Genomic DNA, 57,671 nt, shown 5'->3' on the forward strand with positions numbered 1-57,671 from the left:
GAGCGGATCGTCCATTCCTTATGCAGATGATTCGGAAGCGGAATATAAATAGCTTCAACCTCGGGGTCCTGAAGCAGGTCCTCATAGCTTCCGTAAAATTTTTCTATATTATACTGCTTGGACATCTCAAGCGCTTTATCGGCATCCCGGGACGCTATGGCGACGACCTCTCCCCGCTCCGATTCCTGTATCGCCGGAATCATGGCAGTTCTCGCAATATCCGCTGTACTGATAACTCCCCATTTCAATTTCCGGGCCATCTTCCTCATCCTTCCCGTATTGGTTTAGTAGTTGTCCTGTTCAGCCTTGTGCAATATACCGAGACATCTGTCCAAATCAGCCTTGATCTGCTCCTTATACAATTTAGCCTTATCGGCTCCTCCATCTGTAAAATGATAGAGGACGATCTCCTGAAAATCCACGCGTGGGTCCGAGCCCTTCAGCTTCTTCGTACGATAGAGGATTCCTTCCTGGACTAGTTCATGCAAGGCTCTGTAGACCTCACTCTGCGGAGGGACGTAGCCGTAGCTTTTAAACTCCCCCTTCATGCTCTCCAGCATTTGGTACCCGTACTCCTGATGCTTTTCTACCATTGTAATCAGATACAGCTTGATAAATGCCCGCTGAGAAATCATGAACGCCATTCTCGTCCTCCCTTCCTTGTCGTATCGAACCATTCCCTTCCTCTATTATAGAGTAATTTCCACATTGTCACTATTCTAATTTTTCATAGGTTGGGTATCTCTTTTTACAATTTTGTGGGTAAGCTTGCTTGCCGTAAAATTAAAAAAACGGCAGCCATGAACGAAAAATAAAGTTCAAGACCGCCGCTGTTTTGTTAACTATTGAGCTTTTTTGGGTTCTAGCAAATCCCACATATTCCCGTACAAATCTTTGAATACGGCAACCGTTCCATAGGGTTGTTCAATGGGCTCACGAATGAATTCGACTCCCTTTGCTCTCATATCTTCATAATCTCTCCAGAAATTATCGGTGTTTAAAAAAAGAAAAACTCTTCCACCGGTCTGGTTGCCGACAAACACCTCTTGTTCCGGCTCCGATGCTTTTTCAAGCACTAAGGCGGTGCCGGTCGATCCCGGCGGCGATACTACAACCCATCTTCGATTCAGTTCAGGTTGAAATGTATCTTCAACTAAAGTGAAGCTCAGCTTTTTTGTATAAAATTCGATTGCTTCATCATAATCCTTCACAATAAGAGCGACATGGGCGATTGATTGATTCATTTGGTGACCCCTTCCATATATAGAGAGATAGTATGCCTTCATCTTACTTACACCTTTATTAAGCATTATAGCTTAATAGCAAGCACACCTGAAAGTAATATACTTTAATAAATTCCATAAACTTACTTTAATCTCATTTCGAGTGCAGATCTGTAATTGATATAGTTACATTTTGTGAAAAATGTCAAGAGAGGCCCTGTAAAGAAGCGGTCGCGCACCGTGCGCCGGTCTATCAGGCCTAACCCGGCAAGCCTGTCTGCTTGCGGGTATTTGGGATGGGGCGCCGCGTCTGGAAGCCGACCGTCCACCGCCCCAATGGCAGCCGGGACAGCAGCCAGGCGGCTCCCGCCGAGAGCAGACTGCACACCACAAAGGACATCAGGGTTCTAACCGTGACATTCCATGCAGCAAACAGCTGCTGGTCAGGCAGGTAAGTAAACCTCAGCATGAGTGGATGCATCAAATAAGCTCCATAGGACACCATCCCCAGCCAGGAAATCCGGCGGGCTATAAGGGGAGCTGTCGCAATAATGGCCATAGCCATCCGGTATGCCGCAAAAATCAGCACGATACAGTATACAGCCATCAAAGGACGCAGCAGCGATACTGAATGGAAGCGGATAACCAAGCCTTCATCTGTCTGAAACGTTCCGACAAGTCTGAACAGCAGAATGCCTGTCAGCAGGGCAAAAAGGCTCCAGTACATCCAGCCGGCTTTACGGACCCATTCATTCCAGCGGCCTATGTTCATACCGGCCGACGCGCCAAGAATGAAATAGAACAGGAAATACAGCACGTTTCGATCCGCATAAACAGTAAACATCGGCGTCAGCACTGGGATATCCAACGCCTCGAACATACGTGAAATCGGACCAATACAGTACATCAATCCAACATACAGCAGCCCCGTAGCGGCGAGCGCCGCCGGTGCTACTTTTGCCGGAATGGCGGCTGCAATGGCCCGAACCGCTTTTCGCAGCACCGGAAACAGCAGATAGCATTGAATAATCATGACGATATACCATAAATGATAGCTTGTTTTGCCGGTCAGCAGCTTTTGTCCGTACAGCAGCAGCGTATCCCAGCTCCAAGCTCCCCCGGCGGCAAGCACATTACCGGCTTCAAAAACAGCCGACCAGATGATATAAGGCACAATAATATCTTTAAAACGCTTGCTCAGGAATGTCCCGAAGGACAGCTTGCCATCATAATTATAGAACAGCACCAGGCCGGTAATAAAAACAAACACAGGCACCGCAAATTTCGCCGCCAGCAGCAAAATCGCCAGCAGCACCCCATCCGCCAGAGTAACCCCGGGCACGATAGAATAATGTGCAATCGAATGCTGCAGCACCACGGCTGCAAATGCAAGGCCACGCAATACCCCGATCTCCGCGACTCTCTCCTTTTTGCTCATATTTCTCCCCCAACCATCTCTATCGTCTACCAGTCTATTATAATCGCTGATCGCATCCCGTAAACCGTAAGAGCATTGGAAGAGTCGCTAAACATTTTCCATGTCACAAACTTACAAGCCAATATTCACTTCCTCCCCGTGCGGGCAGGCTATCATCAATCTTGCATTCCGGCAGAAAAGAGCCATCCCATCATGGCTGTGACCATGGGGATGGCTCTCTTGGGAATCATAATCTATCCGCATGAATCGCCCTGTTAGAGCTATTGCTAGCCTACAATCTAGGCCGGTTCGTGACATCATCCCACATCGCATACCGATCCGCATTCAGCGAACGGTTCGTGCGGAAGATATCATACACCTGATTGCTGCTGTCGGAATCCACAAGCACCAGGATTTTACCCTGATCTACATAGCTCTCATATTCACGTGCTTCGTCTTCAGGAATGCCCAGTCCCACCAATCCGCCCACCAGTCCACCCGCGCCAGCGCCGACAGCCGCTCCGGTCAATGTCGCTGCAATTGGCCCTGCGGCCAAAATGGGTCCGACACCAGGGATAGCCAATGCGCCAATACCCGCCAACAGCCCGGTCACACCACCAATTACTCCGCCAGTGGCGGCCCCGGTGGCGACACCCTCCGGCGCCTTGGTACCCGTCTCCTCGTTGATGGTGTTCAGATCATCCCGGTCCTTCGTGATGACCGAAATTTCATCCGCTGGAATACCTTGACGCTGCAAGTCTTCGATCGCCCGGGAAGCCTCTCTTTCCGTATCAAAAACACCGACAATTTTCTTCGTTTCCATGACTGATACCTCCTCATTTTTTTGAAGTGGTTCGTCATCATATTACCCTGTGCGACAGACGGCGAAACGAACTCCTGCAGCCGGATTAAGCTATTTCCTTGGTCTGACCCTGCTCGTCGGAGCAGCCTGCAGGGGATCATCCGGCCAGTAATGCTTCGGATATCTGCCCTTCAGATCCTTTTTCACTTCAAAATATGCCTCTTTCCAAAAGCTTGCAAGGTCGGAAGTCACCTGCACAGGACGCTGGGCGGGTGACAACAAATGCAGAACCACGGGCACACGGCCTCGGCCGAGCCGGGGTGTGGCGCTCATGCCAAACAGCTCCTGCAGCCGGACAGACAGCACCGGGGCATCCGGGTTGCTATAATCCACCGGAATATTGGAGCCGCTTGGCACACGTATATGTGTCGGCGCTTCACGGTCAAGCTCCTGCCGCTGTTCCCAGCTAAGCATGCCAAGGAGAAGGCTTTCTACCTGCAGCTTTTTTAAATCAGACAGACTCCGGATTCCTTGGGCATACGGAAGCAGCCAATCCTCCAGATTGGCCAGGAGATCCTCATCCGCCGCCGCAGGCCAATCGTTCAGCTTCCGGTGCATGAAAACGATGCGCTTCTGCAGCTGCCGCGCCGATTTTGTCCAGGTCAACAGCTCCAGTCCACGATCCCGCAGCCCGGCCATCCACGCTTCAGCCATTTGGTCCTGTGGGGGCCGCTCGTAGGGCAGTTCCTTCATCACAATGGCGCCGAGCCGGACCATTTTGCGCGCACGGACAGCTCCTGCGGCAGAGTCCCAATATACCGCTGCCTGCTCGCTGATCAGCCCAGGCTGATGCTCCGTAAGCTCCTGTTCCTCCACAGGTGCCGCCAGCCGGATTGTGCCGTCTGCGCCCGCATCCTCTACTGAAGCGGCTACCAGATAATCTGACCTGGACAGCAATTCTTCGCCCGCAAGCCTGACCCCACGGCCGCTGCTCAGCAAGTACCTGCCTTCACCACGGGAACGCCCGATCCGGTCCGGATAGGCAAATGACAGCAGCAAACCGCAGGATGCCGATCCTCGATCCCGTCCTCCGATAACCGGCTGCAGCCCGGCCAGCAAATGACGGCTGTTCTGCGTAATCCGGCCCAGCAGTTCACCGTCAACAGGAGCTTTCGAATCCAATTTGCGGGTGCCGCCTGCAAGATTGTCCCAGACCTTCTCCAGACGGGGACGAAGATCGGCACCGTATTTAAACGGGTCTCGTTCCTGCAGCAAGGCAGCCAGGCAACTACCTTGTCCGGCATATCCCAGCTCTGCTGACTTTAACAGCATATGCCCTAGCCGGGGATGAGCGGCTAGGGACGCAACCCTTTTTCCATGCTCTGTAATTTTTCCTTCACGGAGACATTCCAGCCGTTCCAATAGCTCGCTCGCCTGTCTGAGCGCAGGCCCTGGAGGTGGATCGATCCAGGCAAGCTCGCTCGCATCCTCCGCCCCCCACAGCGCTGTTTCAAGCACGAGAGGGGCCAGGTCAGCCGACAAAATTTCCGGCCGTCCGGCCTCGGCAAGTCCACCATGCTCCTCCATGCTCCACAGTCGGTAGCATGTGCCGGGTCCCAACCGACCTGCCCTCCCCCTGCGCTGATCCGCCGCAGCCTTGGACACCTTGACCGTTTCCAGCCGATTCATGCCCGTTCGCGGAGAAAAAACCGGCTCCCGCCGCAGGCCGCTGTCCACGACCATCGTTATCCCCTCAATCGTAAGGCTGGATTCGGCAATGGAGGTGGAGAGCACGATTTTACGCTGGCCAGCCGGTGAAGGGTGAACCGCCTGATCCTGATCCTTAAGTGAAAGAGCGCCATACAGCTTACGCACATAAGCACCAGACGGCAATCCCCGTGTCATGATCTCCGCTTCGGTCCGGTGAATCTCGCGCGCCCCCGGAAGGAATACAAGCACATCACCTTCATGTCTGGAGAGCAGCCGCACTACTTGTTCTGCCACAAAGCTTTCCAGAGGGGCTGCTTTGGGCTTGGGAACATAGACCGTCTCCACCGGATAAGTGCGGCCGGAACTCTCCAGCAGAGGGGCGCCGCCCAGCAGGTGCCGAACCGGCGCCGCCTCGAGAGTAGCCGACATCACTAACAGGCGCAATTCCGGCCGGAGCAGACTTTGCGTCTGCAAGACAAGCGCGAGCCCCAGGTCGGCATGAAGGCTGCGTTCGTGGAATTCATCAAAAATGACCGCCCCCGCTTCTTCCAGTGCAGGATCTCCCTGGAGCATCCGGGTGAGAATCCCCTCCGTTACGACTTCGATCCGTGTGGACGGGCCGATCTTGGTATCCATGTGAACCCTATAGCCGACCGTTTGCCCGACTTTTTCTCCCAGGGCCTCGGCCATCCGGGCCGCAGCCGAGCGGGCCGCCAGACGGCGCGGCTCAAGCATGATGATTTTTCTGCCAGCCAGCCAAGGCTCTTCAAGCAGAGCCAGCGGAACCACGGTCGTTTTGCCAGCGCCTGGCTCAGCCACAAGCACGGCAGAGGACTGATTCCGAAATGTATCTTTAAGCTCAGACAGTATCTGGTAAATGGGCAGTTCTTTTTTTAACATCATCTTATAATACCTCTTTTATGGTCTTCTTTCTGTCTGTCTATTATAACGAAATTCATAGCATGGAACATCCGGGGGCGCTCGATTTATAATAGAGGATGTAGTTCATATCATGAAACGGGGTCATATACATGGATGATTACAAGCATAATGTCAGAGGACGCTTCGCTCCTACTCCATCGGGACTGATGCATTTAGGCAACGCGAGAACAGCGCTGCTTTCCTGGCTGCAGATTCGTGCCGCAGGAGGCACCTATGTCATGCGGATCGAAGATATAGATATGACCCGCTCACGCAGCAGACTGGTCAAAGCCATTCTTGAGGATTTGAAATGGCTGGGTATCAATTGGGATGAAGGACCTGATCAGGAGGGGCCTTATGGCCCGTATATGCAAAGCATGAAGCTGCGGCAGTATGAGTCTGCTCTGAACAAGCTTCATGAGCAAGGACTGCTTTATCCCTGCTTTTGCAGCCGCACGGACATTTTGGGAGCAGCCAGTGCACCTCATGGACTTGCCGGTGAAGGCCCTGCATATCCCGGAACCTGCCGCTGGCTTAGCGAGGAAGAAAGAAAAGAAAAAGAGCGCTATAAGACGCCCTCCCTGCGAATGAAAACTCCGGACAATCCGGAGCGTTTCATCACCTTTCACGACCAAGTAGCGGGGATCGTATCCGTACCAGCCTCCACAGGAGGTGATTTCATTGTCAAACGGGCGGACGGAATGTTCTCCTATCAGCTTGCCGTCGTGGTGGACGACGCTGAGATGAAGATGACCCATGTCCTGAGAGGCAGCGACTTGCTGGATTCCACACCGCGACAACTGCTGCTGTATGAAGCACTAGGGTACAAGCCGCCCAGCTTTGCACATGTCCCGCTGGTCTATGGCCCGGATGGCCGCCGGCTGGCTAAAAGACATGGTGGCATCGCTCTGCAAGCCATGCGCGAACGTGACGTCCGTCCTGAAACGGTGATCGGCTGGCTTGCCTTCATGAGCGGCCTTACTCCTGAACCCATTCCTGTTGCGGCAGCCGAGCTGATACCGCTCTTTGACATGAGCAAGCTGCCTGCCCACCCGGTAAGGTTGAGCGAGGAGGAGCTACGGGCTCTGCAGGCGCACACGATCTCAGGCTCGTCGAAGTTGTAGCCTTTCAGCAGCATATCAGCGTCAGAACAGCAGCGACTCTGCTCCATCGATAACGATCTGTGCACCCGTGATATGACTGGATTGCTCGGAAGCCAGGAAACGCACCAGATCGGCCACCTGCTCCGGCTGGCCCGGCCCATCGGCCAAAGGCTGTCCTCCCTCCGGAAATTCAACGGGAATGATGATTTCTTTGAGGCCTTCTGTCTTCATCGTGGAATCATCGATATTGGTAGAGACCGCCCCCGGACAAATAACATTGACCCGAATACGGAATTTCGCCAGCTCCAAAGCGGCCATCTTGGCAAAAGCGCATTGTGCTGCCTTGGATGTACTGTAGGCGGACATGCCGAAGCTTGTAAAGCGTGTATTTCCGTTAATCGAACTGGTAATGATGATGCTGCCGCCGCCCTGTTTTTTCAAATGGGGAATAGTGTATTTGACCGTCAGAAACGTCCCGTCCAGATTGGTGGCCAGCGTCTGGCGCCAATCTTCGATGCCGATCTCCTCAATAGGAGCGACTACGCCGTTAATCCCTGCATTGGCGAAGACAATATCCAGCCCTCCAAAGAGCTCGACCGATTCGAGCACCGCCTTCTCTACCCGTAACGGATTAGAAATATCCACATCAAACGCGCGTGCCGCGCCAGTGCGGACGCTATTAATCTCCTGCTCAGTCAGCTTGGTGCGTTCATGATTCAAATCAAAGAGGGCTACATTGGCCCCTTCCCTCGCAAGCTGAAGCGCAGCAGCCTTGCCAATGCCAGAACCGGCACCGGTAATGATCGCCGTCTTCCCTTCAAACGCAGCTCCAACCGCCGCAAAGTAGCTCATATGGACACGCTCCTTTATATAAATTGCCGAGAACACCGGTATTCTCAAGATTACCAAAAAAGAACCTTTATATAATCAGTGTCGAGCCTGTTTGAATGGGAAAAGGGGTTAAATGCTTTTGTCATCTGCGAATTTTCGAGGATTCATTTGCTCATACCGCATCCCCCAATCATGCATCTGCATAATAATCGGCTTCAGCGTCATTCCGAATTCAGTCAGTGAATATTCCACCTTGGGAGGAACGACCGGATAAATCTCGCGATGAACGATCCCGTCCTCCTCAAGCTCACGAAGCTGCAGTGTCAGCATCCGCTGTGTTAAGCCTGGCATCAATCGCCTGAACTCATTAAACCTCTTCGTTCCACTGAGCAGGTGGTACAAAATAATCCCCTTCCATTTACCCCCGATCACATCAAGCGTGGACTCCACCGGACAACCTGCTGGACAGGAACCATAGCCGCCTTTTCGATTTCGCATACAGTCGCGCTCCTCCTTTACAGTACTTTTTAGTTACACAGTATAATAAGTATACTACAATACGGTAGGATGCGCCAAAAAACGCCGACAGTCTAAAAGAAACTGTCGGCGTTTAAGCATAAAAAGCTATATTTCCCACTGCAGCTCCAGAAAAGCCGCATCATCATCCAGACCGTCCGTATGCCTGGAGTCCAGCAGGATTTGAATCTGGTCATCCGGAAGCTGCTCCCGAATGGGATCGAGATCGGCCAGGCCGTCCGTGTACAACTGCAGCCTCATGGGGTCCCCTCCCGTTAGCCTGCTCTCATACCAATGCGGCTGACCGCCTACAGGACCACGGGTTGTTGACCAGCGCTCCGAGGTCCGAAACGTATCCTCAAAAATCCCCTGCGCTTCTTCCGCTCCCTTCCACAGCCTGATTCGGGAATCCCCCTGCCAGGCCAGCATCATTTTCCCTTTCCTGCCACGGGATGGAAGCTCAATTCTGCCGCATATATACATCGTTTGGCTGCCCTGCCTGCGCTTCTCTTCAAGCACATTGCGGAGCAGGGCCGACATAGAGGGAATTGGCTCTTTCTCTAATGTGTCCGCAGCAGAGACAGCCCATTGCTGGAGACGCTCTTTCAGTCGTGCAGGATTTAACTCTGCATCGTCATTTAACCAGTCCAGCAGGGACTGGCCCAGGTAACGAGCCGCGAATTCCCCGCGATAACTCATGCCCACTCCGTCGCATAGAACAAAGGTGCATACGGGGCCTTCAATACGGAAGGCAGCAAAATCCTGACCACTCTCTCCGGCATGCGCAGAGTCCGAGGAACGACCATAGCCGTATCGACAGTGGAACCTGCTTTCAAAGCGGCTGAGCGGCTGTTCCGAGGTTTGGGAGCTTATATAAGTAAAGTAATCCCGCTTTGTTATGTTCCCTCTTTTTTTGACTATGGATAGCAGGGACAGCAGTGGATTCATGCCTTATCCTCCTTACCTTACAGGTGTGGCTGCCGACATCTGGAAACCGATCGACACCAGCTCGGAACATGTTCCAGGGAGCATCATCATGGCACCCTCGCCCAATTGGTAATCGGCCTCAAACAACATTTCCCGGTAGCTTCCAGGCAGCACAGAGGACATGTTTCTCAGCTTCTTCGCATGCTCGTCCTGAAGAACCGTTTCGGCTGTAATACCTTTCCAGCGGCGAGGCTCCAGAATCGGGGCATCCAGCAGCTTATCGGAAATGAATATATTTTCCACGAGCACATTCCCGTCAGGTACGCTCATGTTCATAATTCTTTTGGCTATCGGCTCCGGGTCATCACCGGTGGATACTCCATCCGTCATATGGCACACTAGCGGTGCCGGACAATCTTGCATATGAGGGATTTCAGCCTGCAAAATGCGCTCAGCCTGCAGAAAAGCCTTGGCTGAATCAGAGAAACGCTTAGGCGTCAAATCAGGCAGCGAGCCGACGGCGGCGATCTCATCAATGCCTTTAATTCCATTCAACAAATCGTAAACATCATCACTGTAGGCCAAAATCGCAATCCGGTACCTTGGAGTGAGTCTGTTGCCCTTCGTGGACCGGAAAACCATCTGACGGATGGCGAGAGAGAGGGCCTCATACACGACGTCCATACGCCGCTTTCCATCCATAAGCATATTCATGGAGGCACTGATATCTATTAAATAAATAACTAAGGCGGGAGTGCGTTGGGATGCCTGAATACTGTAGTTCATAGGTTTATTGTCACCTCGGTCAAGCGATTAAGTTCTGTTCATGTTCGATTTCAGGAGCGGCTAAATACTCGGCAGCCTGTAATCACTTTCACTTAAATATTTGTACAGCGCTGAGGCCCGATATCCCATTTCTCCAACCGAATGGAAATAAGAAGAATTCGTTTCGTACAGTTGGGTGAATTGGATGGCGAAACTGCGTGCTTTATCCTCCCTGCCGCCTTCTTGCGAGCTGTATGCTTTGTTGTACAGGGAAATGAGCTGAAGCACTTTTCCCTTCCGCTCGACCGCCGCTTTGGCAGCAGCCGCTGCCGTTTCTGCTTTTCTTTTCTCCTCAGCAGCCGCTTCAGCGGCCAGACGCTCATCGCGCTCTTTCTTCCAGGTGAGATATTCTTCGTATTTGGCCTGACGCTCGTACTTGGTCTGAAGCTCCTGCTTGGAGGCTTCCTGCTTCTGCTTCTCCTTCGATGCTAAATAAGCTTCATATTTAGCTTGCCTAGCCGCAGCGGCCGCCTGCTTCGCTTTTTCTTCTTCGGCTTTCTTCTGCGCGAGAGCAAGCTCCTCGGCTTTCCGCTCTTCCTCCGCTTTGAGCCTCGCTGCCTCCTCCATCTGCCGCTGGGCTTCCTGTTTCTTTTGTTCCTCAGCGAGCTTAACCGCTTCCAGTTGCTTCGTGTTCGCGCGGTCGGCCAAAATCTGCACCGCCGGAATCGAGCCGGCCAGCACAACGATGGCCGCTGCCGCAGAAATCATAACTTTTCTGGACCGGTACCAGGCAGGCTTCACCGGCTCTGCCGGAAGCGGCGGATGGAGCAGCTCCTCCAAGCCCTGGATGGCAGCCAGCACCTCAACCTGAAGCGGGCTCCCTTCCTCCGCAAAATGATAGAGCGAGCGGTATACCTCAAGAGCGGCGGCAGGTTTATTCGCCTCCTCCAGCTCCCGTGCCTCGCGGAACAAACGATCAATAATATCTTTGTCTCCGCGCGTGCCTTCCAACACTGGAGCCGATATTCCAATTGAAAGAGTTTCGGCTCCCGCCACGATAGCTGCTGCGCTGGTTGTCTCCTTCAGTTCCGGTTCCGCCTGCTCGGTGGATGGAATCTGCTCGTGTGAGAGAGAATTTAGAACGACAAGCCATTCGCCGAAGGTAGGGCAACTGCTTAAATCCTGGCTTTCCCACGCTCTTACGAACAGATCGGACAAGCGGGTACCCCAGCGGGATTCCAGCGATTTACGCAGGATATAATACCGCTCACACGGGGTCTGCGTTTCGAGCTGATCGAAATAGCTTTCACCCCAGGCCCTGTCCACTACGGTTGGGTCCGACCAGCCCAGCATTTCGGCAATAATGACGGCGCCTGCAAAACGGTCCGCATATGCGCTCCACAAGCCGCTATGTACCGTTCTGTGTGCGGCATAACCTGGCGATCCAGCCAGCAGCGTGTCAGGCCGGTCCATTTTCGTACTGTACATCTGCTCGACATCCACCAGTTCCACCGGGGATACTCCTTCAGGCAGTTCAACTTCAGAAAAAAACGGAATCATCACATTGGGAGCGGACAAATCACAATGAGCCAGTCCTCTCTGCTCCATGGCAGAGCCGATGGCTGCAAGAGATCTGGCCAGCACAAGACTGTCGGAGGGCTCAAGTCGGCTTTGCTCCGTCAGGCAGTCAAACCAGGTTTTCCCGTAGACCCATGGCATTAACACCGCATAAAGCAGGTCCGGCTGTTTGGTAATTAAATCTCCGTTCCTTTCTGGAGTGAGCACGTCACGTTTACAGACCTGCAAGCCTGGAATTTCACCGTAGAGTTCCATATGTTCAGATTGGTATACCATAGCGGGAATCCGGAATTTCGAAAAAAACACTTTCAAAGCTTTGGCCTTATGAGGCGCTCCGCTTTTATCCAGAAGCTGATAAACTATGCCTTGTCTGCCAGCCTGCGCATAAGCGAGACCAGGTGCCGCCGGGTGGCTGCCGACAACATAGACCTCATCATTGATGATCAGTTCATCTCCCGGATTGGGTTGAAAAGACATGCGACATCCCTCTCTTTGATCAAATCAAATTCATGCTGTGCGAGATTATTCTCTGTATGGCAAGAAAACCGGGTGTCCTAGGAGCGCCCGGTTTTCTTGCAAAATTGCATTACTGGTATTATATAACGAAACGGTAATATCTTCAAAGCTTCTCTTACAAATCGAGAAACGATATTTATTTCGCTTGGTCGACCGTACGGAATTTATTGGCGATCGCTGTCAATTCTTGGCTGATACTGTTCAGCGTTTGCACAAATGCCTGCATTTGCTTGCTGGCTTCCTGGAACTCCTGGAAGAAGCGCTGCTTCGTCATCCCTTCCCATTGGCCTTCCATGCCTTGAATGGATTGAGTCAGGCTGGAAACGATCTGCTGGCTCTGCTCACCGCTTTGTTTAAATTGGTTGGCTACCTGATCGACCTGTTCTGGAGTAATTAAAATGCGTCCTGCCATTGCAATGAGACCTCCTTAAAAAATTTAAAAAAAATTTTGGTAATGTCTGGATATCATTCTACTATAGTATCGTCTCATGTCACAAATGGCGTAGGACCTAATCCAATTTACCCCGTTTAAAAAAATATTTCCGCGACTTTTGTCGTTATTTTATCTTTTTGGTTTTCACCTTTATCTAACCGATGCCGCGGGCTCGTTTCTGTTGTAGGTTGGGTCGGCGAACCGCCAATCCTGCGGCTGCTGCAGCGAAGCCAGTTTAAGAATGCTATCACTCACCTGCGCATCCGAATCGGCTCCCCGTCCCCCGATGACGCTGATCACGGACTGAGGGTCGGAGATACGACCTATGTTTTGATCCGAATTAGACAGGATGGAAGGACTAGAGCTGATGGTTTGTTGGAAGAGAGCAGTCGGCCGCCCCAGATTCACACTATCCAAAATCGTATTATAGCTATGATCAGCCGCCTGAAACTGATCCGCCTTACTGCTCAATTGCGAACCAAGCAATCGCAGGCCAACATGAATTTGCTCGGACAAACGTTTGCCCTGTATCCACTGATCCATGACTGCCTCGCGTGCAGACACTTCCCACTCCAAGGACTGCAGCGCCTGCTCCAGTCCGCTTGTAATCTGTTGAATCTGCTCCGCCGCGCTCTGTAGCTGGCCACTCAGCGTTCGAAGCACATCCGGCTCTACTCGAATGCGCATGTGCATCACCTTTCCTCTTCCCCTGCAGACTGTCTTAACCAATTTAGAAGCAAATCCACAAATTGAGTACGTGTCGTTAAAGTAGCAACCAGCCAATCCCCGTTGCCGCCCGAACTCATCCGGAACAGCCAGCTCATGGATTCACTCACGGCAAAAGCAGCCCGTTGTGCTCGCCATTCCCGTCCGTTCCAAACCAGCAGTTGCAGCTCTCCGTCCGCAATTCTCGAATTTAACGTTTGCGCCAGTTTCATCGAGCCTTCCGGATCGCCGCTCGCTTCCGAAAAGCTTGAAGCAAGCGACTGTGTATCTGCTTTTTCAACAAGATCATAGATCTCGCGGAATTTTTTTTGAGAAAACATAAGGGCAGGCACTTCTTCTTGAGCCTGTTCACGCCATCCCATTTTATCTGTCAGTGTGTCACAAGCCGCTGTTACGTCTCCAAGATCGCTGAGCCGGTATTCGTCATCACTGTCCTCGGATGGTGACAATTCAACCACCCTTTCGTTTGTACAGTGAAGATAACCTTCAAATTGTGTACCATCCTTGGTATATCTGTACCGGCATGCTCTGCTGGACAGGCCTGCAATAGCAACTCTGGAAAAGACGGTCGGCGGAATAGCCAGCTCTCCCCCGTTCTCCACCTGACGAAGATAGCCTTTCTCCATCAATGAAACTTTGACCAAATCCCACTCAGCCGTCAATTCTTCCGCAAGAAACCCTTGAAAGGGATCTTCTACGCCAAGCAGCCTATTGGACCCCAATACACCGGCCAGGAAAAACAACTCTTTGGACTTCAGCGTAATCAGTTTCTGTTGGGAAACCTGAAACGTTAACATTATGTGCCACCTCCCTTCAAACTACAACATGCCATCGGTCACGAATTTTGACGATCCAATCCTCACAGCTATGCCCCTCATCAAAAGGAATTGCCCCTTTAATCCTGCTGAATTTGCGCCTGATGTAATACCCCTGCCCTGGAGGTAGGACTTTCAACCCTCCTGAGCCGTTATTGGACTCTGAATAAGGGATTCGGAAGAAGGATAAATCATTGGGATCAAGCGTGCCAAATAGAACACCGCTTTGGCTTGCCTTCACATCACTAAACCAATCCACACCAAACGTCGGAAAATCCTGCGGCACCCCGGAAAGCACCACGTGCACATTCCGGTCCCGTCCCAGGCGGACGATGGAGGTGAGCTGATCCTTAACCGTGAAATCAGTTAATTGCTTGCTAAGCATATCCGCATCGTCAATGACGAGCAGCAGCTCCGGATCGTTCCCGTCTTTCGTCCTCCGCTGGACTGCCTCATACAGCATCCCCACCAGCGGAGCAAGCTCCTCTTCACTTTCAGCCGCCGCCTTTACATGAGGGAGATGTCTCAGTCTGGACAGTCCCCCTCCTCCATACCTTGTGTCCACCGTATACATGACAAGCTTGTCCGGAGAATTGTAATAAGCCAGCGACAGCATCCAACTGAGCAGGAAAGACGTTTTCCCGCCTTCCATCGGACTTCCTACAATAAAGTGCGGGCCTTCCTTTAAATTAATAAGAAACGGTGCAAGATCATCTGTCTGTATCGCAACAGGGACCTGGAACGGATTTTCCCGTTCCATTTCCTCTGTACGCTTCCATGAACGAATTAGCTCTAACAATGGAACCTTGTCGGGCAAAGGAAGAATGGCAGGCGCCTTTTCTCCCTTCCATGTCTGTCCCGCGAGAGCAATGCTTCGGCGCAGCTCCGCCGAGCGCTCGGCTTCGTCCTCACCCGATGATGGCAGCGCCGTCTGGAACTCCAACGGTGGCACCTGTCCCTTAATTAGCCCTCTGCCGGGCGTAAGCGGTCCCGGAGTTTTGGCAGGCCTGCCGACGGCATAATAATAATCGCTTGGATCCGCCAGCTCGTAGCTCACCGCATTCGGAATGTTGCTGCGGAATTTCTCGAACAAGTCAGTGATGCGATTGGCCGTTATAACAAAAGTAATGCCAAGGCTGCCTCCCTCGCGAAGTATGGCTTCCAAAAGCTCGTTTTCTTCGGGATAGGCATTCCTGAAATTCAAATAGCCGTCAATGACGACCACGATTTGTGGTACAGTGCCTACAGCGGAACGCCGGTAAGCGTTTATAGTTTTGACACCGGCTTCAGCGATAAGCTCTTTGCGCTGTGCGGACAACTTGAGCAAATAACGGAACAACCTCTTGATGCGGTCATCCTCCTCGCCCATCATCACTCCACCTACCTGCGGCAAATCCGCAAAATCACGCATCATGCGGCCCATATCAATAATGTAGCCGTTCCATTGCTCTGCCGTAAAAGAGCGTGCCAAGGATACAAGCAGGGTTTGCACAAAGGTCGTTTTACCCATCCCGGGCATTCCATATACCGCCCAATGCCCCTGATCCATTGCAATATGTAGCGGCTCCTGTCGCTGGTTAGGCAGATCGTCCAAGAGCCCCACGACCGGGCGCAGCTCAGCCTGCCCGTACAGGCCAGCTTCGGCAGCCCGTGCGGGCAGCACTGTCAAGTCCAGCACCTCGGGCAGCGGGGGCAGCCATGGCCCCTGCAGCCGTCCGATTCCCGCCGCTGCGGCCTGAGCCGCGATATAGTCGATAAATACCTGCAGTTGCTTAGGCGGTTCAGCGCCCTGTAAAGCCGATGCCGCCCGATCTCCGCTTAACAGCGGTTCTCTCTTGCCGTTCAAGCGGACCTCGTTCACCGGCATGACCTTGGAACTGTCGTCATCATCTCGATAGGGGGCACCGCTCCATGCATATTGCAGCTCTTCAAACACCTCGTCACTGCCAACCTGGAAATAACCTCTGCCTGGCTTTGTAATCCAGGCGGCATTCGGAATTTTGATCATATCGCGGCTGTCGCCTTCACTTTGCACGCGCAGACAGATGCGAAACCGCGAGTTGCTCCATATTTTATCATCGACTACACCAGCCGGTTTTTGGGTTGCCAGAATGAGATGTACTCCCAAAGTCCTACCGATGGCCGCGATGCTGATTAACTCATCCATAAATTCAGGCTGATCTTTTTTGAGCTGTGCAAATTCATCAATGATAATGACCAGATGAGGAAGCGGCTGCGCATGGCGCTGGCGGAGGAGCCTGTAATACTCGTCGATGTGCTGCAGATTGCCCGCTTCATTGAGTATCTTTTGTCTGCGTACCAGCTCAGCCTTCAGAGAAATTTTGGCCCGCTCGATCAAGCTGCTGTCCAGATTTGTGATCGTCCCGACAACATGCGGCAGCTCAACGAATGTGTTGGACATCCCGCCACCCTTATAGTCGATAAGCATAAAGGCAAGATCATGCGGATGAAACTCGGCCGCAAGAGATGCAACGATGGACTGAAGCACTTCACTTTTGCCTGAGCCGGTAGTCCCAGCAAGAAGGCCGTGCGGTCCGTGCCCCTGCCTCTCAATCTTATCATGCAGATTAATCATAATCTTCTTGCCACCTGCACGAACCCCCATAGGAACCGGAAGGGTGTCCGGATGCCTTGCTTCCTGCCATCTCGACAGTACGTTCAGCTCTTCTACGCGGTCCACACCCATCATGCCGAACAACGGAAGGACCGCAGGGATATCAGAAGCGGAAGAACGCTTAAGCCGGATCGGAGCCATATATCGGGCCAGAGCATCAGCTTCCTCCACAGTAAGCCTGTCCATACGGAAGCTCTTCTGTATAATATTCGACGACTCTGATTTAAGGGTGTATACTCCGTTCTCCGGCCCTGCTTCGACTATCAGTTGACACTGCATTGGAAGTGCTTCCTTGCGTGAGGCAAGCACGATGGTGCAGGCGTCAATGTACGATCCGTCTTCCAGCAGCAAAGGGAGCAGCGGCTCCTCCTCGATCAACTGTGCTTCCGAGAGCACGACGATATAACATGGAAGCTCCATATGTCTGCCCCCGCGCTCCTTGCGGCTGTTCCGGCGGCGGTTCAAACGTGAGAACAGATAATCGGCCAACTGATGAGCGCTGCTGTTCCGGTCTGACATCATACGCTGTGAGCGGTCATCATCCCACACATGGGGCAGCCATCTCATCCAGCTCCAATCATGCTGTTCGCGCTCATTATAAAAAGCCGCCACCTTCACCTCATCGGGCGAGTGTCTGACAGCAACCTGGGACATTATGACCCGCAGCGCAGCCAGCGTATTCTGACGCTCACCAACAACACCTATGACCTTGGATTGAAATAATGGAAGCGCAATCGAGGCATCTCCCACCGTCTGATAATCTTCAGCAAGCTCATGGGCTGCTTCCAGCAACGGCTCTCTTTCATAGCCATCCGCACGGGGAACCTGCACCTTGATGTGAAAAGGAACTTCCCCCGTACCGATTCGCACCTGCAAAAAATCATCATCTTCCGGAGATCGCTCCCATAATGAGCTGCTGTGGCTTTTGACAATCTGGGAGCAAATCTGCGGATCACCATGAATTTCATATAAAATGCGAACTTGCTCCTGCTTCTTCTCCTGCAGCTCCTCCCGGTGCTTCTGCAGTTGCTGCCTGTACATACGGTCCCGTTCCTCCAGCTTGAGCCGGTATTCTTTCTTGTTGTGCAGGTATACGAAAAATGGAATGGTGTAGGAGGTAACCATCATGAAGAGTGTAAGGATCTGGAACATGAAATAGTTGCTGTTTCCCATTTTCCCTGTTCTGCTCATGTAGATATAGAAACCGACTGTAACCAGGGTCATTATTAATGGAATAATAAGGGATACCATAGAAAACGTAGGCTTGCCCGGTTCAGCCGGGGGCCGCAAAATTTCCAGCTTTTCGTCGTGCAGGACGGGGCGGATTCGCGGGGATCGTTGATACAAAGCATTCACGTCAAAAGTCCCCCTTTTTACTCATTTTGCGTATTCTGAAACAGGGACCTGCGGCCAAACACAGGCGCCTCCTCTTCGGTAGTAGAAAAAGCCCTCTGTATCCGGATTATGCAGCCCTCCCTAAGGCCTGCTCCAGTTAGTTGCTGACAGTCTTCAACCGGAAACCATAGCCCTTCCGGGAATTTGGCTTCCATAATATATTGTACGCCGTCTCCAGGCGCTTCTCTAAATATGCGTAAACCGAGCATCAGCTTTAAATGCTGTACGGAATAATCATCATCCACTTCTATATCGAACCATTCGGTTTCCTGTCGTCCCGCAAGTACGGTCAGGATCATAAGCTCCCCTCCCGTTCAAAAAAATGTCGTTTCTCCGTTTATTCCTGACCAGAAACAACCATGATTAAAACTATTAATGTAACTTTACATGAGCCCTTTCATTCTGTCAATTTGTTACAAACTACCCATAAAAGCATGCTGCATAAGACTTAAGATGTATATTTTTATATAAGTAGAGTCAATAGTTTCATTTTTTATCTATTCAAAAAAATGTTCTTTATCCCAACAAAATGTGAACACTTTGTAAATTTTTCTGACCTTTATGTTTTTATAAGGTTTTTTTAAGGTAATTTTAAGATACAGAAACTACAATCAGTATCAGGAATAACTCTAGTGAGGTGATTTCTATGAGAACACTAATAATCTTTCAAAACAAACGAATTCCTGTGTATATTAATCATGAAAACAAACAGCCTGTCCAGAAGACTTTAAGATTGCTATCCAGCACACTGGAGAATAAAATTGCGACAGGCAAGCGTGCACTGCAAAAATGCTTAAACTCTCTGATCAGCATTGAAATCATTGGCTGCGAGGCCATCCTGCACAGTGTTAGCGAGAACGATTCGCTGGCTCTGTCCCTCTATTAATATAGAGATTTTCTTCTATAAAGTAAAAAAAGCAAAATAGGGAGAGTCCGAGCGGATTCTCCCTTGCCTTTGTGTTGCAATACCTGCTTTCATCAAGTGAAGCTTATAATAGACAGAGCATCTATCCTTATGTGTTAAGGACGGATTTTCACGGGAGTGCCTACGCCCACCATCCCGGCCAGCTCCAACACGTCTTGGTTATACATGCGAATGCAGCCTTGGGATACCGATTTCCCGATGCTCCATGGTGCATTCGTGCCATGTATGCCATAATGCGGCTCTGAAAGTCCAAGCCAGAAAGCACCGTAGGGGCCTCCCGGATTATTCTGTTTGTTTACAATAATGAACTCCCCGTGAGGTGTCTGGGTTGCCAGCTTACCTATCCCAACCGGATAACTTTTGACGACCAGGTCTCCATCTATCAGATACAAGCGGTGATCCGACAGATCTACAGTAATGCTGTAATTCGGCATAACCTTCCCTCCTGCATTATCCTATGCAGGAGCACCGCAAATGTCATACATTACCATTCCATATCATGCCGCCAGCCCGTTGAATCTAGGGAACGGGAGGCTTTCCCTGCCTTGACTTTGCGGGCCTTCTCGTTTTCTTTGCGGCTCTGATACTCCAGCTCCCGCTTCATCTTTCTATAGCTATCCAGTCGCGGGGCAGATAGTGCTCCACTGCTTACCGCTTCCTTCACAGCGCACCCTTCCTCCCGCATATGCCGGCAGTCCGTGAACCTGCATCGAGCCGCCAGGCTTTCAATATCAGCAAACGTCGTTTCCGTTCCGCTCTCATCACTCCACAGGCTAAGCTCCCGCATCCCTGGCGTATCGATGAGAACAGCATCATGCAGCAACGGAAATAGTTGCCGATGTGTCGTTGTATGCCGGCCTCTGCTGTCAGCCTCCCGTATGCCCTGGGTATCCTGGAGCTCCTCTCCTGAAAGCCAGTTTACGAGGGTTGATTTTCCACAACCCGACGAGCCGGTCAAAGCGACGGTCCGCCCCTTCCGCAGATACGATTCGAGCTGCTCTTTTCCCGCGTCATCCCAAGCTGAAACCAGCAGCACCGGAACTCCTGGCGCTGTCATTTCCATCTGCGCCACATAGACAGACGGGTCAGGACAAAGATCGCTTTTGCTCAGCACGATGACCGGATCAACCCCGCTGTTCCACGCCATAATGAGATAACGCTCCATTCTCCGCACATTAAAGTCACCATTCAGCGCCTGGACCAAAAACAGCGTATCCACGTTGGCGGCAATGATCTGTTCTCTGGTCTCCACTCCTGCAGCCTGTCTCGATATCCTGCTCTTCCGCGGCAGAACAGCATGGATAACCGCATCGTCTTCCGATGCTGAATAAGCGACTGCCACCCAATCCCCGACAGCCGGCTGCTCGGCGGCTCCCAACGTTTCATGACGCAGTTTTCCGGAAGGCACAGCCCACCGTTCACCATCATTCGTCATAATTTTCATTTTTTGTCCAAAGTCGGCTGTTACTCTGGCAGGTTTTATCGCAGAGTCGTTATAACCTGCAATCGCAAGCTGCTCCCACAACTGCAGCCATTGTTCCGACCAGCCGTATTTCTCTATACTCATGTTTATACCCATTCCTTCCGCTTCCATTTTCATTTTGCAATTCCCTTTCCACGTCCTTAACTACCATCTCCCTAACCTTGCGGACAGCACAAAAAAACCGCAGGTTTACTCCTGCGGCTGCATAAAAGGCATGGTAAGCCCGTAAACAGGCATAGGGATGCCTGAAAAATGCAAAAATCCGCAGGATATAACTCCCTGCGGATGCCCGGTCCATTCTGACCGGCGGGTAGACCGCTACTGCGGTCTTATCCGATTGTGTCCGTTAGGGAGACGACATTACGACACAGAACCCAGCTCATCATGTTCTTGCTCATACATATCGCCTCCTTCAAAATTTCCTTGATTATACGTCTCTAGGACTTTTCTTGTCAATCCTCATTTCGTTTACCTAACACTTTCCCAGCGTGTCCACATCGCACGTGGGTTCAGCTCATAAATATCATGCTCCCTATACATGAATTGGTGCATGATGAGCTCACGGCGCAGAGTTGCAAAGTCATCATAATATGTTTTAATCCATTCGTTCAATTCCCGTTCACTGTATTTCCGTCCCGGTTCAAGCTGCTCCGCCAGATGCTGCAGGACGATCAGCTTCTTCTTGTACTGGGCTGGCATTTGACGCAACCTTCCGTCCTTGGCGAAAAAATTCCGCATGACAGAAGCCGCCAAGGGCTCGTGTACTTCTTCCTCCTCCACCTCTCTGCCTCCTTTATCAAATATGAATTTTACGGAAGCCTCCGCATTCTGTCTGATAAAATCCTCGTTCAGAGTAAAATATACGGTATTTTTGTCTCTGCGCTCCTTAATCAGCGCAGCTTCGCGAAGCTTGGCCGCATGATGCGTAACCGTCGGCTGGGACAGATTCAATTTCTCCGCGAGGGCCTGTCCGTTCATCTCTCCTCCGGCGAGCAGAAGCAGAACGCGCATCCTTGTCGGATCAGCCAGCGCCTTATGATAATTCACGATTTTATCCAGTTGCATGGTTTCACAACCCTTTAATTAGATGTATATCTAATTTTATGATATCATTCTCCTCTTGTCAATCCCCTTCTGCCCCCTGTATGTGGCCTACTGGCATTTGCGCTATGAATGCGGTAGGATAAATACAGCTTTAAAGGCAGGAGGTAATACTGTGGAAGACATTATTATTATCGGCGGCGGCCCCTGTGGCCTCTCGGCAGCCATTGAATGCGGGCAGCGAGGATTAAAGCCGCTCATCATTGAGAAGCACAATATCGTACAGTCAATTTTTCTGTACCCGACCAATATGCAGTTTTTCAGCACAGCCGAGCTGCTCGAAATTGGAGACATCCCTTTCAGTTCCCCCAATGATAAACCCTTCCGTCACGAAGCCCTCACCTACTACCGCAAGGTAGCTGCGCATTATGGGCTCGACATTCGTCCTTATGAGGAAGCAGGCTCCATCGTCAAAGAGGCGGACGGAACCTTCACGGTCCATACAGCGGACAAACGCGGGCAGGCCCACCAATACCAGTCTCGTCATGTCGTAGTGGCCACCGGATATTTTGATCATCCGAATGTTCTCGGCATTCCAGGGGAAGAAATGGATAAGGTCACCCACTATTTCCGAGAGGCCCACCCTTATACAGGAACGCGTGTCGCTGTGATCGGCGGCAGCAATTCCGCGGTGGATGCCGCCATGGAGCTGGCCAAAGTAGGCGCGTACATAGATATGGTATACCGGGGTTCCGTAATATCAGAACATATCAAGCCTTGGGTAAGACCGCTGTTCGAAGGCCTCGTCAATAAAGGGAAAATCACCCTTCATCTCGGTTCACGCGTGACAGAAATCCGGCAGCATGATATTACCGTCACAACCCATGACGACGGCGAATTCAAGCTCGACAACGACTTCGTGCTTGCCATGACAGGCTTTCGTCCGGACCGCAAGCTGCTTGAATCCGTCGGGGTGCAGCTTGCAGAGGATCTGGATAAACCCGTCTTTAATCCCGAAACGATGGAAACGAACGTACCGGGTGTCTATGTGGCCGGCGTTATCGCATCCGGGCGCAACGCCAATGAAGTGTTCATTGAATCCGGACGCTGGCACGGCAGGCTGATTGCCGAGCATATTACGCAGGCACCAAGCCGGTCATGAGCGCCGGGAAGCAGGCTGGAAAAGGAGTTACTACCATGGATTACAGTTCCCTGTTGCTGCTCGTGCTCGCAGGTCTCGGCATTTTCAGCGGCAACTCAAGTGTGACGATCGCTATGGTCGTCCTGCTGCTGCTGCGAGTGATGAATTTGCATCAAGCCTTCCCCTGGCTGGAGAAATACGGCTTGACGATCGGCATCGTTCTGCTGACAATCGGCGTCATGACCCCTTTGGCGAGCGGGCGGATATCCGTCGGAGAGGTACTCTCTTCCTTTGTGCATTGGAAATCACTGCTGGCCATAGGCGTTGGCGTCCTGGTTGCCTATCTGGGAGGACGTGGAGTAACGCTGATGTCCACTCAGCCTGCCATTGTCAACGGACTGCTTATTGGAACCGTGCTCGGCGTTGCCTTTTTCAAAGGGGTTCCGGTCGGACCTTTGATTGCTGCCGGCATCCTGTCCCTTCTGATTGGCAAATCATAGACGGCTCTGTAAAAGGAATAGCCTGCTGCCATGCTGTTTTTGGGACAGCAATATGGTATACTCAATTCGATTTCTAGCCGCATATTTGCACATCGCAGGAGGAAAGCCGATGTCCCGACAGTTTGTAACCGAAGGCGTCATGGTAGCGATTTACGGCCAACTGCTGGCTCCCGCGGCAGAGGTTGAATACATCGTTCCTTATACGACCCTATTGGAATTGTACGAGTTTCGTTCCAGTGATGAGCCTCTTATAGACAATCCGGCCGACGATAAACATGTGAAACAGAAGGTAGTCGAGCTGATTGAATATCTGGAGGAGCCCTTAAACAAGAAAAAAATAAACCGGGCGCTTCAGGTTCCATGGGGCAAAAGCCTGCCGATTTTATTCGGTGATTCTGTAGCCTTCACAGTCATCAATGCAGTGGACACCGCTCAATACGGCGAATATTTCGATCCAATTGAAACTGAGCTTTTATTGACGGCACAACGGGAAAATCTACCCATTCTGACCGATCAAACGGACTGGATCGAACGGATTCTCGAAGCTTCCGTGCCTGTACAGGTCTTTGATATCGAGGACTTTGATTTTGCCGTGGAAGGCATCTATTTACCATGACGCACAAAACGGCGGTGCCGCCGGTCATAGCGGTTAAAATCCGCCTGTGGCCCGCAGCACCGCCGTTTTGAATTTCACTGTAACTCACACTCGGTTATTCAGCGCTATACTCATAAATAATATCGTCATGCTCCGGCAGGTACTTCACCTCGATTTTATGCCCTTTTAAATACCATTCATCCTGTTCTTCCATGTAAAAGATAACCCCGCCGGACTCCGTACGGAGTGCCGGATGCTGAGGAGGCTCAACCGTTATACCGAGTGAAAAACCGGGATGCAGTCCTCCGCCCGAGCTATAACGCGCAAAAAAACGGACGAAATCCCCGGACTTTAAACCGAGCTCTTTTTTATACCATTCGGCAGCGGGTTCTGATACGTATATACTCATGGGTCCTGCTCAACTCCTTAATCAAGTGCTTATTTTGCTGCTATAAGCATATCCTATCACAGCACTTCAGCAAAGAACACCAAGCCCACCCGATTTGCCCGCTGCAGTATTAAAATTCGAAAAAGGTTTGACATTTCGCAAAAGCTGGTGGTAAGATGCAACCATACGAGATCAAAATTTGAAAATACTTACAATGATCAAGAAAGGGTGATTCCGGTGTTGGATAAAGTATATGTATTGAAGCAAACTGAATATTCAACCTCATACCGGAGGAGCCACATCTGTCGCGTACCGGCCGGTCAGTTATTCTGACCCCCCTATAGCCGTGTACCTTGCTTGAATGCAGCAGGACTGGTGCGATTTCCGCCGAGGTTACCTGCGCATGCCATATGATATTGAACACAGGACATATCGTTTGCGGACGGTATGTCCTTTTTGCTGTCTTCAGCCTTGTTCATACCATGCGGCAGAGCCTTGATTACGAGAGGAAGGGATACTTTGTTTACAGTTTTAAAAGATTTAGGCTGGTTCTTTCACCGCGAACGGAAACGCTACACCATCGGGCTCGCGCTGCTGATCCTAGTAGGCTTCGTTGAGCTTGTGCCCCCCCGCCTGCTGGGTGACTCGATTGACCAAATCGTCAGCGGCTCCGTGACCTGGGACTCACTGATGCGGACAATCCTGTACATGCTGGGCATGCTCGCACTCATTTACTATGTCACTTATGTATGGATGCACCGGCTGTTCGGTGGTGCCAACCTTGTGGAACGACTGCTGCGCTCCCGTTTCATGAGACACCTTCTGAGCATGACGCCGCCTTTCTTCGAGCGTAACCGCACAGGCGATCTGATGGCGCGTGCCACGAATGATCTCCGTTCGGTTGCAGCCACCGCAGGCTTCGGCATGCTTACCCTTACGGACTCGACGATCTATCTTGCCGTAGTGCTCGGGGCCATGGGTTTTCTGATCAGTTGGAAATTAACGCTTGCAGCTATCATTCCGCTGCCTTTTATTGCACTGGCCATGAGCATTTACGGCAGGGCCGTGCATCAGCGCTATACGCTTGCACAGGACGCCTTCGGGGACATGAACGATCAGGTATTGGAATCGATCGCCGGCATCAGAGTCATCCGTGCTTATGTGCAGGAACGTCTGGATGAAAAACGATTCGCGGATATTACGGATGACGTATACCGCAAAAATCTGGCGGTCGCACGTATGGACGCTCTCTTTGAGCCTACGATCCGCCTGTGTGTCGGCTTAAGCTATGTGATTGGTCTCGGTTATGGCATGATTCTCGTGTTCCGCAATGAAATCACCCTGGGAGATCTCGTATCGTTCAATATGTATCTGGGGATGATGATTTGGCCGATGTTTGCCATTGGCGAGTTGATCAACATTATGCAGCGCGGCAGCGCCTCGCTTGACCGTGTTAATGAAACGCTATCCTCTCCGCAGGATGTTCAGGATATTGAGCATCCCGAAGCGATAGCGGCGGCCGATTCAATTGTCATGCAAGACGTAACCTTCAGATATCCCTCCTCACAGGTGGATAATCTGCAGTATATCAACCTCAGCCTGCGGCGCGGCGAGACCTTAGGTGTTGTTGGCCGTACCGGCAGCGGCAAGTCAACACTACTAAAGCAGTTGCTGCGCGAATATCCGCCAGGCAGCGGCGACATTCTGATCTCGGGTACACCGATTGCGCATATTGCGGCCGAACGGCTGCACGGCTGGATCGGATATGTGCCACAGGAGCAGATTCTGTTCTCCAAATCGGTGCGGGAAAATATCCGCTTTGGCCAACCCGATGCCAGTGATGACAAAATTATGGAAGCCATTCGCACGGCCGCATTCGATAACGACTTGGGCACGCTTTCCGACGGTCTGGATACCATCGTCGGCGAAAAGGGCATTGCGCTGTCAGGTGGACAAAAGCAGCGGGTGTCCCTTGCCCGCGCGTTCATTAGCGATCCTGACATTCTCATTCTGGACGATGCGCTCTCCGCCGTGGACGCCAGAACGGAAGCACGTATTATTGACAACATTCGGAGCCAACGCTCCGGCAAAACAACCCTGATCTCTACTCACCGTCTCTCCGCCGTCGAACATGCGGACCGGATTATTGTGCTGGAGCAGGGAAGGATTATCGAGGAGGGCACGCACAACGAGCTGTTGCAGAAGGACGGGTGGTACCGTCAGCAGTATGAGCGGCAGCAGTTGGAATCGGGACTCTCCTCCGGGGAGGTAAGCTGAGTTGAAACCGAACATAGGCAAACGGCTGTTTCAATATGCCATGACAGCCAAATATACATTTATCGTTGCGCTGATTGCTCTCGCCGTCGGCGTAGCGGCTGAGCTGGCAGGTCCCTTCATCGCCAAGCAGATGATCGACGGACACATGCTGGCCATTGAAAAGCCTTATTACCAAACGAATGATCCGGCGGGTGCCGCCAGATACAACAACGAGCTTTTTAAACGTGGAGACCGCTATGCGGACGGGGAAACACGCGGCCGCGAGATACGTATTCTGCAGGCAGGAACGTCGTTTTATTTCGTGGACGCTCCCGTGGCTGAGCCGGATGGCGAACGCCGGTATCAAGACGGCCTGCTGACGATTACACGCGGCGGCGAAACCGCCTCTTATCCCGCACAGCCGTTAAGCTCGGATGAGCTGTACGGGTTTTACAAACCCGAACTGCCCGGTATAACACAACTGATCGGCTGGTATTTTGTCTTTCTGTTCATTTCGATCATTGCGGAATTCGGCAAAACCTACTGGCTGCAATCGTCAGCCAATCGTGTAATTCAGCGGCTGCGGCTCGATCTTTATGCCCAGATTCAACGACTGCCGGTTTATTTTTTCGATAATTTACCTGCAGGCAAGGTCGTCTCCCGGGTAACGAATGACACGGAGGCGGTAAAGGATCTGTTTGTCGCTGTATTGTCCAATTTCTGTTCAGGCATTGTAACCATTACCGGGGTTTATGTCGCCTTGTTCCTGCTGGATGTCCGGCTTGGGCTGATCTGTCTTTTCCTGGTCCCTGTCCTGATCCTGTGGATCATTTTGTACCGCAAGGTGGCGACCCGCTATAATACGATCATCCGTTCACGTCTGAGCGAGATTAACGCTATTATCAACGAGTCGATCCAGGGCATGTCCATCATTCGTATTTTCCGCCGTCAGAAGAAGACGCTGCAGGAATTTGAAGACCTGAACGATGACTATATGAAGCATCAGAATAAAATGCTGAACCTGAATGCACTGACCTCACACAACCTGGTCAATGTGCTGAGAAACCTGTCCTTTGCCGTGGTGCTCTGGTATTTCGGCGCAGGCTCCATAACCGGCTCCACCGCCATTTCGCTTGGTGTGCTGTATGCGTTTGTCGATGTGCTGAGCAGGCTCTTTCAGCCGGTCACCGGCATGGTCAACCAGCTTGCGGCGCTGGATACGTCCATCGTATCCGCCGGACGTGTCTTTGAATTGATGGATGAAACCGGCGAGCCGGTTACGGACGGTGAAATGCCCCGCTATAATGGCAATGTTGAATTTAAGAACGTATCTTTTGCATACAAGAAGGATTTGGTGCTGAAGGACATCTCCTTCTCTGCCAAGCAGGGGCAGACTGTTGCGCTCGTCGGCCATACCGGTTCCGGCAAAAGCTCGATTATTAACCTGCTGTTCCGCTTCTATGATCCACAGCAGGGAACGATTACGATTGACGGCAAGAATGTGAGAGAGCTTCCGAAGCAGTGGATCCGCCGCCATATGGGCATCGTGCTGCAGGACCCGTATCTCTTTACAGGCACAATCGCGAGTAATGTCAGTCTGGGGGACAGCCGGATTTCACGGGAGCAGGTTGAAAAGGCTTTGCGCGACGTTGGGGCTGAACGGCTGCTTTCCCATCTTCCGCAAGGATTTGATGAGCCGGTCATCGAGAAAGGCAGTACATTGTCCGCCGGACAACGACAGCTTATTTCCTTTGCCCGCGCCCTGGCGTTTGATCCGGCCATCCTCATTTTGGATGAAGCGACCGCCAACATCGATACCGAAACCGAGGCCTTGATTCAGTCTGCGCTGGAGGTGCTTAAGAAAGGACGCACCACCTTCATTATTGCCCACCGTCTCTCCACGATTCGCAGCGCCGATCAGATTCTGGTCCTGCACCGTGGACAGATCGTAGAAAAAGGCAATCACGAGCAGCTCATGCAGCAACGCGGACGTTACTACCAAATGTATCAGCTTCAGCAAGGCTCAGCAGCCAGTGTTGAGCAGACGGAAAGCGCCGACAAGGAGCTTCAGGTGACAGCAGGAGCCGCAGGCAGCGGTGGAAAACTGTCCCTGCCAGGGAATCAGGCCTAGCTTCAGCAAAAAAAAGGTCAAGAACAATGGGAGAGTCTCCCTTGTCCTTGACCTTTTATGCTCGTATCTCGTATAAAAAAGAACTATTTATGGCTGCAGATGAACAGAGGATGTATCCGCGCTGCTGTCCGCAGGCTTGATGCTGACCTTCTCATACTTGCTGTCCAGTTCAACGCTTGTTGTCGTATCCGTAATCACCTGGATGTTCATTTCCCCAGGAGCCGGGCTAAGCAGCTTGTAGTAAATGACAGCTTCTGTATCACTTACATAATCTACGCGGTCTACAGCAATGCCATAACCCGGATTAGGTGCTTCATTACGTGTCAAGGTCACTTTGTTCTTCGTGCTGCTGACCGGTTCGATGGACATGGTCACTTGATCCTGTCCGCTCTCCGGTTGCTCTGGCTGCGGTTGCGGCTCTGTCGGCTGAGTTTCTTGCATTTTTCCCACATATTCAACGGCATTATACACCATTTCCGCCGCCTCAATACGTGTGATTCCCCGGTCAGGATAGAAATTCTGCTTCTCATCCAGACTGGCGATTTTCGTCAGCAGCAGAAACTGAACGGCATCAAGCGAATCCGCATCAATGTCCTTATCATCAGCGGTTTCGATATACATCTTGATTACAGGGTATTCCCCTGTTGTCTGGATCGCCGCATAGAGCATGTCCGCGAATTGCTCTCTTGTCATTGCCGAAGCAGGGTTCATATCTCCAGAAACCGGCAGCCCGTTCTGAGCAGCGATTTGGAAGGCTTGCGCATACCATGCATCAGCGGGAATGTTGCCGTAAGACGCTTCCGACACATCCGGTTTTGCCTCCAAGCCCATAGCTTTTACCGCCAGTTGTACTCCTTCCGCGACCTTCAGCGTGCGTGAAGGGACAAACGTATCCTTTGTCACTCCGTTCACGATGCCTTTGGATTTGAGAGCTTCCACCACCTGCTGTTGTGTACCGGACAAGTCATTAAAGGCAAAAGCAGAAGAAGCCGCTGCGAGCGAGCAAACCACTGCAATAAAGCTGATTACTTTCTTTTTATGATTTTTCATAACTGCACCTCCAAATTTACTGAACTTCTGTACTCCAGACGACCTGTGATGTGAAAATGTTTCACTGTATGCAAAAAAACATTTTTTTGCATGAGCCGTCTTACATCTAAATGAGGAGCATGAAGATCCGTTCATGGTGGATGCGTGACCCAACTGACGCAACATGTTTGTTTTTGCATCTGTTGTTATTCTAAAAAAAGAATGACAGCAGTCTGTTATACTTCCTCGTAAAGCTTGAGTGTATTTTGAAGCTGTTTTTTTAAGATGCCTCGCAGTGCAGGTGGTTCGAGCACTTCGGCGCCGCTGCCAAAGCTCAGAAGAATGGACCAAAGCCAACGTGCTTCCAGTGGCTTATACACAGGAATTCGCATCATCATACTTCCATCACCATGAAATTGCTTATCAACCTGATGAAACTGATCCATCGCTTCGGCCAAGGCCTCAGGCCCCACCCGAACCACTACTTCCTGCACTGGATCTTGCCATGCCCTGTTTACAAAACCAGCCTCTTGCGGTGCCTCGGGATGTGGCTGAAAGACTTCCTGCAGCAGGTGCAAATTCATCATCCGGGATAGTCGAAACACGCGATACTCCCGCCGGGTTTGGCAATAACCATAGACGTACCAAATGCCATATTTAAAATACAGCCTCACTGGTTCCATATCACGGGTTGTACGTTCATTCTTTCCATTGATGTAATCAAAACGAACGACATTTCGCTCCGTAATGGCCGTGCGCAAACGAGGAAGCGCGTCGGGATCTGCACGGCGGGTTTCCAGGTCCACCGCCAGACTAGGAGTCTGATGCTCCGTTCCAATCGTTTGCAATCGTTCGATGGTTCCTTGCGCACGCTCGTCTTCAAACACGGTGGAGAGGCTGCTGAGCACGGTAATCAGGGAATTGACATCATACGAACCGAGCAGGCTTTTATCCATTTTGTATCCGTCCATCATGCCATATCCGCCATTAGTTCCCTGATACGATACGACTGGAAAGCCAGCGGCACAGATCACGTCGATATCCCGATAGATGGTTCTTGGGGAAACTTGAAACTCTTCAGCCAGCATGGAGGCAGACAAAACTTCGTGATTCAGCAGCTTGTAGATTATGGAGATCAATCGCTCCAATTTCATGTGTATCCCCGCCCGTTCGTCCATTTCGCATTACTGCTCATTAGTATATCATAGATTTTTTCTTATTCATCTTGGGGTTGGCCTTCCTCTTTCTTACATCTGATGAGGAGCATGAAGACCCAGTAGGTGCAGCGAGCGTGCCAGAAGCTCCGCCGTCAGTTCGGTCAGCCGCAGCCGCCACGGACCGCCGTTTTCAATCCTTTCATGATGATAAAAACGGTTAAAGGATTGGGCCGTATCCAGTGCAAAACGCGCCATAACCGACGGCTCAAGCCGTTTAACTGAGCGTTCAAGAGCCTCCGGGTATCGGCTGAGCTGCTGGAGCAGCGACCATCCAGCGTCTCCGAGCAAGCCCGTGTTCAAATCAGCTACGGTGACTGCCTCATGATTCTTCAGCTTGTTTAGTGCACTGTTTATCCGGGCATGTGTGTATTGAACATAGGGTCCCGTCTCTCCGTCAAACCGCAGCACATCCTCGAGTGAAAAATCCACCTCGTTGATGCGGTTATTTTTCAAATCGCCAAAAATGACTGCTCCAATGCCAACCTGCTCGGCGACCGTTTGTTTGTCAGGCAGGTCGGGGTTCTTCTCTTGCATAACGGACATGGCCCGGGACACCGCTTCATCCAGCACTTCATTGAGCATCACGACCTTCCCCCGCCGGGTGGACATCTTTTTCCCTTCAAACCGCATCAGCCCGAAAGGAATATGCTCGCATTGCGTCGCCCAATCGGCCCCCATTTTGTCCAGGACTGCGAACACCTGCCGAAAATGCAGCTTCTGCTCAGCCCCCACGACATACAGCAGACGCTCGGCCCTCATTTTCTCCCGGCGGTAAATCGCGGTTGCCAGGTCCCGTGTCGGGTAGATGGTCGTACCGTCCGTTTTCAAGATCAGGCAAGGCGGCAGATCCTGCTCATCCAGCCTTACCACCATCGCCCCTTCACTCTCCTCCAGCAGACCTTGGTTACGCAGTTCTTCGACGACCGGCTTCATTTTATCGTTATAAAAGCTTTCGCCCAGCACATGGTCGAAGGTAACACCCAATCGCTTATACATCCGGTCGAATTCCTGCAGGCTAATGTCCACGAAATAACGCCACAACCGCTGGGCCTCGGGATCCCCCTCTTCCAGTCTGCGGAACCAGTCGCGCGCTTCTGTCTCAAGGGAAGCATCCTGCTCCATTTCATCGTGGAAGCGCACATATAATTTCAGCGATTCGCCGATCGGGTCCCTGGCCAACGTCTCGTCGTTTCCCCAGCGCTTGTAGGCCGTAATTTGCTTGCCAAATTGTGTGCCCCAATCGCCCAGATGATTGACACTTACCGTCTCATAACCCGCTTCGGCCAGCAGGCGGTATAAGGCAGCGCCAATCACGGTGGAACGCAGATGGCCGATTCCAAACGGCTTGGCGATGTTAGGTGAAGACATATCAATCACCACCCGCTGGCCCTGTCCCAGGTCCAGCCTTCCAAAGTCGGCTGCTCCTATCTTCTCCAGTAGAACCGACGCAAATACGGCAGGATCGAGCTTCAAATTCACATACGGTCCGGCTGCTTCCGCACAAATCCCCTGTTCTTGGCCGAGAGTCTCAGCAAGGCTGGCAGCTATATTTTGCGGGGATATGCGGCGTGCTTTAGCAAGCACAAAACACGGCAGAGCGGCATCTCCCCACTCGGGATTCGGGGGCTGTTCCAGCAATTGCAGCAGTTCATTTTCAGATAAACCGGTAGGTCCGCTCAGCACTTGGGCAGCAATGTTCATGATCATGGGCGCACACTTCCTTTTCTATTAATGAAAGAAAACAAAAAAAGCCCTCGCCTCATAAAGAGACGAAAGCTTCACTTCCGCGGTACCACTCTTCGTGAAGAACCTTAACCCTGGCTCTTCCCCTCGCAACTGATAACGGCAGTCGGCCGGACAAGGTCTGCCTACGGTCTCCCGCACTGGACCTGCCGTCTCCAGGGTGCGTTTCACCGTATGCCTCATGCCGACTCCCACCATCCCGGCTCGCTGTTATGAGATTGTACGGCTACTCTCCCGTTCACGGACTTTAAATTTACATTATTATACTTATTTTGTGTTTGCAGCACAAGCTGTATTTTCTGCGTCCCATACGGGGAGTAACGTCATGTCGAAGTACTCGTTCATCACATTCCTGGATTTTCAATCCATACTCCCGCACGGAGAGTAACAAATTAAACATCTCCATGTACGCCAAATGCGGGAACAAGATCGGATTATTGATCAACACCAGCAACTCATTAGCCAAACGTAAGACCTAAAATACAAGATAAAAGGCAGCTTGAGTCGTAAAGGAGGAGCCACTCTTCCATCCGTCATAATTTTTGATTAAAAGACCTGAACATTAAGAACACGAAATAAGGTGCCCCAATCAATGCTATTAACATGCCGGATGGTAACTCAACTGGAGCGAGCACCGTTCGCCCAATCGTATCCGTCAAGACTAATAACAAAGCCCCGAACAAACTGGACAGAATAATGGACTTCCGCGTATTATGCCCTACGATCACTCGCACCGCATGCGGCACAATCAGGCCAAGGAAACCGACCGTTCCGACCACTGCTACAGCCCCGGCCGCCAGCAGCACGCCAACCACCATAGAAGCCAGCCTCGTGTTACGAACCGACAACCCCATCCCGGTAGCACTCTCATCGCTAAACGCAAGCAGATCAAATCTGCGGCCCAGATACCAGGCGATGGGCAGCAATATGATTAAAAATAAAGAGATTAGCTTGAAATGCTCCCATGTGCGGGCATACGTAGAACCAGTTAACCATATGTAACCTGAACTGCCCCATAATGAACCCCGGATAATCAAAGCTTGAATGCCTGCAGATCCAAAAGCAGATACCGCAATTCCAAGCAAAATCAGCACAGAAGGATTCAGCCCTTTATGCCAAGCGAAAATGAAGACAATCGCTGCAGCGGCCAATCCCCCCGCTATAGCAGCTACAGGCATGAAGCTAATAGGCACTTGCGGCCAAGCAATTAAAATGAGCATAGCTCCGAAGCCTGCCCCCGAGGTGATGCCAATAATCGATGTATCAGCCAGTGGATTTCGTACTGCAGCTTGGATAAGCACTCCGCTTACAGCCAAAGCTATCCCTGCTCCGGCAGCCACGAACGTCCGAGGCAATCGTAAATTCAAGAGCACAGAGTAAGAAGACGCATCATCTGCTCCAAAGAGGCCGCGGAACAATTGTCCGAGCGGAATCGTTGTGCCTCCCATTGTCATGCTGACTAAAATCAAACCAACGACAAGAACGGATGATAGAGCAACCAGAGGTGGGAAACCTATCTTTATCGGCCTTGCACCTGCCCCTAGTGAATGCTGCCCTCCGGAACCGCTTACCCCTTTCATCTTCTTTAACACAAGCCATACTAAACATGGGGCTCCGATCAGTGCCATTACCGCTCCAATGGGCATCTCCCCGACGCTGCTTTTGACAACCCGGGATAATACATCCGCTGTTGTAATTAAAACCGCTCCCCACAAAGCCGAGCCTGGAAGCAGCCAGCTATGTTTCCGAAATCCGACCAATCGAATCAGATGCGGAGCAACCAAGCCAACGAAACCAATCGGTCCGACCACACTTACAACAACAGCGGCAACAAGCACTGCCAAGGCAAGACCTATAAATCTCGTCAGATCCACCTTATGGCCTAACGAACGCGCTGTCGCTTCATCCAAATCAAGTACATCAAAGAATCTGCCAAACACGGATGCCACAAGCAAAATACCTACCACCCATGGCCATACATAATAAACGCCATCCATATCCATCTGCACTAAACTGCCCGCGCCCCACAAGAACAAATTCTGTGTTTCCGTCGCTTTGAAAATATGTATGGCTCTCGTAACCGACTCAATGACCAATGAAACAATCATGCCTGCCAGGACTAGACGGATCGGAGTCGCTTTTCTGCCCCCACCGAGAACATAGGCGATAGAAGCAGCTAACATTCCCCCTGCCGCCGCAAACAGAAGAGGTGAAGTGGAAAGGATGGAAGGAAAAAATGCCGTTCCCAGCACAACTACAAAATAAGCTCCGGAATTAATACCAAGCGTATCTGTAGAGGCAAGCGGGTTCTTTGTAACCGTCTGCAGCAGCGTTCCTGCAACAGCAAGCCCTGCTCCGGTCAAAAAACCAAGTATCGTTCTAGGGATTCGCAAATCCCAGATCATGTTGTGACTAGGCACATCTTGCCGATTGAGCAGCGCATCAACGACAGACTTGACAGAAATTTCTGCTTCTCCAAAGCATAAACTAACAAAAAACAGAATAAAAAGGGCGGCGATGCCGCCCCCAAATACGCCGATGATTTTCCATGCGATGTGGTCGTGAAATGGTTTGTTCTCATTCATTATTGTGCACCGTTATTTCGTCAAAGAATCAACAACACGTTCTACAAGTACTTTGGATGAAAGCGGTCCGCCAAAAGTCCAGGTGCTGCCATCGATCTGATAAGTGCGCTTCTCTTTTACGAAATTCAGCCCGTTCCAAACAGAGTTATCTTTGACCGGTTCACCGAACACATTGTCATCGTCTTGCACGATATAAATAAAATTCGAGTCTGTTACTGAAGGCAGTGCCTCAATCGTTGAATCCGTAAATCCGTATTTCTCGAATTTTTCCGATTTCCAATCGTTTTTAAGTCCAATTCGATCCAATGTTTGAGACACCGTAGATGTATCGGTAAACAAACGTACAGTTGCGGCCTCCTGACTGCTGAATGCTTGGGCAATGACATAATTCAAGTCTGCTTTGCCTGCAGCGGCAAGCTTTTCCTTAGCTTCGGCATAATACTGATCAAGATCTGCCCACACCTTTTCTGCTTCAGCAGTCTTACCTACAGCAAGTGCGGTTTTGTTAAAGATATTTTCCATTTCGGTATAGGCATCGCCCTCATTCGGATAAGGATCAAATTCAATCGTTGGAGCGATCGCATTTAACTGGTCATAAATCGCAGCATTATTGTCCGTATTCGAAATAATTAAATCAGGCTTTAAAGCCGCAATCGTCTCCAAATTGGGCTCCCAGCGCAATCCAACATCTTGAACATCAGAAGCTAAGGCCGCCTCCGAAGTGACCCATTTTGTGTATTCTACATTATCGGCATTTCCGACAGGCTGCACACCTAACGCAATAAGGTTCTCTGCAAAAATCCATTCCAACACAACGACACGTTGGGCCGGTTTTTCCAATACCGTCTCGCCTTTGTTATGTTTAATTGTAATAGGCCCTGTCGAAGCAGCATCACCAGACGTTTCTGCATTTGCAGATGATGTTGTATTATTTGTATCCTTCGCTGTGTTCGTATTTCCGGCACTTGAATTGCCACATGCGGCCATAACTAGCATGACTACTAGAGTGAGCATCACTACGCTAAAACGTTTTTTCATCTCTGTCATTTCCCCCAATTTCATTAAGTAACTATCATCTGTTTTCTTTATGGCGTTACAATGACTGTTGCCCGAACCACGACTCACCTACCTGCTGATAATGATTATCATTTCTCTTTATATTAATTGATAATGATTGTCAAAATCAACTAAAATCTTTCACTCATAGAGTGATCTATTTATTTGTAAGCAAGGACCTCATTCAAGCAACTGAAGATAAAAAGAGCCCTCACCTCATACAAAAGGCGAAGGCTGCGCTCTACAGTACCACTCATCATGAAGAATTCTTACCCTAGCTCTCACTAATGGACTCATCACTGGATCTGAATATCGCCCAAAGCTGCCCGTACTTTGATAACGTCCGTCGTCTCTTGCGGGGACTCGGGCGCCTTGATGTGTCCGGATGTGGTCTTCAGGTCAAAGAATCCTTTGAACTCCGGATCAGGCGACACAATCACGTCACCAGTACGGACGGAGATATCCAGGCTGTCCGAACGCTGCCCCGTCAAAGTAATGTTGCCAGAGGTCGATTTAAATACACCATTTCCGGTAAACCGGTCAAACTTGATATTGCCCGAATGCAGTGAGGTATCGGACGAGCCGTCGACGTCCACGGCGGTAATACTGCCGGAAGTCGATTGCACCTTCAGGGCTCCCTTCAGCCCGTCCACATTGATATCGCCGGAGTGCAGCTGAATTTCCGTATCCCCCTGGATCCGCTCCGCCGTAATATCCCCGGATTTTGAGGTCAAGCTCAACCGTCCGGCGGTGATCGCTTCCGCACGCAGAGTGCCGGAAGAAACGGACAAGTCGATCTTTTCCGCCTTCAAGCCGGTAAAACTGGTCTTGCCGGAGCCCGATTTATAGCTAATCTGCTGCAGTCGGGCGTCATCCGCCAGCGCTACAATCATCCGCAGCTTGATGGACTTGTAGTTGGGGGCGACTAATTTCACATCCCTCTGCAGTTGCAGCTCCAGCTCATTGCCTGTGATCTCTGTAGCTTTCAACTGATCGATCGTGTTTTGCTGCATATTGCCGCTGACTTCCACGTAGTTAGTGCCGTCGGGGCTGGCGATGAACTCCATGTCCACGTCATACTCGCTGTCGATGACGAGCGTACTCAGCTTGTCCTGCGCAAACGTCCATTTCTGCTCGTGCGCGGGCAACTTGTCGACAAGATCGAGCGGCTGACAAGCCGTTCCGGCGAAGCTCAAGACGATCAGCGCGATTCCTAGGAAATACCACTTTTTATTGTTCATGATTAATTCTCTCCTCAATGTTCGGATGTCCGAGCACAGGCAGACGGCGCTTAGCCGAAGCAGACCCGTAAACAAATTCATTAAGTCTGTTTGCCATATTCGTAATATTACGAATGTCATGTTTGCTCCGAATATGTCTCTATATAACTTTCTAAGAGCTACCGTCTAGCAACGCGTTCCAGCGCAATCGCGTTGCACGCTCCATACTGGCCGCGGCGGCGCAGAGCCCAAGTGTGATGTTAAGCCAGATCGGCAGAGTAATAGGCGAAGTGAAGGTCCCGAAGCGCTGAGCTATCGGGGGCATCTGAGAGACCGGTTCGATGACCTGAGGGATGGCAAGAACGATAGGGATGATGAGCATGATCAGCGACAAAAATCCGATCCAGCGGCTCAACGCCGGGTGCTCGCGGTCAAGACGAGCGCGCCGTCCTTCGGCGGAACGCTCGTCCGGGATGAGCTGCTGCATGCTTCCCTCGACGGTAACATAGTCGCAACGCTTAAGACCGAAAACTGAGCCCTCTACGATAATCATTCCTCCCGGCACGGGGAAGGCCGCGGGGAGTTTGGACTCGGCGTGATGTCTGCCATCGAGATACAGGTGGGCTTTGCCCTTACCGTCGTCCGTCTGAAGCTGTTGCCAATACGGGACGTCAACGGCGAAGACCGCTTGTCGGTCATCATCGTTTGTCAACGGGAGGTAAAACAGGGCACGGTTGAGCGGTTGCCACCATCGGAAAGACTTTAGTGAACGCCCGTTCCCTGCCTTGACTCGTTGCGCAGCTTTGCGCCACTTACGGTTCTTGATCATTTTAGGCTCCTTTTCAACTGAAAGATTTTGAAGAACAGTGATAAAAGCAACGTTGCCCCGTCAAAGGTAATGTTGCCGGAGCCCAATTTATAGCTGACCTGCTGCAGCCGAGCCGTCATCCGCCAGCAAAATGCCCGAACCGACGCTCACGACGGCCGCAAAACTTTGGTTAACTGCAGCTACTCCCGACGTTGTGTTCACAACGCCGTTCGTTTTTTTATTTAAGCATTTTTAAAATGCTCTTTATTAATTTTTCACTGTAATCTTCAAGACTTAACTCATTTTGAGGTAATGACATCGACCCTGCTGTAGCACCCCGAATGACAATTGCAATCACTTGAGGATCGAAGTCATTAAATTCTTTAGATTCTTGTCCTTTGTAAAGAATCTCTTTCAACAAAACATTTAATTCATCTTCCTCATGAATTTCTGCCCGATAATAAGGGACGTTGTCTGGTGTGCGACCATTAAAAATAATTTCAAGTAACGCATTGTTATATCCACGGTTTGTACCCTGGTATGCCAAACTTGCTTCTATAAAAGTCATTAATTTCTCCATATACGTTTGTTTCTGTTCTACTTTTCCCTTAATAAAGGCTCGCTCTTGCTCAACCAAATACATCAAAGTATTTCTCATCAAATCTTCCTTACCAGAGAAATGATAAGATATAAGTCCTGTACTTATATTTGCTTTATTTGCTATTTTGGAAAGACTTGTGCTGTTATATCCAATTTCCGTCAAAACCTCTATAGCAGCTTTAATGATTTGCTCTCTCCGTGCATCAGCTATCAAAGATTGTTTGTTTTCCATTTATTTATCTCCCTTTATATTGTTTGATTGTTCATTTTTTATTTTGGTCAATCAATCAATTTTTATTCTAAATACTTTTCTATGTCCTGTCAATGTTCTGTAAGGAGATCTACTGTTGAACAGAAGTCAAAGGGCGGTCTGCGTAATCAAAATCAAAAAAACGGACCAGGCAGAGGACTCATCCTTGCCGATCCGTTTATTTTCCCATCCACTTCTGCTTCTTCATCAGATTATATGGGCAAACGAAAGCCAGCCGACCTATAAACTTACTTTTTGTAATCATAGAAGCAGGAAGCTCCAGAATCCCCGGTTATGTTTAATTGCCCAAATCCCCTTTCCAGCTCGTGCATCCGCTGGACACTCAAGAAGCAGCCCTCTTCACTGGATAAGTTCCTCCCGCATGTTCTTCTGCTGCTGCCGGTATCGTAGACTGACCTGAATGTTACGGTTTCCGGCCGCTTTTGATGCGTTCGTAATCCTTCTGGGCGAACACATTCAAATCGGTTTGCACGATCACATGCTGCACACCATGCTTTTTTACAACATCCCGAAATGCATCTGTCCGCTTATTGGACAGCATATTTAGCTCCAGATTTCCGCATATATGCGCAATTTTCCGGCAGCCCTTATGAATAAGCAGCTCCGTGGCCAGCTCACCACCCCGGTAATTGTCCGAGGATATGTAGGGGATACCCGGGTCAATCTGCCTGTCAAACGTCACAATTGGCAAGCTCAGATGACGGTACTCATCCACTTCCAGCGTATGGCTGCCCATAATGATGCCGTCGACCCGGTTGCGCTTCAGCATGTCGATATATACTTTTTCCTTAACGGGGTCCATATGCGAATTACACAGCAAAACCTTGCAATCCTGCTGATAGGCATAATATTCCATCTCATTGGCAAGTTCACTGAAGAACGGATGCGCGACATTCGGAATAATCAGGCCGATAATATTGAACTGCTTGCGGAGCAGGGAACGTGCGATTTCATTCGGTTGATAATTAAGCTCATCCATTGCGTCGAACACTTTTTTGCGGGTCGCTTCGCTGATATATCCCCGGTTGTTCATAACACGAGATACGGTCGTGACGGATACCCCCGCTTTTAAAGCCACATCGTGAATTGTCGCCATATTAACCTCTTTCACACAAAATAAAATACATACAAAACTATACCTCTCCCCTCAGCTTATACAACCTTACTTAACCGGAAGGCTTCTGGAGTGCATCCTTGCAGAAAATAAAGATTCTAAAGCACATCATGACTTGGGAGCGCTTGGCTTTTTATTAAAGCCTGGAGAACGAATATTTATATGACAATAGGTGACATATTTGAGGTCTACTATAGGAGATAGATCAACGAAAGGAGCAACAGATGATGAAACCTCTAGCGGGAAAAGTAGCTTTGGTGGCAGGTGCAACACGCGGTGCAGGTCGAGGAATCGCCATCGAATTGGGAGCAGCCGGTGCCACGGTATATGTGACAGGACGCACGACTCGAACACAGCGCTCCGAATATAATCGCCCGGAAACGATTGAAGAAACGGCTGAATTGGTCACCCATGCAGGCGGCCGAGGCATAGCGGTTCAAGTGGACCACCTGGAGCCTGATCAGGTTCAGGCTCTAATAGCGCAAATTGAAGATGAACAAGGTAAACTGGACATCCTGGTTAACGATGTGTGGGGAGCCGAATATTTGACACAATGGAACGTGCCTGTGTGGGAACACTCTCTTGATCGCGGGCTGCGCATGCTTCGGCTTGCGATGGATACGCATATTATTACAAGTCACTTTGCCCTGCCCCTGTTAATCCGCAACAAAAATGGGCTGGTCGTTGAAATCACGGACGGCACGGCAGAATACAACGATCATAATTACCGCTTATCTTTTTTCTACGATCTGGCCAAGGCATCTGTCATTCGTATGGCCCGGGCTTTAGCCCATGAGCTTGCGCCATTTAGCTGCACTGCCGTAGCATTGACCCCGGGTTGGATGCGTTCTGAAATTATGCTGGATCACTTTGGAGTTACAGAGGAAAACTGGCGTGATGCGGCGGCGAAAGAACCTCATTTTATCATCTCGGAAACACCCCGTTATGTAGGACGTGCCGTGGCCGCACTAGCCGCAGATCCGGAAGTGGCACGCTGGAACGGTCATTCGGTTTCAAGTGGTCAGCTCGCACAGGTGTATGATTTTTATGATCTGGATGGCTCACAGCCAGACTGCTGGCGCTATCTTGTAGAAGTGCAAGATGCAGGAAAACCAGCGAATACTGCGGGTTACCGCTAAGTTCTGTATGAATACTAATGGCGGCCTGATGGCCGCCACTTTTCACCTGCAAGAAGTGGAAGAGAACTTTTTGGGGGAAGTGATGCTTGGAGCCTTTCATTCATTTCACTCGTTTGGGATTTCGATTTTGATTTCGTAAGGGGTAACATCCGAACACCACATCGTCCGGACGGTTCCTTGTGTTTCAGCCATACTCCCGTGTAGGGAAGTAACGCTATCGAAACGTTATCGATCCGATTTATCTGATGGGCTACGAGGCGTTTCAATCCATACTCCCGCAGGGGGAGTAACAGCGGGCGTTTTCAGCCCTTGTCACGTAAGGGCTCGCGGGTCTAAAAGTGCGAACCCTTAAATCAGGTATCATTTTAAGGCAGGCCATTTTTCAAAAAAAACGTGAAAAGCCGCGTGAAATCTGGTGGTGCGAATCTCCCAGGGATTTCATGTGCGCTTGGGGTTCGCACTCACGGCTGTACAGCTCAAGTTGCCTTTCTATTTCGAGTCCTGATCAAACTCAGATTCTAATGGCTCAGATTGAAAATGGACGAAAAAGGTTGGACAACGGCACGGCACCCCTTTTTACTTCACATCATGACCATGCTTTGCCGGATCAGCAGCGGTTAAGGTGTAAACGGGACTGCATATAGCTCATGCTCCATAAGCTTGGAAACGCTACGTAAGGAGTATTTACATGCCCAATGTAGCACGCCATAAGCTGCAGCGTCCAATTGAATTTTGCAATAAAACCAACAATCGGCGGTACTATTACAAGATCAATTGATATAAAACGCGTCGAGATCCTCCAATCCCTCCTGCTGTATCATCTTTAATATTATTGAATTAAATTCCTTTACTGGTACAAAATAAGACTCCACTACTTCCCTAGTTATGTTAACCGTAGGTTTATAGTCAGCATCCTGCCTGTCATCCATCAGACGATTATACATCTTAGCTAAATCAGAGCTAATCAAACCTTGCTTAAAAAGCTCCCTGCCTACCCACGCCCTAACTTGAGTGTGCTTATTTTCCGGGACATCTCTATGTATCATTAAAGCTGAGACGGACTGGAAGGCAGAATAATAAAGGGAAGCTACGGCTGCCGGATAATCTTCATTCTCAAAAGAATACACAGCAGCTGAATACTTCCCTTTAGCTCTTTTTAGGAACGACTTGACTGCATCACCTTTAAAAGACAACCTGAACACCATCCTTCAAAATATTACTTTTAAAAGTAGGTAATACCTTCCCGGAATCCCAGTCATCTTTGTTAAAATACGTTACGCTGATAGGTGGCTCGTAGTACGGATTCACATCAAAAAGCATATCCGACAAATAGTGTCTATTCTCAGGTCGATCCTCCAATTCTGTCAAAACCAGCAAGTCTATGTCACTTTCCGATTCAAAGTCCCCCCGAGCTTTTGATCCAAAAAGGATGACCTGTCTTACTTTAAAAGGGACTTCGATTTTGTGTAATACTTCTGCCAAAGCTAGTTTCTCTTTCTCCACAAGGAAATTCAGGTTAGATATCTCTGAACTGCGCATAAACCTCACACCACCTTAACATGCTCCCGTGTAGGGAGTAACCCTTAGTACATTCGATCTTGACCATGTTAGTCGTAATCTTTCAACCCATACTCCCGCAAGGGGAGTAACAGCAGCCGTTTCGGCCCTTGTCCCGTAAAGGCTCGTGGGCCTAAAAGTGCGAACCCCTAAATCAGGTATCATTTAAAGCAGGCCATTTTTCAAAAAAACTGTGAAAAGCAGCATGAAATCTGGTGGTGCGAATCTCCCAGGGATTTCATGTGCGCTTGGGGTGCACTCACGGCTGCCTATAGCCCGAGTTGCCTTCCACCACCCTATAGTAGCATAAGTTCATCCTGAAAATAAGCAGCAGCAAACGTATATTTCCCTCTTTCAAACCCGCCCCAGGGCCCTAATGATAACGGCGTTCTCTGTTGGCAGGCATATGTCCGCAATTATGCGACCGCCATAAAACGACAGGCTTCGGCGCAGCGGCGGCATGCTTCAACACACTGCTGGCAGTGGTCGTGCTTATGCTTGCTGCACTCGGTGGCGCACGCTTCGCAGATCCGGGCACACAGGTTACAAATTTCCGCCGCAAATTCCGTTCCCCGTCCAAGTGCTTGCGCTGTGTAGGAGCAGATCTCCGCGCATTCCCGGTCCAAACGGATGCATTCCCGCAGTGTTTCCAAATCATATTCCTTCAAATTGGCGACATAACATACATTGCACGCATTCATGCATTCAAGGCATGCTTCGATACATTTCTGAATGGAATTACTCATGCTTTGGTACCTCCTGCTGGTTATTGACCTTGTTTTTTCTTACCCGTTCGGGCAGTCAATTAATCAGTGCAAATACAGGCGTACACTCGGCCTGGACCTACCACAGCTCAGCTTGCGGACGAGTGAACCAAGGCCAACAATTTCCGTTTGATTTCTTCCTTATCAAAATGCTCACCAATGAACACGGCTACATCCTGCACCTCGCCCTGTGGATCGATTTTCATAAAATCCGATTCCCTGTAAGCATACTGAAACAAAAATCTGCCGCTCGTATCACTAAACGCCAGAATGCCTTTGGCCCGATAAATATCACGGGGCAGCTCCTGCAGCAGCTTTTCAAATTCCACACTGTTCACTGGCCCATCAAAATAATGGGTGTACGCCATCACATGCGAATGTGAATGATGCAGCTCATGGGCTGCATGTTCCTGGTTGCCATTGCAGCCACAGAACTGCCCGTGGTCATGGCCGCAGGATTTGGTATCGCTGCCAGGGTGCGGCATGCCCTCCCCAACGCTTTCCTGCTCTTTCCGTTCAAAACCGGCGATACCCATGTCCAACAAAGTCTCTATAGGAACATCACATTGGACAGTCTGCAGCACGGGGGCATAAGCGTTCCATTTACGCAGCAGTTCGTTCAGCTTGTCGCGGGCTTCCTCATCGACCCGGTCTGTTTTATTCAAAATCAAAAGCGACGCACACCGGATTTGCTCCTGCATCAGCCGATACGTTCTGCCCCGCTGCTCCTGGTACAAATCATACAAATGAGCCGCATCCACTACGGTAATCAACTGCCGCAGTTCAAGCCGCGCATACAGCGAGGTCTCGGACACACCGTCCAAAATATCCATCGGATTGGCCGCGCCGGTTGCTTCGATGATGATCACGTCGGGAGCCTCCTTCTGTACCAGCTCCACCAGTTGCAGACTAAGATCCCCCCGGATGGAACAGCAAATGCAGCCTCCGAGCAACTCCGCTGTCGGGATCTGGTCGTCAACCAATTGGCCGTCCAGATTCACATCCCCCAGCTCATTCATCACAACTGCAGGACGTTTGCCCTGGGCACGAAAAGCAGCAAGCATGTTTTGCAGCAATGTCGTTTTGCCGCTTCCCAAAAAGCCTGATAATATGTAGACGGGTACTGCCTGTTCCATAACAACCTCCTGTGAAGCTACATCTGTGTTATTGAGTCTTCATGTAAGTAGTCAACAACTCATGACTCAAGTCACGAACTTGTCTCTGCCTACTTCGTAGACAGTGCTTGCGCTTCGCACAAGCCTTTTAGACTTATTCCTAACCGGTAGTGCGAACGCACCTTGTCGTGCTCCTACCTTAGCGTGTTGGAACATCAGGACGGTCGACCTCGCCCCTACAACAAGAGCTATACTCCTGCTGTACCTGTACCGATGTACTCGATTCCTTTGCGGTACAGATTCATAGCTCCAATTCGGTCATCGTTAGAGCGATAGTGACAGGCTTGGCATTCAAAGGTGTGCATTTTTTTGTTTCGATTCGCTCGTTCAATATGTCCGCATTTCGGGCAGGTTTGGGAAGTATATTTAGGATCTACTGCGATGACGCCCTGTCCGTTCAGTTGAGCCTTGTACTCCAACATCTCACGGAATTGATGAAATGCCCAGGAAACCGACACATACCGATGGCGAACACATACTTTTTCCGTGGCGGAACGAACACCTTTTAAATTTTCGATCACAAACAGCGTGCCTTTCGGATACGTTTCAACGAGTGCCTTGGTTACTTGATGGTTGACATCGGTAACATAACGGTTTTCTCTTGAACCAATTTCCTTGAGTCGTTTGCGAGCGGAGGGGGTTTGTCTCATCTGAAGTTGTTTACGTAAGACTTTATACTGGCCTCGTTTGTGTTTCACGGTTCGTCCAGGATAAAACGTCGTCTGGCTTTGAGTGTCGTAGGTGGTGGCGAGAAAGTTGATTCCCAGGTCAATGCCAACAATATGGTTGACCTTTGTAAGATCCAATTCAGGGAACTCTTTGGTCATGGAAATATGCAAGAACCATTTCCTGTGTTTATACACGAGTTTGGCCGTGCCCCACTTCCATGTGCCATCAAAGAAGTGCTGCATGCCTCGCTTTTTGTAACGAAGCTTCACTCGTCCGTCCAGTGTATTTACGCTAAACCGATCATCGTTCAAAGAGTAATCTCGATTCCATACCAGATCATACTCAGGGCGTTTGAATTGGACCAAGCTCCAATCGTGTCCGTTAGATCGGGCAGATGTATAGCGGGCGATGACGGTTTTAATCACCGATTGCGCCATTTGGCTTTTCAAACCAAAACGACTTCGCAGCTCTCGATAATACAAGTCATGGAGTGTGCGATAACGTAATTCTTTGGTTTGAAAGACAATAACTGAAAGATAATTACATGCTTCACGATAGGTTTGGATGGTCTTGGTGAGCATTTCTGTATGCTCATGCGGGACATTAATTTGGATTTTTGCTGTAATGGTAGACATTCGATTCACCTCTTCTCACTGCATTAAATATACCATAGGATTCAGTGGGAAATGGTTAAATCTTCATGGCGGAAGGAGAAAGCATGGAACTTTCGGCTTTCGAGCTACCGAAGGAAGCCCTTATGCCGAGCGCAATTTGTCACACGACTAAAGTCGCGTGTGTCCATGCGCGGTTATGAAACGAGTGTACTATAACTGGAAGCAAGGAACAAGCGACTCTTCAGCTCTGCTACAAATTGATAGGAGTCACGGCAGCTTCTTGATTTATCAGCGTTTTATGTAATTTAAAAATTTACAAGGAGGCATGTTCATGGGTTCAACCGTCGAGGAACACCGCCGTGAAGCACCACGCGAGGTGGCATGCATGGTTATTACCGTATCGGATACCCGAACGGAAGCTACGGATACAGGAGGACAGCTCCTGAAGCAGCTATTGCAGGATAACGGATACACCGTAGCAAGGCACGTCATTGTCAAGGATGATTACGAAGGAATCCGCCAATTGGTCTTTGAAGCGGCTGCCTCCAGGGAAGTAGAAGCGGTGCTGCTGACGGGCGGAACAGGAATCTCACCACGGGATACAACCTACGAGGCCGTTGCTTCGCTGCTGCATAAGGAGCTGCCGGGCTTCGGAGAGATTTTTCGCTATTTAAGCTTCACAGAAGATATCGGTTCGGCAGCGATTTTGAGCAGGGCGATTGCAGGCACGGTTGGACGCACAGCCGTCTTCTCTATGCCGGGATCACCTAAGGCCATCAAGCTGGCGATGGAACGCATTATTATACCGGAGCTTCGTCATGTCATGCGGGAAATCTATAAAACATAGCTCTTTGCAAAACCGGACGCTGTTGGACAAACTTACAGCGTTCGTCTTTTCGTTCCCTTATGTAATATTTCATTACATATTTAAGCGTGGATCTGCATAAAATACAAACTTTAATTTATGATTTTTCACAAATGTTAAGATTACTACTCCAGAAAAGCTCACTTCTCCTTTTATCATTGCTATAATTCAAGCAACCGATAGGAGAGTGAAGGATGGAGAGCAACATAAGTTTAAGCGGCGGAAGTAAAATAGTTTCACTGGGATTGCAGCACGTGCTGGCCATGTATGCCGGGGCGATTCTGGTACCACTACTAGTCGGGCGTGCCCTAAATCTGACAGGAGCGCAGTTGTCCTATCTCGTCGCCATTGACCTGCTCACCTGCGGCATCGCCACCCTACTGCAGGTGTGGAAGAACAAGTACCTGGGCATTGGCCTGCCAGTCATGCTGGGCAGCTCATTCGTCGCAATCACCCCCATGATCGGCATTGGCAGTCAATACGGGCTGAACGCCATCTATGGTGCGATCATCGCGGCAGGCCTGTTTGTACTCGTGTTCGCAGCCTTCTTCGGGAAAATCATCAGGCTGTTTCCGCCCGTTGTGACCGGGACGGTCGTAACCGTGATCGGTCTGTCGCTGATTCCGACCGGGATCAGAAACATGGCGGGAGGCGCAGCTAACCCCGACTTTGGCAGCCTACCCAACTTTCTGCTGTCCTTCGGTGTGCTGGCGCTTATTCTCGTGATCAACCGTTTCCTAGCCGGATTCATGCGCTCCCTTGCCGTGTTGATTGGTATCATCACAGGCACGACTGTGGCAGCGTTGATGGGCAAGGTCAGCTTCGCACCGGTCGCGGAGGCTTCCTGGTTCCATTTGCCGCAATTTTTCGCATTCGGCCTGCCTGAATTCAGGATCGCCCCTATTCTTACCATGATCATCGTCTGTGTCGTTATTATTGTGGAGTCGACAGGCGTTTTTCTGGCACTGGGCAAAGTATGCGATCAGAAGCTGTCTCCTCATGATTTGACGCGCGGCTACCGTTCCGAGGGGACTGCTATCGTGCTGGGCGGATTATTCAATGCTTTCCCATATAATACATTCGCTCAAAATGTCGGACTGGTTGAGCTGTCACGGGTTAAAACTCGTAACGTAATTGCGGTTGCGGCCTGCATTCTTATTGTACTCGGGCTTGTTCCTAAAATAGCGGCGCTAGCGACAATTATTCCCCTTGCCGTGCTGGGCGGAGCTACGGTAGTGCTGTTCGGCATGGTTGTAGCTTCCGGTATCCGGATGATGACCGAGGTCGATTTCAAGGACCAGCGCAACCTGATGATCGTTGCCTGTTCCATTTCCTTAGGAGTCGGCGCCACGGTCGTACCCGAGCTGTTCTCAGGACTCCCGTCATCACTGCGTATTATTGTGAGTGACGGCACGATCACAGGCAGTCTCTCCGCTATACTCCTCAACCTGTTTTTCCATGTGTCGCCCCGTTTCAGAAGCGTTGATAATAGTACCGTTTCCAGCGCCAAGCCGGAAGAGATGGCCGTTCCGGCCGGGGAACAGGTGTAGCTGACTCAGCTATATGTGAAAAGAAATCAGCGGCAGCTATGGACAAGAAAATATTTGTCCGGCTGCCGCGCTTCGATTGCTGTCCAAATTCATTACTCCCAAATGGATAGGAGTGCCGTTATTTCGGCGAAATCAAACGTTTGTGGGGTGCGAAATCCCGTCTTTTAAGGCAAATAAAGGCGCGCCTGTCCGGTAACGTAAAAGGCATCTGGTCCCCTGCCGGGCAGATGCCTTTTAATATAATCACGTATTACTCGTCATGCTCTGGTTCTGGGGCCATATGGCTGTCAATCAGCTTTTGTTTGAGCTCCCATACCTTCTGGCTAATATTTACACGGTAAATCTCCGGATTCAGCTTGCGCAAATATTGCGGCCAGAACAGATCAAGCTGCTCGCGATGGTAGCTGCGGATTTCCTCAAGAGACGGCAGCTCGTAGACCTGTTCCCCGTCCACGAAGATCGGTTCAAGCATCGGGATGGCGTCATAATTGACGACATACTTCTTCAGGTACGGATGCACGGGATTGAATAGCTTCAGCTTCTTCCCGTTGCGTGGCCGGTCCTCATCCGGGAATGCGATGTAATCGGCCACCGCTTTTTTGGTCTTCTGATCCACGATCCGGTAGACGTCCTTCTTGCCAGGGGTGGATACCTTCTCCGGATTGGCGGAAATTTTGATCGTTGGCAGCATCTCTCCGTCCTCTTCACGCTCCACCAGCTTGTACACGCCGCCGAGGGAAGGCTGGTCCGAAGCGGTAATCAGTTGGGTGCCGACTCCCCAGGTGTTGATGCGCGCGCCCTCCGCTTTCAGGTTAAAAATCGTATTCTCGTCCAGATCGTTAGAAGCAACAATTTGCACGTAATCCAGTCCCGCCTCATCCAGCATCTGGCGTGCCTGAATAGACAGGTAGGCCAAATCCCCGCTGTCCAGGCGGATGGCTCTCATGCGTTTTCCCTGCGCCTCCAGCATTTTGGCTGTTTTAATGGCATGTGGCACACCGCTTTCCAGCGTATCAAACGTATCCACCAGCAGCGTAACCTGGTCTGGCAGCACCTTCGCATATGCGTCAAACGCCTCCTGCTCACTCATAAAGCTCTGCACCCAAGAATGGGCGTGCGTGCCCGCCGTCGGAATCCCGAACCGTTCTCCAGCCAGCATGTTGGAGGTGGCATGGAAACCTGCCACATATGCCGCACGCGCGCCCCATACGGCAGCGTCCGCTTCCTGAGCACGCCGCGTGCCAAACTCTAGCAGCGTATCCCCATCGGACACCTGCTTGATGCGTGAGGCCTTGGTCGCGATCAGCGTCTGATAGTTCATGAAATTAAGCAGCGCGGTTTCGACCAACTGTGCCTCCATAATCGTCCCTTCCACTCTCACCAGAGGCTCATTCGGAAATACGAGTGCCCCCTCCTTCATGGAGTGGACGTTTCCCCGGAATTTGAACTGACGCAGCTCCTCCAGAAAGCGGGGATCATACTGCTCCTCCTGCTTCGCCAGAAAGCGAATGTCCTCTTCCGTAAATTTAAGGGCGGAAATATAGTTTACAATTCGTTCGAGACCAGCGAATACCGCATAACCGTTCCCAAAGGGAAGCTTGCGGAAATAGGCCTCAAACACGGCCTGACGCTTGTGCGTGCCGTTCGCCCAATGGGCGTACATCATGTTAATCTGATATTTATCCGTATGTAAAGCAAGACTGGTCTGCATTGTTCTTCATCCTTTCTTACGCTCCCGGCTGCTGTGTCTCTTCCACTGCGTGTAACGCTTAACGCTTCAAGATTTCTTCTTCCGCCGAAGCTACACGCGCGCCAAGGCTGCCGCTGAAGTGTCCCAAGGCCCAGTCATGACCTGCCTGATTAAAGCTGGCCACCGCATCCTTGTAGACGACTATTTCAAAGCCTTTATTATAAGCATCCACTGCCGTATGCAGCACACATATATCCGTGCATACCCCGATCAGATGAACCTCCGTAATTCCCCGTTCCCGCAGCTTTTGCTCCAGTGGTGTTCCACAAAAAGCGCTGTAGCGGGTTTTGTCCATCCAATAGACCGATTCCTTATTACGCTTATAGACCTGTTCCAGCTTGCCATACAGCTCACGCCCGGAAGTTCCCCGAATATTGTGGGGCGGAAAAAGCTTCGTTTCAGGATGGTACGGATCATCCTGTTCATGAAGGTCAACAGCCATTACAACGAAATTGCCCTGATCAAGAAAGCTCTCTGTAATGTCTGCGATTCGCTCGTCCAAATCTATGGCCGACTGCCCGACAGGCAGACTTCCATCCACAAAATCACGGGTATAATCAATGACAATCAATGCTTTCATAGCTCCACTCCTATGATTGATTTCATGTGTATATAGATAATCGGGGGATGATTCTGTCGCTGAATCGGTACAACTGGGCAGGCCGCTGTGAATACTGATTGGAGCTTAGCGGATTGCCCTGCTCATCCCTTACTTCTTCAATAATTCCCTGCCGACTGCGGGTAGATGTAATTTTGCGGATGAAATTAGGCTCCTCAAAATCCGGTACGACACTCTGAATCACCTGGTACAGCTCCCCCAGCGTAAAATGAGGCGGCAAAAACTGCTTCGCAATCGTCGTTTGCAGCATTTGCAGTTGGATCTGGCGGTAAGCATCCTGAATGATTTCCTTATGATCAAAAGCCAGATCCAGTTCCTCCAGCGCTTCCTGGATCGTGAACAGACCAACCTCAGAGGCATCGTCCGCCGCCTGCCGTTCCTCCAGCATCCACTCTTCCACCAGAGCGAAGAAGGCGTGAGATATAATCCAGCCGCGTGGATCACGGCCCGGCTTGCTGTATACACCCAAATATTCCAGGTGCCCCCCGTCGACGCCCGTTTCCTCCATCAGCTCCCGCTTGGCCGCTCCTTCGATAGATTCATTCTCCCGGCAGAATCCGCCCGGCAGTGCCCAAAGCCCTTCAAACGGCCAACGGCGGCGCTTAATCAGCATGACCTTCAATTCACGGATCGGCAGCGTTTTAGTTACAGTCTTCCGTTCCCGCTTCGTTAGAGTAAACATAACGATATCTGCGGGGGCGCCGTCCGGAGTTCTGTATTTTCTTACATCATAACCGGCTTGTTGCCCCAAATCCTGATCGTTATTTGAACTCATTGTCATCACCATATTATTCGTTTTGATATTTTCATTATGAAGTCATAATATGAAATGTCAAGCTTGTTATTTCGCGGGAGTGCTGCGCAGCACACGAAAGGTGGCTGTCGCCATGCAGCCGAGTGTGCCCTTTTCGTCACGGAGTTCCGCTTCCGTCGTAATCGTGCGGCCCGCTTCGTGGATGACCCGGGCTCTTACCTCCAGCTTGCCTTTATGCATGGCGGACAGAAAGTGTACATTCAAATTCGTCGTCACACACGCATCCTGCTGGCGCGATGAGGTTGCAGCCATTCCCATCGCCTGATCCATAAGAGCGGTTAGCACTCCGCCATGAATAATGCCCATGGAATTCGTGTGGTGCTCCTCCGCCTGCAGACCGATCCGGATTTCCCCATTCTCGGCACCAAGAAAAGTGCAGCCCAGATAACCCCAAAATTTATTGTCCCCTTCTTCGATCATCTTACGCAATACTTCCATGCTACTCTCTCCTTGTATAGAAAATGTGGATGTCAAAAAAGGCACGGAAGCTCATGCTTCCGCACCTGATATCATGTTAGTCACTGCAGCTAGAGGAGGGCGCATCTTTGCCTGTCTCCACACTCACTTTTTCCGATACGGTGTCGCGGATGGCACCCATAATCATCTGAAGCAGCTCATTGATTTCTACCTGACTCTGCTGAAATTCGCTCACGACAGGTATACCGTCAAGCTCTGTCTGAAGCTGTTCAATCTCGTGTTCAATTTTCGCCACCATCGCTGTATTTTTAAGCGATTCGAAGGCTACTATTTCTTTTTGCTTTTTCTTCATGACAGCAATCAATTGCTGTATGCGCTGATGATTCTTAATCTTATCCTCCGCCTTGCGGAAAAGCTGCACTTCCTCACTGTTCTGAAGCAACTTAGCCAGCTCTTGTGTTTTTTGTAAAATATCCTGGCGAAAGAGCGGATTTTTCTGATCGTTTTTCGCCGGATTCAGCGCATCTTCCTGCATCCGATCTTCTCCCACGGTCTATCGCTCCAATCTGTTATCTATATGATTCCACAGCCATTGGCTCAGTCACCAGATCACCTTTAATATACCATGTCATCACATCTGTTATTTTAACATGGACGAACTGACCCACCAGTTCCGGGGAACCTGTAAAATGGACCAGCTTGTTGGTACGCGTACGCCCTGCAAGCACCTTGTCGTTGTTTTTGCTCTCGCCTTCGACCAGCACTTCAACGATTTGCCCGCGCAGCTTCTCATTGCCGCCCCGGCTGTACTCGGAAATGGTATCATTCAGACGCTGTAGGCGCCGCTTTTTAACCTCCATGGGCACATTGTCTTCCATGACGGCAGCAGGAGTTCCCTCACGCGGAGAATAGATGAACGTATAGGCTGAATCGAAACCCACCTCACGCACAAGCGACAACGTATCTTCAAACTGTTCATCCGTCTCACCCGGGAAGCCGACAATAATGTCTGTTGTAAGCACGACATCCGGAATGGCTTTTTTGATTTTCGCCACCAGCTCCAGATACTGCTCACGGGTGTATTTACGGCTCATTTTTTTCAACACCGCACTGTTCCCGGACTGCACCGGCAGATGAATATGCTCCACCAGGTTGCCGCGCTTCGCCAGCACCTCAATCAGACGGTCGTCAAAATCACGCGGATGCGACGTGGTGAATCGGATGCGGGGAATGTCGATCTTGTTCACATCGTCCATCAAATCCCCGAACCCGTAATGGATATCGGTAAAATCTTTACCGTATGCGTTAACGTTCTGCCCCAGCAGCGTAATTTCCTTAAAGCCTTGACGGGCTAGCTCCCGCACTTCAGCAATTACGTCCTCCGGACGGCGGCTCCGCTCCTTGCCACGGGTAAACGGCACGATGCAATAGGTGCAGAATTTGTCACAGCCGTACATGATATTAACCCATGCTCGCATGCCTTCACGCTTCTTGGGCAGATTTTCGATAATGTCGCCTTCCTTGGACCATACCTCAACAACCATCTCTTTACTGAACAGCGACTCCTTGATCAACTGAGGCAGACGATGGATGTTATGGGTACCGAAAATCATATCCACAAAGCCGTGCTTTTGCAGAATCCGGTTGACGACCCCTTCCTCCTGCGACATGCAGCCGCAAACGCCAAGCAGCATATCCGGCTTTTCGGTTTTCAGATGCTTCAGATGTCCAAGCTCGCCGAATACTTTGTCTTCCGCATTCTCACGGATTGCGCATGTATTCAGCAAAATCAGGTCCGCCTCTTTCCGGTCTTCGGTCGAACTATAGCCCATCTGTTCAAGCAGGCCCTTGATCGTCTCCGTGTCATGCTCATTCATTTGGCAGCCATAAGTGTAGACGATATATTTCTTCCCTTCGCCAAGATGCTTGAGCTCGTCAGGTACGGCATCTTCATAGAGCACGTTAATGCTTTCTTTGCCACGCTGCTTTTCTTGACGATGGTTCGGCTCGGATATGATATTGATCTCCCGGCCGCGAATTCGTATTTTTTTGCCGTATTCATCCTGTGAAATGATTTTGGCGTCTGAAAAATCAAAGTATTTCGAGTAGTCTTTCGTTTCCTTTGCCATACGGCGGATCACTCCTAATCCGATCTATTTCACGCTGCTGCGTTCATATGCTATAAAAAGGCATTACACACTATTATAACATGAGTTGACCAGGTTAGCCATGATGCCAGGGGCAGCGGGTATACGTTCATCCTTCATAAGCTTACAAATGTCCGGAAAATCGAAAAAAGATCCAGCCCGAGGGCTGGATCTTGTCGAAAGCAAGCTATTTATTCAACGATTTCCGCAGAATCGCCGTTCTTCACGCCAGCAGCATTCGCTTCATCTGTATCGATGTGCATGTCCAACGCAAAAGATTCGGATACGCGGGCCAGCACGTTTTCGAACACAACGCCGCGTTCGCCGCCTACACGGACCTTCAACATTTGCTTGTCCTGAATGCCCCATTTCTCGGCGTCCGACGTATGGAGGTGAATATGGCGGGCAGCCACGATCACACCCTTGGCCAGTTCAACCTCACCTGCCGGTCCTTTCACCGTAATGCCAGGCGTTCCGTCAATTTTACCGGATTCGCGCACAGGCGCTTTCACACCGAGAGAGAAAGAATCGGTACGGGAAATTTCAAGCTGGGATGCAGGACGTGCAGGTCCCAAAATACGAACCGTTTCAAACTTGCCTTTAGCACCAATGACCGCAACGGTTTCATTGGCAGCGAACTGTCCCGGCTGGGACAGGGGCTTGAATTCAGTCAATTGGTAGCCGACTCCGAAGAGAGCCTCAATATGCTCCTGTGTCAGATGAATGTGGCGTCCTGATACGCCTACGGTTACGATTTTACTCATTCGTGTGTCACTCCTTTTTCTCTATAACAATCCAGTACAGACCTATGCCATTATACTCCTTTTCGCAAAAGAAAGAAAACAGGATTGCACAATGTTACTGAATCTGTCGCTTTTGCAGCCTGAACCGATCATCTAATTGTTATTTCGGCTGTTTCGGGAGGTTTTCACCCAAGTACGACAGAGCATTGCCGGACAACCACCTGTCCACCAGGCCTTCCGGAAAATATTTCAGCAAGAGCTCCACCAAAGCCGGATAACAGCCGGGGTGCTCCAGCCCAATGACATGGTCTTTGATGCCATCAAAATCGGAACCAAACATAATATGCTCTGACCCGCCCAATGCGCAAATATGCTCCAAATGGCCAAGCAGGCGTTCCATGGGCGGATTTCCTTTCTCCTGCAGAAACATCGGGACAAAGGTAAGGCCAATGCGTCCGTTTCGGATAATGAGCGCCTTGATTTGTTCATCGTTTAAATTCCTCGGATGCGGAAATACCGCGCTGGCGTTGGAATGGGACGCAATCGGCGGCTGTGCGCTCTGCTCTATCACTTCCCAAAAACCATTCTCGCTTAAATGCGAGACATCCAGCAGCAATCCCAGCTCATTGCAGCGCTGAACCAACTCTCTCCCCTTGTTCGTCAGCGCTGCATTTCTCTGCTCCAATACACCATCGGCAGCCCAATTGGCAAAGTTCCAGGTTAGACCGATCACACGAATCCCCATCGCAAAACACAAATCGGCATAGAACGGATTACCTTCCAGTCCGTCTACGCCTTCCAGAGAAAGCAGCCCCCATACATCCCGGCTGTCAGACTGTGCAATGCCCTCCGCCTGCTCACGCCAAAGCAATGTTTTCAGCATCCCCTTGGGTCCGCATATGCTTTCTTTGAATATCTGAGCCTGCCTGGCGATATGATCTATGCCCGGGTTCCCTACCTCAGCGGGTATGTATATCGCAAAGGTCTGCAGCTTTACTCCCCCTGCCTCCAGCCTGTTGCGTGTCACATCCAGGTTCGGATGATTGAAATCCATTTCGGGGTTTAGCATCATTTTACTCAGCACATCACAATGAAAATCGGCGATTGGCCAAGGTGCCTTATAGGTTGACATCATTCAAGAAACTCCTTTCATAAGCGCAAAAAGGCCTGTTTACAGATCAAAGATCGTAAACAGGCCTAAACAATCCCTCGTTATCTTGGCTCCACAATAAGCTTTATTGCGGTACGGTCTTCTCCATCGATCACTATATCCGTGAATGCAGGAATACAAATCAAATCCACCCCGCTAGGCGCTACAAATCCCCGGGCAATGGCTACTGCTTTAATTGCTTGATTGAGTGCACCTGCTCCAATCGCCTGCAATTCGGCATTTCCGCGCTCACGCAAGACACCAGCCAATGCGCCGGCAACGGAGTTGGGATTGGACTTTGCTGATACTTTTAATACTTCCATAGTAAGTACCTCCCCTGGGAATATGTTGATGGTTTGATTCCACTAGTAGATGATATTCGAGGGGCTACAAAAAATTCCTGCTTTCTGGAAAATATATTTTGACGGCGGCGCGTTCTGGATCAATCCATGCGCCATTCATCCTCTTTCAACCGTATTTTCTCCATTTTCCGGGCCTTGCCTTCATCATTCAATTCCACAAACAAGGCATGAAAATGCCATTTGCCATTATCCACCTGAAAGCGGACAGGCAGTTGCGTTTTAAACTTGCGCAAAACGGCCTCTCTTTCCATGCCGAGGATGCCTTCGCGCGGCCCCACCATCCCGACATCCGTCTGATAAGCGGTTCCTTGCGGCAAAATCGTATCATCATTGCTCTGCACATGTGTATGCGTGCCCACCACGATCGATGCCCGTCCATCGAGATGCCAGCCCATGGCGATTTTCTCCGATGTCGCTTCTGCGTGGAAATCGACAAGGATATGCTTGTGCTTCCGCCGCAGCTCGTCTACAATCTCATCCGCGACACGGAACGGACAATCGATGGCTGGCAGGAAGGTCCTTCCTTGCAGGTTGACAATGGCCAGCTCTTTGCCACCTGAACGCACGATCGTATATCCGAGGCCAGGTGTTCCCGGTGGAAAGTTGGCTGGTCTAATCAGCCTCGGTTCATCATCGATGAACTCAAAGATCTCCTTGTTATCCCAGGTGTGATTCCCCATGGTAATGCCATGAACACCCCAGTCGAAAAACTCCCTCGCGATGGATGCCGTAATTCCCCGGCCCGAGGCGGCATTTTCTCCATTAACAATAATAAAGTGGGGCTTGAATTTTTCCTTCAGAAAGGGAAGATTCTCCCTCAGAGCCTTTCTGCCTACGCTCCCTACAATATCTCCTATAAATAAAACGTTGATTTCAATTCCTCCTAACCAGCTCCGCTGAAAATGTATACATTGCTTTAA

At 50.4% G+C, this 57,671-nt stretch carries 53 protein-coding genes, 1 pseudogene and 1 other annotated feature (1 of these 55 running past the window's edge); of the genes and pseudogenes, 10 read left to right on the forward strand and 44 right to left on the reverse strand.

Features of this window, described 5'->3' with window-relative positions; genetic code table 11:
* From OIN60_RS11590 to hrpB, 6 genes are all read right to left on the reverse strand, one after another.
* Positions 1 to 260, reverse strand: partial view of a Gfo/Idh/MocA family protein gene (locus tag OIN60_RS11590; protein WP_305755022.1) — the 5' end (the start) only. The gene continues 745 nt to the left of window position 1, outside the view; 260 of the gene's 1,005 nt are visible here — the first part of the coding sequence; the start codon lies at positions 258 to 260; the stop codon falls past the left edge of the window.
* A 24-nt stretch (positions 261 to 284) separates the two neighbouring features.
* Positions 285 to 644, reverse strand: coding sequence for a replication termination protein (locus OIN60_RS11595; protein ID WP_305755023.1), 360 nt, complete (start codon positions 642 to 644; stop codon positions 285 to 287).
* Between the two features lie 198 nt (positions 645 to 842).
* Positions 843 to 1,244, reverse strand: a complete 402-nt coding sequence (locus OIN60_RS11600) for a VOC family protein (RefSeq protein ID WP_305755024.1) — start codon at positions 1,242 to 1,244, stop codon at positions 843 to 845.
* 238 nt (positions 1,245 to 1,482) lie between these two features.
* Positions 1,483 to 2,661: an acyltransferase gene (locus OIN60_RS11605; RefSeq protein WP_305755025.1), complete on the reverse strand. Its 1,179-nt coding sequence runs from the start codon at positions 2,659 to 2,661 to the stop codon at positions 1,483 to 1,485.
* Positions 2,662 to 2,932: 271 nt separating this feature from the next.
* Positions 2,933 to 3,463 (reverse strand): general stress protein, encoded by a 531-nt coding sequence (locus OIN60_RS11610; protein ID WP_305755026.1) that lies wholly within the window; start codon positions 3,461 to 3,463, stop codon positions 2,933 to 2,935.
* Between the two features lie 90 nt (positions 3,464 to 3,553).
* Positions 3,554 to 6,052, reverse strand: coding sequence for an ATP-dependent helicase HrpB (gene hrpB, locus OIN60_RS11615; RefSeq protein ID WP_305755530.1), 2,499 nt, complete (start codon positions 6,050 to 6,052; stop codon positions 3,554 to 3,556).
* 131 nt (positions 6,053 to 6,183) lie between these two features.
* On the opposite strand from hrpB, the gene gluQRS reads away from it, so the two are divergent.
* Positions 6,184 to 7,197, forward strand: coding sequence for a tRNA glutamyl-Q(34) synthetase GluQRS (gene gluQRS, locus OIN60_RS11620; RefSeq protein ID WP_305755027.1), 1,014 nt, complete (start codon positions 6,184 to 6,186; stop codon positions 7,195 to 7,197).
* A gap of 21 nt (positions 7,198 to 7,218) precedes the next feature.
* On the opposite strand, the gene OIN60_RS11625 is transcribed toward gluQRS, so the two are convergent.
* The 10 genes from OIN60_RS11625 to OIN60_RS11670 all read right to left on the reverse strand — a co-directional run bounded on the left by OIN60_RS11625 (position 7,219) and on the right by OIN60_RS11670 (position 18,612).
* Complete coding sequence (locus OIN60_RS11625) at positions 7,219 to 8,028, reverse strand: SDR family oxidoreductase (protein ID WP_305755028.1); 810 nt, start codon at positions 8,026 to 8,028, stop codon at positions 7,219 to 7,221.
* Between the two features lie 108 nt (positions 8,029 to 8,136).
* Positions 8,137 to 8,505 (reverse strand): winged helix-turn-helix transcriptional regulator, encoded by a 369-nt coding sequence (locus tag OIN60_RS11630; protein ID WP_305755029.1) that lies wholly within the window; start codon positions 8,503 to 8,505, stop codon positions 8,137 to 8,139.
* A 126-nt stretch (positions 8,506 to 8,631) separates the two neighbouring features.
* Positions 8,632 to 9,471, reverse strand: a complete 840-nt coding sequence (locus tag OIN60_RS11635) for a protein phosphatase 2C domain-containing protein (protein ID WP_305755030.1) — start codon at positions 9,469 to 9,471, stop codon at positions 8,632 to 8,634.
* Positions 9,472 to 9,483: 12 nt separating this feature from the next.
* Positions 9,484 to 10,236, reverse strand: coding sequence for a vWA domain-containing protein (locus tag OIN60_RS11640; RefSeq protein WP_305755031.1), 753 nt, complete (start codon positions 10,234 to 10,236; stop codon positions 9,484 to 9,486).
* A 60-nt stretch (positions 10,237 to 10,296) separates the two neighbouring features.
* Positions 10,297 to 12,270: a serine/threonine-protein kinase gene (locus tag OIN60_RS11645; RefSeq protein ID WP_305755032.1), complete on the reverse strand. Its 1,974-nt coding sequence runs from the start codon at positions 12,268 to 12,270 to the stop codon at positions 10,297 to 10,299.
* 175 nt (positions 12,271 to 12,445) lie between these two features.
* Entirely contained in the window at positions 12,446 to 12,721 is a 276-nt protein-coding gene (locus OIN60_RS11650) for a WXG100 family type VII secretion target (protein WP_305755033.1), read from the reverse strand.
* Positions 12,722 to 12,892: 171 nt separating this feature from the next.
* Positions 12,893 to 13,435: a WXG100 family type VII secretion target gene (locus tag OIN60_RS11655; RefSeq protein ID WP_305755034.1), complete on the reverse strand. Its 543-nt coding sequence runs from the start codon at positions 13,433 to 13,435 to the stop codon at positions 12,893 to 12,895.
* Positions 13,435 to 14,265, reverse strand: coding sequence for a hypothetical protein (locus OIN60_RS11660; RefSeq protein WP_305755035.1), 831 nt, complete (start codon positions 14,263 to 14,265; stop codon positions 13,435 to 13,437). Before OIN60_RS11660 ends, OIN60_RS11655 begins: the two co-directional genes overlap by 1 nt.
* 16 nt (positions 14,266 to 14,281) lie before the next feature.
* The gene (gene essC / locus OIN60_RS11665; protein WP_305755036.1) at positions 14,282 to 18,274 is read right to left on the reverse strand and encodes a type VII secretion protein EssC; all 3,993 of its coding nucleotides are present in this window, start codon (positions 18,272 to 18,274) and stop codon (positions 14,282 to 14,284) included.
* 17 nt (positions 18,275 to 18,291) lie between these two features.
* A complete protein-coding gene (locus OIN60_RS11670) occupies positions 18,292 to 18,612 on the reverse strand; it encodes a hypothetical protein (RefSeq protein ID WP_305755037.1) in 321 nt (106 codons plus the stop codon).
* A 347-nt stretch (positions 18,613 to 18,959) separates the two neighbouring features.
* Between OIN60_RS11670 and OIN60_RS11675 the strand changes: the two genes are divergently transcribed.
* On the forward strand, positions 18,960 to 19,199 hold the full coding sequence (locus OIN60_RS11675) for a hypothetical protein (RefSeq protein WP_305755038.1): 240 nt from the start codon (positions 18,960 to 18,962) through the stop codon (positions 19,197 to 19,199).
* 134 nt (positions 19,200 to 19,333) lie between these two features.
* Here OIN60_RS11675 and OIN60_RS11680 read toward each other — a convergent pair whose 3' ends face one another.
* The 3 genes from OIN60_RS11680 to OIN60_RS11690 all read right to left on the reverse strand — a co-directional run bounded on the left by OIN60_RS11680 (position 19,334) and on the right by OIN60_RS11690 (position 21,786).
* Positions 19,334 to 19,672 carry a L,D-transpeptidase gene (locus tag OIN60_RS11680; protein ID WP_305755039.1) on the reverse strand — a complete coding sequence of 113 codons (339 nt, stop codon included), beginning with the start codon at positions 19,670 to 19,672 and terminating at the stop codon, positions 19,334 to 19,336.
* Between the two features lie 50 nt (positions 19,673 to 19,722).
* Positions 19,723 to 20,805 carry a ribosome small subunit-dependent GTPase A gene (gene rsgA, locus OIN60_RS11685; protein ID WP_305755040.1) on the reverse strand — a complete coding sequence of 361 codons (1,083 nt, stop codon included), beginning with the start codon at positions 20,803 to 20,805 and terminating at the stop codon, positions 19,723 to 19,725.
* Positions 20,806 to 21,189: 384 nt separating this feature from the next.
* On the reverse strand, positions 21,190 to 21,786 hold the full coding sequence (locus OIN60_RS11690) for a DUF2087 domain-containing protein (protein WP_305755041.1): 597 nt from the start codon (positions 21,784 to 21,786) through the stop codon (positions 21,190 to 21,192).
* A gap of 151 nt (positions 21,787 to 21,937) precedes the next feature.
* Here OIN60_RS11690 and OIN60_RS11695 point away from each other — a divergent pair, with 151 nt between their 5' ends.
* The 3 genes from OIN60_RS11695 (at position 21,938) to OIN60_RS11705 (ending at position 24,019) form a co-directional block, all read left to right on the forward strand.
* Entirely contained in the window at positions 21,938 to 22,924 is a 987-nt protein-coding gene (locus OIN60_RS11695; RefSeq protein WP_305755042.1) for a YpdA family putative bacillithiol disulfide reductase, read from the forward strand.
* Between the two features lie 35 nt (positions 22,925 to 22,959).
* Positions 22,960 to 23,403: a DUF441 domain-containing protein gene (locus tag OIN60_RS11700; RefSeq protein WP_305755043.1), complete on the forward strand. Its 444-nt coding sequence runs from the start codon at positions 22,960 to 22,962 to the stop codon at positions 23,401 to 23,403.
* A gap of 109 nt (positions 23,404 to 23,512) precedes the next feature.
* Positions 23,513 to 24,019: an ADP-heptose synthase gene (locus OIN60_RS11705; RefSeq protein WP_305755044.1), complete on the forward strand. Its 507-nt coding sequence runs from the start codon at positions 23,513 to 23,515 to the stop codon at positions 24,017 to 24,019.
* Positions 24,020 to 24,113: 94 nt separating this feature from the next.
* Here the strand turns inward: OIN60_RS11705 and OIN60_RS11710 are convergent, their stop codons facing one another.
* A complete protein-coding gene (locus OIN60_RS11710; RefSeq protein WP_305755045.1) occupies positions 24,114 to 24,407 on the reverse strand; it encodes a HesB/YadR/YfhF family protein in 294 nt (97 codons plus the stop codon).
* A 498-nt stretch (positions 24,408 to 24,905) separates the two neighbouring features.
* Here OIN60_RS11710 and OIN60_RS11715 point away from each other — a divergent pair, with 498 nt between their 5' ends.
* Both OIN60_RS11715 and OIN60_RS11720 read left to right on the forward strand, forming a co-directional pair.
* A complete protein-coding gene (locus OIN60_RS11715; RefSeq protein WP_305755046.1) occupies positions 24,906 to 26,663 on the forward strand; it encodes an ABC transporter ATP-binding protein in 1,758 nt (585 codons plus the stop codon).
* A gap of 1 nt (position 26,664) precedes the next feature.
* The gene (locus OIN60_RS11720) at positions 26,665 to 28,773 is read left to right on the forward strand and encodes an ABC transporter ATP-binding protein (protein WP_305755047.1); all 2,109 of its coding nucleotides are present in this window, start codon (positions 26,665 to 26,667) and stop codon (positions 28,771 to 28,773) included.
* Positions 28,774 to 28,860: 87 nt separating this feature from the next.
* Here OIN60_RS11720 and OIN60_RS11725 read toward each other — a convergent pair whose 3' ends face one another.
* The 9 genes and pseudogenes from OIN60_RS11725 to OIN60_RS11765 form a co-directional block, all read right to left on the reverse strand.
* Positions 28,861 to 29,823 (reverse strand): protease complex subunit PrcB family protein, encoded by a 963-nt coding sequence (locus OIN60_RS11725; protein ID WP_305755048.1) that lies wholly within the window; start codon positions 29,821 to 29,823, stop codon positions 28,861 to 28,863.
* Positions 29,824 to 30,038: 215 nt separating this feature from the next.
* The gene (locus OIN60_RS11730; RefSeq protein ID WP_305755049.1) at positions 30,039 to 30,956 is read right to left on the reverse strand and encodes a helix-turn-helix transcriptional regulator; all 918 of its coding nucleotides are present in this window, start codon (positions 30,954 to 30,956) and stop codon (positions 30,039 to 30,041) included.
* A gap of 93 nt (positions 30,957 to 31,049) precedes the next feature.
* Entirely contained in the window at positions 31,050 to 32,726 is a 1,677-nt protein-coding gene (gene argS / locus OIN60_RS11735; RefSeq protein WP_305755050.1) for an arginine--tRNA ligase, read from the reverse strand.
* A 55-nt stretch (positions 32,727 to 32,781) separates the two neighbouring features.
* Positions 32,782 to 33,013: a binding site (T-box leader), on the reverse strand.
* Positions 33,014 to 33,295: 282 nt separating this feature from the next.
* Positions 33,296 to 35,347, reverse strand: a complete 2,052-nt coding sequence (locus OIN60_RS11740; protein ID WP_305755051.1) for an iron ABC transporter permease — start codon at positions 35,345 to 35,347, stop codon at positions 33,296 to 33,298.
* 12 nt (positions 35,348 to 35,359) lie between these two features.
* Positions 35,360 to 36,385 (reverse strand): ABC transporter substrate-binding protein, encoded by a 1,026-nt coding sequence (locus OIN60_RS11745; protein ID WP_305755052.1) that lies wholly within the window; start codon positions 36,383 to 36,385, stop codon positions 35,360 to 35,362.
* A 314-nt stretch (positions 36,386 to 36,699) separates the two neighbouring features.
* Positions 36,700 to 37,644 carry a DUF4097 family beta strand repeat-containing protein gene (locus OIN60_RS11750; protein WP_305755053.1) on the reverse strand — a complete coding sequence of 315 codons (945 nt, stop codon included), beginning with the start codon at positions 37,642 to 37,644 and terminating at the stop codon, positions 36,700 to 36,702.
* 151 nt (positions 37,645 to 37,795) lie between these two features.
* Positions 37,796 to 38,452: a hypothetical protein gene (locus OIN60_RS11755; RefSeq protein WP_305755054.1), complete on the reverse strand. Its 657-nt coding sequence runs from the start codon at positions 38,450 to 38,452 to the stop codon at positions 37,796 to 37,798.
* A gap of 217 nt (positions 38,453 to 38,669) precedes the next feature.
* Positions 38,670 to 39,263: a TetR/AcrR family transcriptional regulator gene (locus tag OIN60_RS11760; protein WP_305755055.1), complete on the reverse strand. Its 594-nt coding sequence runs from the start codon at positions 39,261 to 39,263 to the stop codon at positions 38,670 to 38,672.
* 457 nt (positions 39,264 to 39,720) lie between these two features.
* Positions 39,721 to 40,398, reverse strand: a pseudogene (locus OIN60_RS11765) (LacI family DNA-binding transcriptional regulator); the annotation flags it as partial.
* Between the two features lie 245 nt (positions 40,399 to 40,643).
* Between OIN60_RS11765 and OIN60_RS11770 the strand changes: the two are divergent.
* Positions 40,644 to 41,555 (forward strand): SDR family oxidoreductase, encoded by a 912-nt coding sequence (locus OIN60_RS11770; protein ID WP_305755531.1) that lies wholly within the window; start codon positions 40,644 to 40,646, stop codon positions 41,553 to 41,555.
* A 770-nt stretch (positions 41,556 to 42,325) separates the two neighbouring features.
* Here the strand turns inward: OIN60_RS11770 and OIN60_RS11775 are convergent.
* The 5 genes from OIN60_RS11775 to OIN60_RS11795 all read right to left on the reverse strand — a co-directional run bounded on the left by OIN60_RS11775 (position 42,326) and on the right by OIN60_RS11795 (position 46,355).
* Positions 42,326 to 42,748, reverse strand: a complete 423-nt coding sequence (locus OIN60_RS11775) for a HEPN domain-containing protein (protein WP_305755056.1) — start codon at positions 42,746 to 42,748, stop codon at positions 42,326 to 42,328.
* On the reverse strand, positions 42,738 to 43,094 hold the full coding sequence (locus OIN60_RS11780; RefSeq protein WP_305755057.1) for a nucleotidyltransferase domain-containing protein: 357 nt from the start codon (positions 43,092 to 43,094) through the stop codon (positions 42,738 to 42,740). Before OIN60_RS11780 ends, OIN60_RS11775 begins: the two co-directional genes overlap by 11 nt.
* 434 nt (positions 43,095 to 43,528) lie before the next feature.
* Positions 43,529 to 43,858 (reverse strand): four-helix bundle copper-binding protein, encoded by a 330-nt coding sequence (locus OIN60_RS11785; protein WP_305755058.1) that lies wholly within the window; start codon positions 43,856 to 43,858, stop codon positions 43,529 to 43,531.
* 107 nt (positions 43,859 to 43,965) lie between these two features.
* On the reverse strand, positions 43,966 to 45,012 hold the full coding sequence (locus OIN60_RS11790; protein ID WP_305755059.1) for a CobW family GTP-binding protein: 1,047 nt from the start codon (positions 45,010 to 45,012) through the stop codon (positions 43,966 to 43,968).
* Positions 45,013 to 45,239: 227 nt separating this feature from the next.
* The gene (locus tag OIN60_RS11795) at positions 45,240 to 46,355 is read right to left on the reverse strand and encodes an RNA-guided endonuclease InsQ/TnpB family protein (RefSeq protein WP_305755060.1); all 1,116 of its coding nucleotides are present in this window, start codon (positions 46,353 to 46,355) and stop codon (positions 45,240 to 45,242) included.
* A 310-nt stretch (positions 46,356 to 46,665) separates the two neighbouring features.
* Here OIN60_RS11795 and OIN60_RS11800 point away from each other — a divergent pair, with 310 nt between their 5' ends.
* Both OIN60_RS11800 and OIN60_RS11805 read left to right on the forward strand, forming a co-directional pair.
* Positions 46,666 to 47,181: a MogA/MoaB family molybdenum cofactor biosynthesis protein gene (locus OIN60_RS11800; protein WP_305755061.1), complete on the forward strand. Its 516-nt coding sequence runs from the start codon at positions 46,666 to 46,668 to the stop codon at positions 47,179 to 47,181.
* Between the two features lie 212 nt (positions 47,182 to 47,393).
* Positions 47,394 to 48,749, forward strand: a complete 1,356-nt coding sequence (locus OIN60_RS11805; protein ID WP_305755062.1) for a nucleobase:cation symporter-2 family protein — start codon at positions 47,394 to 47,396, stop codon at positions 48,747 to 48,749.
* Positions 48,750 to 48,999: 250 nt separating this feature from the next.
* Here OIN60_RS11805 and OIN60_RS11810 read toward each other — a convergent pair whose 3' ends face one another.
* The 10 genes from OIN60_RS11810 to OIN60_RS11855 all read right to left on the reverse strand — a co-directional run bounded on the left by OIN60_RS11810 (position 49,000) and on the right by OIN60_RS11855 (position 57,623).
* On the reverse strand, positions 49,000 to 50,460 hold the full coding sequence (locus OIN60_RS11810; protein ID WP_305755063.1) for a nicotinate phosphoribosyltransferase: 1,461 nt from the start codon (positions 50,458 to 50,460) through the stop codon (positions 49,000 to 49,002).
* Between the two features lie 58 nt (positions 50,461 to 50,518).
* Positions 50,519 to 51,079, reverse strand: coding sequence for a cysteine hydrolase family protein (locus OIN60_RS11815; protein ID WP_305755064.1), 561 nt, complete (start codon positions 51,077 to 51,079; stop codon positions 50,519 to 50,521).
* Between the two features lie 22 nt (positions 51,080 to 51,101).
* Entirely contained in the window at positions 51,102 to 51,893 is a 792-nt protein-coding gene (locus OIN60_RS11820; RefSeq protein WP_305755065.1) for an NUDIX domain-containing protein, read from the reverse strand.
* 66 nt (positions 51,894 to 51,959) lie between these two features.
* Entirely contained in the window at positions 51,960 to 52,370 is a 411-nt protein-coding gene (locus OIN60_RS11825; RefSeq protein ID WP_305755066.1) for a PaaI family thioesterase, read from the reverse strand.
* A gap of 76 nt (positions 52,371 to 52,446) precedes the next feature.
* Positions 52,447 to 52,899, reverse strand: coding sequence for a YlbF/YmcA family competence regulator (locus tag OIN60_RS11830; protein ID WP_370872471.1), 453 nt, complete (start codon positions 52,897 to 52,899; stop codon positions 52,447 to 52,449).
* A gap of 19 nt (positions 52,900 to 52,918) precedes the next feature.
* The gene (gene miaB / locus OIN60_RS11835) at positions 52,919 to 54,478 is read right to left on the reverse strand and encodes a tRNA (N6-isopentenyl adenosine(37)-C2)-methylthiotransferase MiaB (RefSeq protein ID WP_305755067.1); all 1,560 of its coding nucleotides are present in this window, start codon (positions 54,476 to 54,478) and stop codon (positions 52,919 to 52,921) included.
* Between the two features lie 209 nt (positions 54,479 to 54,687).
* Complete coding sequence (gene pduL, locus OIN60_RS11840; protein ID WP_305755068.1) at positions 54,688 to 55,260, reverse strand: phosphate propanoyltransferase; 573 nt, start codon at positions 55,258 to 55,260, stop codon at positions 54,688 to 54,690.
* A gap of 139 nt (positions 55,261 to 55,399) precedes the next feature.
* Positions 55,400 to 56,374 carry a dipeptidase gene (locus tag OIN60_RS11845; RefSeq protein WP_305755069.1) on the reverse strand — a complete coding sequence of 325 codons (975 nt, stop codon included), beginning with the start codon at positions 56,372 to 56,374 and terminating at the stop codon, positions 55,400 to 55,402.
* A 77-nt stretch (positions 56,375 to 56,451) separates the two neighbouring features.
* Positions 56,452 to 56,712, reverse strand: a complete 261-nt coding sequence (locus OIN60_RS11850; protein WP_019005392.1) for a stage V sporulation protein S — start codon at positions 56,710 to 56,712, stop codon at positions 56,452 to 56,454.
* A 119-nt stretch (positions 56,713 to 56,831) separates the two neighbouring features.
* A complete protein-coding gene (locus tag OIN60_RS11855; RefSeq protein WP_305755533.1) occupies positions 56,832 to 57,623 on the reverse strand; it encodes a TIGR00282 family metallophosphoesterase in 792 nt (263 codons plus the stop codon).
* Between the last annotated feature and the right edge of the window lie 48 nt (positions 57,624 to 57,671).

This window comes from Paenibacillus zeirhizosphaerae (assembly GCF_030705605.1).
Classification (GTDB): Bacteria; Bacillota; Bacilli; order Paenibacillales; family Paenibacillaceae; genus Paenibacillus; species Paenibacillus zeirhizosphaerae.

Excerpts from the sequence above, each read along its gene's own strand:
- OIN60_RS11795 (WP_305755060.1), bottom strand. The coding sequence starts at position 46,355 with ATGTCTACCATTACAGCAAAAATCCAAATTAATGTCCCGCATGAGCAT.
- OIN60_RS11745 (WP_305755052.1), bottom strand. The coding sequence starts at position 36,385 with ATGAAAAAACGTTTTAGCGTAGTGATGCTCACTCTAGTAGTCATGCTA.
- OIN60_RS11645 (WP_305755032.1), bottom strand. The coding sequence starts at position 12,270 with ATGTCTTTTCAACCCAATCCGGGAGATGAACTGATCATCAATGATGAG.
- OIN60_RS11790 (WP_305755059.1), bottom strand. The coding sequence starts at position 45,012 with ATGGAACAGGCAGTACCCGTCTACATATTATCAGGCTTTTTGGGAAGC.
- OIN60_RS11670 (WP_305755037.1), bottom strand. The coding sequence starts at position 18,612 with ATGATCCTGACCGTACTTGCGGGACGACAGGAAACCGAATGGTTCGAT.
- OIN60_RS11800 (WP_305755061.1), top strand. The coding sequence starts at position 46,666 with ATGGGTTCAACCGTCGAGGAACACCGCCGTGAAGCACCACGCGAGGTG.
- pduL (WP_305755068.1), bottom strand. The coding sequence starts at position 55,260 with ATGAGTAAAATCGTAACCGTAGGCGTATCAGGACGCCACATTCATCTG.
- OIN60_RS11660 (WP_305755035.1), bottom strand. The coding sequence starts at position 14,265 with ATGTTAACGTTTCAGGTTTCCCAACAGAAACTGATTACGCTGAAGTCC.
- OIN60_RS11690 (WP_305755041.1), bottom strand. The coding sequence starts at position 21,786 with ATGCAACTGGATAAAATCGTGAATTATCATAAGGCGCTGGCTGATCCG.
- OIN60_RS11850 (WP_019005392.1), bottom strand. The coding sequence starts at position 56,712 with ATGGAAGTATTAAAAGTATCAGCAAAGTCCAATCCCAACTCCGTTGCC.
- OIN60_RS11820 (WP_305755065.1), bottom strand. The coding sequence starts at position 51,893 with ATGAGTTCAAATAACGATCAGGATTTGGGGCAACAAGCCGGTTATGAT.
- OIN60_RS11640 (WP_305755031.1), bottom strand. The coding sequence starts at position 10,236 with ATGAACTACAGTATTCAGGCATCCCAACGCACTCCCGCCTTAGTTATT.
- OIN60_RS11600 (WP_305755024.1), bottom strand. The coding sequence starts at position 1,244 with ATGAATCAATCAATCGCCCATGTCGCTCTTATTGTGAAGGATTATGAT.
- OIN60_RS11780 (WP_305755057.1), bottom strand. The coding sequence starts at position 43,094 with ATGCGCAGTTCAGAGATATCTAACCTGAATTTCCTTGTGGAGAAAGAG.
- OIN60_RS11610 (WP_305755026.1), bottom strand. The coding sequence starts at position 3,463 with ATGGAAACGAAGAAAATTGTCGGTGTTTTTGATACGGAAAGAGAGGCT.
- OIN60_RS11630 (WP_305755029.1), bottom strand. The coding sequence starts at position 8,505 with ATGCGAAATCGAAAAGGCGGCTATGGTTCCTGTCCAGCAGGTTGTCCG.
- gluQRS (WP_305755027.1), top strand. The coding sequence starts at position 6,184 with ATGGATGATTACAAGCATAATGTCAGAGGACGCTTCGCTCCTACTCCA.
- OIN60_RS11700 (WP_305755043.1), top strand. The coding sequence starts at position 22,960 with ATGGATTACAGTTCCCTGTTGCTGCTCGTGCTCGCAGGTCTCGGCATT.
- OIN60_RS11810 (WP_305755063.1), bottom strand. The coding sequence starts at position 50,460 with ATGCAGACCAGTCTTGCTTTACATACGGATAAATATCAGATTAACATG.
- OIN60_RS11805 (WP_305755062.1), top strand. The coding sequence starts at position 47,394 with ATGGAGAGCAACATAAGTTTAAGCGGCGGAAGTAAAATAGTTTCACTG.
- OIN60_RS11730 (WP_305755049.1), bottom strand. The coding sequence starts at position 30,956 with ATGAAATTGGAGCGATTGATCTCCATAATCTACAAGCTGCTGAATCAC.
- OIN60_RS11595 (WP_305755023.1), bottom strand. The coding sequence starts at position 644 with ATGGCGTTCATGATTTCTCAGCGGGCATTTATCAAGCTGTATCTGATT.
- OIN60_RS11710 (WP_305755045.1), bottom strand. The coding sequence starts at position 24,407 with ATGAGTATATACGTATCAGAACCCGCTGCCGAATGGTATAAAAAAGAG.
- OIN60_RS11705 (WP_305755044.1), top strand. The coding sequence starts at position 23,513 with ATGTCCCGACAGTTTGTAACCGAAGGCGTCATGGTAGCGATTTACGGC.
- OIN60_RS11825 (WP_305755066.1), bottom strand. The coding sequence starts at position 52,370 with ATGGAAGTATTGCGTAAGATGATCGAAGAAGGGGACAATAAATTTTGG.
- rsgA (WP_305755040.1), bottom strand. The coding sequence starts at position 20,805 with ATGAGTATAGAGAAATACGGCTGGTCGGAACAATGGCTGCAGTTGTGG.
- OIN60_RS11680 (WP_305755039.1), bottom strand. The coding sequence starts at position 19,672 with ATGCCGAATTACAGCATTACTGTAGATCTGTCGGATCACCGCTTGTAT.
- hrpB (WP_305755530.1), bottom strand. The coding sequence starts at position 6,052 with ATGTTAAAAAAAGAACTGCCCATTTACCAGATACTGTCTGAGCTTAAA.
- OIN60_RS11650 (WP_305755033.1), bottom strand. The coding sequence starts at position 12,721 with ATGGCAGGACGCATTTTAATTACTCCAGAACAGGTCGATCAGGTAGCC.
- OIN60_RS11675 (WP_305755038.1), top strand. The coding sequence starts at position 18,960 with ATGAGAACACTAATAATCTTTCAAAACAAACGAATTCCTGTGTATATT.
- OIN60_RS11635 (WP_305755030.1), bottom strand. The coding sequence starts at position 9,471 with ATGAATCCACTGCTGTCCCTGCTATCCATAGTCAAAAAAAGAGGGAAC.
- OIN60_RS11740 (WP_305755051.1), bottom strand. The coding sequence starts at position 35,347 with ATGAATGAGAACAAACCATTTCACGACCACATCGCATGGAAAATCATC.
- OIN60_RS11625 (WP_305755028.1), bottom strand. The coding sequence starts at position 8,028 with ATGAGCTACTTTGCGGCGGTTGGAGCTGCGTTTGAAGGGAAGACGGCG.
- OIN60_RS11770 (WP_305755531.1), top strand. The coding sequence starts at position 40,644 with ATGAAACCTCTAGCGGGAAAAGTAGCTTTGGTGGCAGGTGCAACACGC.
- OIN60_RS11760 (WP_305755055.1), bottom strand. The coding sequence starts at position 39,263 with ATGGAAAACAAACAATCTTTGATAGCTGATGCACGGAGAGAGCAAATC.
- OIN60_RS11725 (WP_305755048.1), bottom strand. The coding sequence starts at position 29,823 with ATGAAAAATCATAAAAAGAAAGTAATCAGCTTTATTGCAGTGGTTTGC.
- OIN60_RS11605 (WP_305755025.1), bottom strand. The coding sequence starts at position 2,661 with ATGAGCAAAAAGGAGAGAGTCGCGGAGATCGGGGTATTGCGTGGCCTT.
- OIN60_RS11785 (WP_305755058.1), bottom strand. The coding sequence starts at position 43,858 with ATGAGTAATTCCATTCAGAAATGTATCGAAGCATGCCTTGAATGCATG.
- OIN60_RS11815 (WP_305755064.1), bottom strand. The coding sequence starts at position 51,079 with ATGAAAGCATTGATTGTCATTGATTATACCCGTGATTTTGTGGATGGA.
- argS (WP_305755050.1), bottom strand. The coding sequence starts at position 32,726 with ATGATCATGAACATTGCTGCCCAAGTGCTGAGCGGACCTACCGGTTTA.
- OIN60_RS11655 (WP_305755034.1), bottom strand. The coding sequence starts at position 13,435 with ATGCACATGCGCATTCGAGTAGAGCCGGATGTGCTTCGAACGCTGAGT.
- OIN60_RS11755 (WP_305755054.1), bottom strand. The coding sequence starts at position 38,452 with ATGATCAAGAACCGTAAGTGGCGCAAAGCTGCGCAACGAGTCAAGGCA.
- OIN60_RS11845 (WP_305755069.1), bottom strand. The coding sequence starts at position 56,374 with ATGATGTCAACCTATAAGGCACCTTGGCCAATCGCCGATTTTCATTGT.
- OIN60_RS11750 (WP_305755053.1), bottom strand. The coding sequence starts at position 37,644 with ATGAACAATAAAAAGTGGTATTTCCTAGGAATCGCGCTGATCGTCTTG.
- miaB (WP_305755067.1), bottom strand. The coding sequence starts at position 54,478 with ATGGCAAAGGAAACGAAAGACTACTCGAAATACTTTGATTTTTCAGAC.